At 71.7% G+C, this 56,404-nt stretch carries 50 protein-coding genes (1 of these 50 cut by a window edge); 31 read left to right on the forward strand and 19 right to left on the reverse strand.

Going from position 1 to position 56,404, the window contains the following annotated elements:
* Window positions 1-452: 452 nt before the first annotated feature.
* Window positions 453-1,079 carry a lasso peptide biosynthesis B2 protein gene (locus ACFC02_RS11160; protein ID WP_376355258.1) on the forward strand — a complete coding sequence of 209 codons (627 nt, stop codon included), beginning with the start codon at window positions 453-455 and terminating at the stop codon, window positions 1,077-1,079.
* Between the two features lies 1 nt (window position 1,080).
* Window positions 1,081-2,898: an asparagine synthase-related protein gene (locus ACFC02_RS11165; protein ID WP_376355260.1), complete on the forward strand. Its 1,818-nt coding sequence runs from the start codon at window positions 1,081-1,083 to the stop codon at window positions 2,896-2,898.
* Here ACFC02_RS11165 and ACFC02_RS11170 read toward each other — a convergent pair.
* The gene (locus ACFC02_RS11170) at window positions 2,882-4,105 is read right to left on the reverse strand and encodes a hypothetical protein (protein WP_376355262.1); all 1,224 of its coding nucleotides are present in this window, start codon (window positions 4,103-4,105) and stop codon (window positions 2,882-2,884) included. The two genes, ACFC02_RS11165 and ACFC02_RS11170, sit on opposite strands and share 17 nt — an antisense overlap.
* 432 nt (window positions 4,106-4,537) lie before the next feature.
* On the reverse strand, window positions 4,538-6,094 hold the full coding sequence (locus ACFC02_RS11175) for an esterase/lipase family protein (protein ID WP_376355264.1): 1,557 nt from the start codon (window positions 6,092-6,094) through the stop codon (window positions 4,538-4,540).
* A gap of 981 nt (window positions 6,095-7,075) precedes the next feature.
* On the opposite strand from ACFC02_RS11175, the gene ACFC02_RS11180 reads away from it, so the two are divergent.
* The 6 genes from ACFC02_RS11180 (at window position 7,076) to ACFC02_RS11205 (ending at window position 18,283) form a co-directional block, all read left to right on the forward strand.
* Entirely contained in the window at window positions 7,076-7,573 is a 498-nt protein-coding gene (locus tag ACFC02_RS11180; RefSeq protein WP_376355266.1) for a PASTA domain-containing protein, read from the forward strand.
* A 450-nt stretch (window positions 7,574-8,023) separates the two neighbouring features.
* Entirely contained in the window at window positions 8,024-10,942 is a 2,919-nt protein-coding gene (locus tag ACFC02_RS11185; protein ID WP_376355268.1) for a hypothetical protein, read from the forward strand.
* 18 nt (window positions 10,943-10,960) lie between these two features.
* The gene (locus tag ACFC02_RS11190) at window positions 10,961-15,475 is read left to right on the forward strand and encodes a peptidoglycan-binding protein (protein ID WP_376355270.1); all 4,515 of its coding nucleotides are present in this window, start codon (window positions 10,961-10,963) and stop codon (window positions 15,473-15,475) included.
* 47 nt (window positions 15,476-15,522) lie between these two features.
* Window positions 15,523-16,407, forward strand: coding sequence for a peptidoglycan-binding protein (locus ACFC02_RS11195; protein WP_376355272.1), 885 nt, complete (start codon window positions 15,523-15,525; stop codon window positions 16,405-16,407).
* Between the two features lie 39 nt (window positions 16,408-16,446).
* Window positions 16,447-16,971: a peptidoglycan DD-metalloendopeptidase family protein gene (locus ACFC02_RS11200; RefSeq protein ID WP_376355384.1), complete on the forward strand. Its 525-nt coding sequence runs from the start codon at window positions 16,447-16,449 to the stop codon at window positions 16,969-16,971.
* 322 nt (window positions 16,972-17,293) lie between these two features.
* Window positions 17,294-18,283, forward strand: a complete 990-nt coding sequence (locus ACFC02_RS11205) for an aldo/keto reductase (protein WP_376355274.1) — start codon at window positions 17,294-17,296, stop codon at window positions 18,281-18,283.
* Between the two features lie 137 nt (window positions 18,284-18,420).
* Here the strand turns inward: ACFC02_RS11205 and ACFC02_RS11210 are convergent, their stop codons facing one another.
* Complete coding sequence (locus tag ACFC02_RS11210; protein ID WP_376355276.1) at window positions 18,421-18,900, reverse strand: ATP-binding protein; 480 nt, start codon at window positions 18,898-18,900, stop codon at window positions 18,421-18,423.
* A 680-nt stretch (window positions 18,901-19,580) separates the two neighbouring features.
* On the reverse strand, window positions 19,581-20,687 hold the full coding sequence (locus tag ACFC02_RS11215; protein ID WP_376355278.1) for an alcohol dehydrogenase catalytic domain-containing protein: 1,107 nt from the start codon (window positions 20,685-20,687) through the stop codon (window positions 19,581-19,583).
* A gap of 101 nt (window positions 20,688-20,788) precedes the next feature.
* Here ACFC02_RS11215 and ACFC02_RS11220 point away from each other — a divergent pair, with 101 nt between their 5' ends.
* From ACFC02_RS11220 to ACFC02_RS11230, 3 genes are all read left to right on the forward strand, one after another.
* Complete coding sequence (locus tag ACFC02_RS11220; RefSeq protein WP_376355280.1) at window positions 20,789-21,682, forward strand: LysR family transcriptional regulator; 894 nt, start codon at window positions 20,789-20,791, stop codon at window positions 21,680-21,682.
* Window positions 21,683-21,856: 174 nt separating this feature from the next.
* Entirely contained in the window at window positions 21,857-22,054 is a 198-nt protein-coding gene (locus ACFC02_RS11225; RefSeq protein ID WP_376355282.1) for a hypothetical protein, read from the forward strand.
* A gap of 31 nt (window positions 22,055-22,085) precedes the next feature.
* A complete protein-coding gene (locus ACFC02_RS11230) occupies window positions 22,086-22,955 on the forward strand; it encodes an SDR family oxidoreductase (RefSeq protein ID WP_376355283.1) in 870 nt (289 codons plus the stop codon).
* Window positions 22,956-23,360: 405 nt separating this feature from the next.
* Here the strand turns inward: ACFC02_RS11230 and ACFC02_RS11235 are convergent, their stop codons facing one another.
* Window positions 23,361-24,101: a class I SAM-dependent methyltransferase gene (locus ACFC02_RS11235; protein ID WP_376355285.1), complete on the reverse strand. Its 741-nt coding sequence runs from the start codon at window positions 24,099-24,101 to the stop codon at window positions 23,361-23,363.
* A 202-nt stretch (window positions 24,102-24,303) separates the two neighbouring features.
* Window positions 24,304-24,885 carry a PepSY domain-containing protein gene (locus tag ACFC02_RS11240; RefSeq protein WP_376355287.1) on the reverse strand — a complete coding sequence of 194 codons (582 nt, stop codon included), beginning with the start codon at window positions 24,883-24,885 and terminating at the stop codon, window positions 24,304-24,306.
* Window positions 24,886-25,035: 150 nt separating this feature from the next.
* Between ACFC02_RS11240 and ACFC02_RS11245 the strand changes: the two genes are divergently transcribed.
* From ACFC02_RS11245 to ACFC02_RS11255, 3 genes are all read left to right on the forward strand, one after another.
* On the forward strand, window positions 25,036-25,722 hold the full coding sequence (locus tag ACFC02_RS11245) for a response regulator transcription factor (protein ID WP_376355289.1): 687 nt from the start codon (window positions 25,036-25,038) through the stop codon (window positions 25,720-25,722).
* Complete coding sequence (locus ACFC02_RS11250) at window positions 25,715-27,226, forward strand: sensor histidine kinase (RefSeq protein WP_376355291.1); 1,512 nt, start codon at window positions 25,715-25,717, stop codon at window positions 27,224-27,226. Before ACFC02_RS11245 ends, ACFC02_RS11250 begins: the two co-directional genes overlap by 8 nt.
* Before the next feature lie 334 nt (window positions 27,227-27,560).
* On the forward strand, window positions 27,561-27,848 hold the full coding sequence (locus tag ACFC02_RS11255; RefSeq protein WP_376355293.1) for a hypothetical protein: 288 nt from the start codon (window positions 27,561-27,563) through the stop codon (window positions 27,846-27,848).
* 174 nt (window positions 27,849-28,022) lie between these two features.
* On the opposite strand, the gene ACFC02_RS11260 is transcribed toward ACFC02_RS11255, so the two are convergent.
* Entirely contained in the window at window positions 28,023-28,295 is a 273-nt protein-coding gene (locus tag ACFC02_RS11260) for a hypothetical protein (protein WP_376355295.1), read from the reverse strand.
* Window positions 28,296-28,700: 405 nt separating this feature from the next.
* On the opposite strand from ACFC02_RS11260, the gene ACFC02_RS11265 reads away from it, so the two are divergent.
* Window positions 28,701-29,279 carry a carboxymuconolactone decarboxylase family protein gene (locus ACFC02_RS11265; RefSeq protein ID WP_376355297.1) on the forward strand — a complete coding sequence of 193 codons (579 nt, stop codon included), beginning with the start codon at window positions 28,701-28,703 and terminating at the stop codon, window positions 29,277-29,279.
* A complete protein-coding gene (locus ACFC02_RS11270) occupies window positions 29,276-30,136 on the forward strand; it encodes an RNA polymerase sigma-70 factor (RefSeq protein WP_376355299.1) in 861 nt (286 codons plus the stop codon). The genes ACFC02_RS11265 and ACFC02_RS11270 overlap by 4 nt, the downstream gene beginning before the upstream one ends.
* Before the next feature lie 79 nt (window positions 30,137-30,215).
* Here ACFC02_RS11270 and ACFC02_RS11275 read toward each other — a convergent pair whose 3' ends face one another.
* Window positions 30,216-31,061 (reverse strand): alpha/beta fold hydrolase, encoded by an 846-nt coding sequence (locus tag ACFC02_RS11275; protein ID WP_376355301.1) that lies wholly within the window; start codon window positions 31,059-31,061, stop codon window positions 30,216-30,218.
* A gap of 92 nt (window positions 31,062-31,153) precedes the next feature.
* Between ACFC02_RS11275 and ACFC02_RS11280 the strand changes: the two genes are divergently transcribed.
* Window positions 31,154-32,098 carry a LysR family transcriptional regulator gene (locus ACFC02_RS11280; protein WP_376355303.1) on the forward strand — a complete coding sequence of 315 codons (945 nt, stop codon included), beginning with the start codon at window positions 31,154-31,156 and terminating at the stop codon, window positions 32,096-32,098.
* A 75-nt stretch (window positions 32,099-32,173) separates the two neighbouring features.
* On the opposite strand, the gene ACFC02_RS11285 is transcribed toward ACFC02_RS11280, so the two are convergent.
* A complete protein-coding gene (locus ACFC02_RS11285) occupies window positions 32,174-32,476 on the reverse strand; it encodes an STAS domain-containing protein (protein WP_376355386.1) in 303 nt (100 codons plus the stop codon).
* Window positions 32,477-32,686: 210 nt separating this feature from the next.
* Here ACFC02_RS11285 and ACFC02_RS11290 point away from each other — a divergent pair, with 210 nt between their 5' ends.
* Together ACFC02_RS11290 and ACFC02_RS11295 are read left to right on the forward strand one after the other, a co-directional pair.
* Window positions 32,687-33,046, forward strand: coding sequence for a helix-turn-helix transcriptional regulator (locus ACFC02_RS11290; RefSeq protein ID WP_376355305.1), 360 nt, complete (start codon window positions 32,687-32,689; stop codon window positions 33,044-33,046).
* A 209-nt stretch (window positions 33,047-33,255) separates the two neighbouring features.
* Window positions 33,256-33,411, forward strand: a complete 156-nt coding sequence (locus ACFC02_RS11295; protein WP_360976595.1) for a DUF6131 family protein — start codon at window positions 33,256-33,258, stop codon at window positions 33,409-33,411.
* Window positions 33,412-33,721: 310 nt separating this feature from the next.
* Here ACFC02_RS11295 and ACFC02_RS11300 read toward each other — a convergent pair whose 3' ends face one another.
* Window positions 33,722-34,264, reverse strand: a complete 543-nt coding sequence (locus ACFC02_RS11300) for a DUF4232 domain-containing protein (protein ID WP_376355308.1) — start codon at window positions 34,262-34,264, stop codon at window positions 33,722-33,724.
* A gap of 431 nt (window positions 34,265-34,695) precedes the next feature.
* Here ACFC02_RS11300 and ACFC02_RS11305 point away from each other — a divergent pair, with 431 nt between their 5' ends.
* From ACFC02_RS11305 to ACFC02_RS11315, 3 genes are all read left to right on the forward strand, one after another.
* Window positions 34,696-35,736 (forward strand): LacI family DNA-binding transcriptional regulator, encoded by a 1,041-nt coding sequence (locus tag ACFC02_RS11305; protein WP_376355310.1) that lies wholly within the window; start codon window positions 34,696-34,698, stop codon window positions 35,734-35,736.
* Window positions 35,737-35,971: 235 nt separating this feature from the next.
* Complete coding sequence (locus tag ACFC02_RS11310) at window positions 35,972-38,425, forward strand: protein kinase (RefSeq protein ID WP_376355312.1); 2,454 nt, start codon at window positions 35,972-35,974, stop codon at window positions 38,423-38,425.
* A gap of 663 nt (window positions 38,426-39,088) precedes the next feature.
* The gene (locus tag ACFC02_RS11315) at window positions 39,089-39,535 is read left to right on the forward strand and encodes a hypothetical protein (protein WP_376355314.1); all 447 of its coding nucleotides are present in this window, start codon (window positions 39,089-39,091) and stop codon (window positions 39,533-39,535) included.
* A gap of 44 nt (window positions 39,536-39,579) precedes the next feature.
* Here ACFC02_RS11315 and ACFC02_RS11320 read toward each other — a convergent pair whose 3' ends face one another.
* Complete coding sequence (locus ACFC02_RS11320; RefSeq protein ID WP_376355316.1) at window positions 39,580-40,230, reverse strand: CatB-related O-acetyltransferase; 651 nt, start codon at window positions 40,228-40,230, stop codon at window positions 39,580-39,582.
* Between the two features lie 143 nt (window positions 40,231-40,373).
* Between ACFC02_RS11320 and ACFC02_RS11325 the strand changes: the two genes are divergently transcribed.
* The 3 genes from ACFC02_RS11325 to ACFC02_RS11335 all read left to right on the forward strand — a co-directional run bounded on the left by ACFC02_RS11325 (window position 40,374) and on the right by ACFC02_RS11335 (window position 41,767).
* Entirely contained in the window at window positions 40,374-40,715 is a 342-nt protein-coding gene (locus ACFC02_RS11325) for a PadR family transcriptional regulator (protein ID WP_376355318.1), read from the forward strand.
* Window positions 40,712-41,050, forward strand: coding sequence for a hypothetical protein (locus ACFC02_RS11330; RefSeq protein ID WP_376355320.1), 339 nt, complete (start codon window positions 40,712-40,714; stop codon window positions 41,048-41,050). Before ACFC02_RS11325 ends, ACFC02_RS11330 begins: the two co-directional genes overlap by 4 nt.
* Before the next feature lie 318 nt (window positions 41,051-41,368).
* A complete protein-coding gene (locus ACFC02_RS11335; RefSeq protein WP_376355322.1) occupies window positions 41,369-41,767 on the forward strand; it encodes a peptidase inhibitor family I36 protein in 399 nt (132 codons plus the stop codon).
* 58 nt (window positions 41,768-41,825) lie between these two features.
* On the opposite strand, the gene ACFC02_RS11340 is transcribed toward ACFC02_RS11335, so the two are convergent.
* Window positions 41,826-42,023 carry a hypothetical protein gene (locus ACFC02_RS11340; RefSeq protein WP_376355324.1) on the reverse strand — a complete coding sequence of 66 codons (198 nt, stop codon included), beginning with the start codon at window positions 42,021-42,023 and terminating at the stop codon, window positions 41,826-41,828.
* A gap of 114 nt (window positions 42,024-42,137) precedes the next feature.
* On the opposite strand from ACFC02_RS11340, the gene ACFC02_RS11345 reads away from it, so the two are divergent.
* Both ACFC02_RS11345 and ACFC02_RS11350 read left to right on the forward strand, forming a co-directional pair.
* The gene (locus tag ACFC02_RS11345; RefSeq protein WP_376355326.1) at window positions 42,138-43,382 is read left to right on the forward strand and encodes a hypothetical protein; all 1,245 of its coding nucleotides are present in this window, start codon (window positions 42,138-42,140) and stop codon (window positions 43,380-43,382) included.
* Window positions 43,383-43,553: 171 nt separating this feature from the next.
* Entirely contained in the window at window positions 43,554-43,736 is a 183-nt protein-coding gene (locus ACFC02_RS11350; protein ID WP_376355328.1) for a hypothetical protein, read from the forward strand.
* Between the two features lie 53 nt (window positions 43,737-43,789).
* On the opposite strand, the gene ACFC02_RS11355 is transcribed toward ACFC02_RS11350, so the two are convergent.
* Both ACFC02_RS11355 and ACFC02_RS11360 read right to left on the reverse strand, forming a co-directional pair.
* Window positions 43,790-44,530 carry an alpha/beta hydrolase gene (locus ACFC02_RS11355; protein WP_376355330.1) on the reverse strand — a complete coding sequence of 247 codons (741 nt, stop codon included), beginning with the start codon at window positions 44,528-44,530 and terminating at the stop codon, window positions 43,790-43,792.
* Between the two features lie 614 nt (window positions 44,531-45,144).
* Complete coding sequence (locus ACFC02_RS11360; RefSeq protein ID WP_376355332.1) at window positions 45,145-45,702, reverse strand: hypothetical protein; 558 nt, start codon at window positions 45,700-45,702, stop codon at window positions 45,145-45,147.
* Window positions 45,703-45,857: 155 nt separating this feature from the next.
* On the opposite strand from ACFC02_RS11360, the gene ACFC02_RS11365 reads away from it, so the two are divergent.
* The 4 genes from ACFC02_RS11365 (at window position 45,858) to ACFC02_RS11380 (ending at window position 50,968) form a co-directional block, all read left to right on the forward strand.
* Window positions 45,858-46,880 carry a hypothetical protein gene (locus ACFC02_RS11365; RefSeq protein ID WP_376355334.1) on the forward strand — a complete coding sequence of 341 codons (1,023 nt, stop codon included), beginning with the start codon at window positions 45,858-45,860 and terminating at the stop codon, window positions 46,878-46,880.
* A 410-nt stretch (window positions 46,881-47,290) separates the two neighbouring features.
* Entirely contained in the window at window positions 47,291-48,709 is a 1,419-nt protein-coding gene (locus ACFC02_RS11370; protein ID WP_376355336.1) for a uracil-xanthine permease family protein, read from the forward strand.
* A gap of 145 nt (window positions 48,710-48,854) precedes the next feature.
* A complete protein-coding gene (locus tag ACFC02_RS11375) occupies window positions 48,855-50,261 on the forward strand; it encodes an amidohydrolase family protein (protein ID WP_376355338.1) in 1,407 nt (468 codons plus the stop codon).
* Window positions 50,258-50,968, forward strand: coding sequence for a sulfite exporter TauE/SafE family protein (locus ACFC02_RS11380; protein ID WP_360976640.1), 711 nt, complete (start codon window positions 50,258-50,260; stop codon window positions 50,966-50,968). Before ACFC02_RS11375 ends, ACFC02_RS11380 begins: the two co-directional genes overlap by 4 nt.
* Window positions 50,969-51,042: 74 nt before the next feature.
* Here the strand turns inward: ACFC02_RS11380 and ACFC02_RS11385 are convergent, their stop codons facing one another.
* The 5 genes from ACFC02_RS11385 to ACFC02_RS11405 all read right to left on the reverse strand — a co-directional run.
* Entirely contained in the window at window positions 51,043-52,131 is a 1,089-nt protein-coding gene (locus ACFC02_RS11385) for a LacI family DNA-binding transcriptional regulator (RefSeq protein WP_376355340.1), read from the reverse strand.
* A gap of 97 nt (window positions 52,132-52,228) precedes the next feature.
* Entirely contained in the window at window positions 52,229-53,197 is a 969-nt protein-coding gene (locus tag ACFC02_RS11390; protein WP_376355342.1) for a formylglycine-generating enzyme family protein, read from the reverse strand.
* A gap of 207 nt (window positions 53,198-53,404) precedes the next feature.
* A complete protein-coding gene (locus ACFC02_RS11395; RefSeq protein WP_376355344.1) occupies window positions 53,405-54,922 on the reverse strand; it encodes a sulfatase-like hydrolase/transferase in 1,518 nt (505 codons plus the stop codon).
* Window positions 54,919-55,920 (reverse strand): aliphatic sulfonate ABC transporter substrate-binding protein, encoded by a 1,002-nt coding sequence (locus ACFC02_RS11400; protein WP_376355346.1) that lies wholly within the window; start codon window positions 55,918-55,920, stop codon window positions 54,919-54,921. The genes ACFC02_RS11395 and ACFC02_RS11400 overlap by 4 nt, the downstream gene beginning before the upstream one ends.
* Window positions 55,921-55,940: 20 nt before the next feature.
* Window positions 55,941-56,404: the 3' portion of an ABC transporter ATP-binding protein gene (locus ACFC02_RS11405; RefSeq protein WP_376355348.1), read on the reverse strand. Its footprint extends 343 nt past the window's final position; only the last 464 of its 807 coding nucleotides appear in the window; its start codon lies beyond the right edge, outside the window; the stop codon is at window positions 55,941-55,943.

The raw sequence follows: 56,404 nt of genomic DNA on the forward strand, positions 1-56,404 counted from the left end.
GTTCCGCAACGCTACGAACCAGCGCCTACGCACACGCTGCGTCACCACCCGCCGAGCCCGCGGACACCTCCGCACCGCTCAACTTTGAAGACCCGACAACGGTGGCCGCGCCGGTACGTGACGGCGCGGAAGTGGTGGCGGCCCTGTCGGTCCGGGGGCGAAGCGGCTCCGGGTGAGTCGTCGGGGTTCGTGCCGATGTGTCCGGCTCCGGTCGTCGGCGCCGGACTCGCGGCCCGGTTGCGGAGCATCCGGGTCCGGGTAGCCTGGAGTTGACAGATCCTGCCCGATTTCGGAGGTAGGCCATGTTTCTCCGACTGCTGCGGATCCGCAAGCCGCGCCGACTCGTTCTTCTCGGTGACAGCCGTCTGATCCGGGGCTTCAGCGGCGGATTCTACGACGGTCACGGATACCAGTCCTGACACCGTTCCTGACCGGACCCGGAAGGATGCGCGGTGGCAGACGAGGCTGATGATGCCCTGGCCGCCTTGGCGGAGATCCTGGCACCGCATTGCCGTGTCACCCCGCTGTCCGGCGGAGCACTGATCGCGGACTGGAAGCGGACACGCTTTCTAGGGATGACGTCGACGGACGTCCGCGTGGTGGCTGGGGGGAACTCCGAGGAACGCACCGAAGTCGTCACCGGACTCGTCCGGGCCGGCTGCGCGGCGGACCACCGACGGGAGCCCACGGAAGCCGGCATCGGACTCTGGCTGCACGGCGCGCACCTGCTGATCCGGGCCATGGGATTCGGACGGGTGCTGCGGCTGCTGTCCGTGGCCGCCCCGGATTACGTCCGTGCGGACAGACCCTCGGCGGAACAGGTGGGGCGGCTGAAACGAGCAGTGCAGTCGCAAAGCCGGAGAAGCTGCTTCGTCAACGGCGACTGCAAGTCCGAGGCCGTGACGGCCTTCGTCCTGCTACGGCGACGCGGCCTGGAGGCCGTTCTCCACGTCGGTGTGCGCGAACACCCCTTCGCCATGCACGCATGGGCGGCTTCCGGAGGCCTGTGCATCCCCGACGCCGATCCGCGCGGGCACGCGTTCACCCCCGTGCTGTCGATCGGCACCGGAGGACCGTGACGTGGAGGCGCTCCGCCTGGAGTGGGCCGAAGGTGCGCCGAAGCTCTGGACCTCCGGGGCGATGGAACGTCAGGGACTCGTGACGACGGTCTCCTCGCGGGCCGGCACCGCGGCCGTCGTCGGCTCGGTCGGCTCGGCCCGGGACCGGGTGGCCGGTGCCCGCGGTCTCCTGGACCTCCTGGGCCGGCGGGGAGCCGCCGCGCCGCTGCCGGCCGGCGACTACGCGGCCGTTCTGGTGTACCGCGACCGCGTCCTCGTGACGCGGGACGAGCAGGCACGCGTTCCGCTGTTCTTCACAGAGTCCGGTGGCCGCGTGAGCGCCGTGAGCACTTCCGTCCGCTGCCTGGGCAGCGGCACAGCGCTCGAACCTCGCTACTTCTGCCGGTACCTCACCGGAAACATGGCGCAACCGCACTCGGACCTCACACCCTTCGCCGGGGTGCACCGCGTCCTCGGCGGTGAGGTGCTGGAACTTTCGGTCACCGGGCGGGTGCGCAGCCGGGTGCCGCGGGACGCCCGTCAGGCCCACGACCCGTCCGCGCCGACAGCGGACGGTTCCCGCGGCCGTGGGGCCGCGAAGGATCTGCGCGTGGCACTGGAGGGGGCCGTTCGGCGCCGTATCGGCACCATGACGGCATGCCATGTCTCCGGCGGCCTCGACTCCACCAGCGTCGCGCTGCTCGCGGCACGTCTGCTGGCCGGCGACCGGGACGGTTCCGGGAACCTCTTCCTGCTCGCCGGTCGTTTCACCGGCGGAGAGCTGGCCGCGGAGCGGCCGTACCTCGACGCGGCGATGGAGGGGATCTGCCGTCTCGCCCCCGCGGCCCGCCCGGTGATGGTCGACGCGGACGATCTCGCCGACTTCGACGACTTCGAGCAGCACGCGGGAGACGCCGACGAGCCTCATGCACACGCCTTCCGCGCCCCGTTCTGGACCAGGCTCCACGCCGCCGCCGCGGAACTGGGCTGTGACACCGTCCTGACCGGTTGCGGGGCCGACCCGGTCGTGGACGCCAACCCGTTCCACCTGCACGGTCTGGCCCGCACGGGACGGTTCCGGGAGCTGGCCAAGCAGGCACGCGCCTGGGCCGAGGGCGGCGAGCGGGGGCTGCGGGAGGTCGTGCACGCCTACGTCGTACAGCCGGCTCTCCCGCTGGCGGCCGAACGGATGCGGGCGCTCGGCCGCGGCGGAACAGTGCTCGGCGGCCTCGGCACCTTCAACCGCCCCCGATGGCTGCGGGCCGCATTCGCCCGAGCGCACGGCTACCGGGAGGCCAGCGTCGCGGAGAGCCGCTTCGTGTACGGGCGCAGGCCGGAGCAGTCGCTCTACGAGGCGGCCAACTACCTCGCCGCTCCGGACCTGCTGTCCTGGCAGCGCGCGAGAGAGGACGGGTTCTTCCTCTCGCACCCCTTCCTCGACCCGGAGGTCATCGCCACGATGCGCCGCCTCCCTGCCAAAGCCCTGTTCGATCCGGGGCGTCCGAAGGCGGCTTTGCGCGAGGCCATGGCGGACCTGCTGCCGGCGCGGATCCGCCGCAGGACGGTCAAGGTTCCCTTCAACGATCTCTATGTCCGCGGTCTGCGGGCCCACGGTGGTGAACTCGTCGACCTGTGCCGCTCCGCCCGGCATCCGCTGGTGACGGAGATGTTCGACGTGCCGTTGCTGTGCCGGGCGGTGCGGGAGGCCCAGTTCGGCCTGGGGGACTCGTACTCCTGGGACCGGGTGAACAGTTCGCTGGCGCTGGTGGCGTGGCTGGAGCGACTGGAGGGGCGCGGCGGTGCGTGCGGCGCGGCCAGGCCCGTCAGCGCCGGCTCTTGATGTCCCACAGCGACCGTTCCATCGGGCCGGTGAGGACATCGACCAGCCCGTAACGGCTCACCAGCTCGCGCTCCTGCGCTCCGGTGGGGATATGGTCTTCCTCGCCCCTTCGCGCGACGATCGTCGCCACACTCGCGCCGTGCGTGCCGAACCTCCAGTAGACCGTCACGTACCGGGGGTCTCTCGTGCGCTCGTCGATCGCATTGTTCTCGTGCACCCTGGCGCGGTAGATGATGGAGTCGAGGCCGCTCTTCTGCTGCTCCTTCACCCAGGTGGGGACCTCCTTCCCGCTCCAGGAGTACGCTTTGAACTGGAGCGGTGGCTCGAGACCGAGCCGGTCCTTGCGTGCGAGGCTGGCGGTGGCGTAGAACGCCAGCTGGTCGTACGGGGTGTCGATGGGCAGTTGCACCACCACTCGGGTCGCGAACGTGTCGCTCGACTCGATCCACTGTCCGTAGGGCATCCAGGGTCGTGCCTCCACCATCTCGCCGGGCTGGTGGATCTCCCTTCGGGAGAGCGGGTTCACTTCCTGGGATCTGCTCCACTGTTCCGCGTCGGACCGCCATTGCCGGCGGAGCCGGTCCTTCGGGCTCAACGGCACCCGTTCCGCCATGGCGTGGAATTCCGTGCCGAGCACGTAGAAACCGACGTCCCCGCGGTTCTCCAACGTGATGTCGACCGGCACGGCGAATTCTTTCCGGTCCTGATTCAGCACGGGATCGCCCAGGGCCATTCGGACGAGAGGCCTGGTCTCGCGCTGGTAGGGCTGGTAAAGGTTCTGGTAGCCGAAATTGGCGATCGCGATGGCCGAGGAGACGATGAGCGCCGCGGCCACGCGCTTCGGAGCGGGAATCATGACCGCTGTCCGCCACACGGCGAAGACAGCCCACGCCGAACCCGCCGTGAGAGCGCCGAACAGCACGAGGTACGCCACGGAGTCGCCGCTCCTCGTCTCCACCACGAGCAGGGCGTTGGTCAGCAGGGCCGCGAACGCGCCGATCAGCGCGACCATGCCGGAGTAGGGGAAACTGCGCCACAACCAGTGGTCCACGACGGCGGCGGAGCCCAGGAGCGTGGTGAAGGCGACCGCGATGAGGACGGCACCCGTGAGACGCCCGGGGAAGGTCAGGGCATGGACGAAGTCCTCGAGACCGAACCACCCCATCATCAGTGTCGTCACGAGGAGGACCAGCAGGATCACTGCCATGGCCACGTGGGACCGCGGGGTCCGCGGTGGGGGCCGTCGCACCTTCAGGTGCGAGCGGGATGGAGACCTGGGGGCAGCCCTCACTTGATCACCTCCTGAGGCCACCGGCCGTCCGCGGTGTTCCGACCGTGCCGACGGTGCGGACCGGCTCCGCCCCGGCGGATGCCCGCCGAGCGCGCGCCCGGTCGAACGATCTTGTGCGGTGACCAGCACACCACCTTTCCGCTCCGGCCGTCGACGGCCGCGCCGTCGCGCCGGGAATTCCCACGTCCGGAGGCACCTGGGCGGTGCCTCCGTGCCCCCTGTGCCCGCCCTCCGGCGAGCGGGGTGTCGTGTCGCGGGTGACCGTCGGGCGGGTCGTGCCGCACGCGTCGCCGTCCACGACGGTCACCCGGCCTCCCGCGGGTCGTAGGCGCACTCTCGCTGGTCCGGTCAGTTCCAGGGGGTCACGGTGAGCCGGATCCGCGCATCCTCCCCGAGGATCGGGGCGGCGGTTGCGGGCAGCCGGATGTGGTTCACCCAGACGCAGGGGGCGGGGTTCTCGTCGTCGAGGACGCTGCCCCCGGGCCGGTAGCCGCTGATCGGACCGTTGATGGCCGAGTTCCAGGTGGCCGAGAGCGCGGGCACGCCGTCGGCCGGGCCCGCGCCGACGTCGACGACCAGGGTGTCGTCGAAGTCGGCGGACTGTTCCAGGTGGTCCCGGAAGCTCAGCACCCCGTCGCACCGGTGCAGCGACAGGATCCGCAGGTGCAGTGCGTACCGCATGGCGCCGGAGTCGTCCGCCCTGAGGCCGCTGCACAGGAAGGTGTTCACCAGCGGGACGGTCGCCCCGTCCGCCGCGGCGGTGGCCGCACCGGAGTCCGGGGGCGTGTCGGCGGCGCCCTCCGCGCCGTCACCCAGTTGGACGGGGCACCAGTGGGCGCTCGTGCGTTCGTGCGTGACGATCTGAAGGCCCCGCACCGACAGCCGGACCTCGGCCTGCCAGATCGTGTCGGCCGGCTGTGCCAGGTGGACGCCGACGAGCGCCGCCTCCACCTGGCGGTCCCCGAACAGGAAGCGGCGCAGGTTCTGGTACCCCTCCTCGGAGTTGACGAGGCCGTAGCTCCCGCTGTGGCTGCGGTGCACGTAGGCCTGGTGGGTGCCGGGAACGTACGCGTTGTCGATCTGCACCAGACCGTCGCTGCGCGGCCCGACCGTGGCGGCCGAGAGGCCGTGCGCCACGTCGTAGTCGGTCGGGTCGGTGCCGACCAGGCAGAAGACGCGGGCGTGGGGAAAGGAGGACGGCCCGTTGCCGGGCATCGCGCGGCTGTCCCACTTCGCCGGAGGACCATCCGGGTCGGTCAGCGTCTTCGGGGTCAGGTACGCGTACATCCGCTCCGGGCCGAAGATCTCCGCGCCGTCGATGCCGGTGACGTCGCGCAGCTTCTCCAGCACGCCGAAGCCGACGTCGAAGGCGATGCCGCCGTGCGGCGTGCCGTAGGTGAAGAGCTTGTCGACGTAGTCGGCCGGATCGAGGCCGAGGTCCGGAAGAACCTTCTGGATGAGGCAACGGCACACCAGGCCCCCCATGGAGTGGGCCACCAGGTGGACGCGGGGTGCCTTGGACTTGTCCCTGATCGTCTCGATCAGCTTCCACAGGTCCTGCGCGGCCGTCTCCATCCGGAACTCGTGCGCCGGCCCGCCCCAGCTGGTCGCGGACGTGTCGTAGAACCGGTGGATCCAGATGCTGTCCGGCGGGATGGTGTCGTGGGTGGCGAGGTAGAGCTCCTGACCGCCGTCGACGAGGATCTGGTAGCCCTCGTCCAGGTGCAGGCGCAGCAGGGGGCTCTCGAACTGGTAGAAGCACGGCTCGTCGTCCGGGCCGATGCGGATGTGCGTGGAGCCCAGGTTGAAGCCGTAGAAGGGGTCCGTCACCGCCTTGTCGATGCCGGCGGTGCCGCCTGCGTATCCCCGCACGTAGACGATCGGAAGTTTCTGGGTCGGTGTCATGCGGTCCTCCCGGATCACCGTCCGGCGACGTCCGGAGGCGAGCGTCCGGTGGTCGAGGACGATGCCGGCCGAGTGGGTCCTCGGCCTTCCGTTACGGCACGTCGTGCCTGCTGACGCGCCGTCAGCCCGAAGTCGGTCCGGTGTCACCTCCTTCCGGGTGGTCCGCCACCCCGCGACGGGCGCGCGGCGGTGCGAGACGAGGAGCCCGCTCGGCACCCCACTCCCGCCGCGGCAGCCGCCGGAGCGAGCGGTGGTGACGGTCCGCCTCGTCGGCATGGCCTCCGCCGGGTGCGCGGACACGGCGACCCGGTGCGCGTTCTCCCGCGACGGCTCAGCGCGCGGGCTCTTGCCTGTCGCCTGCAGGGCGGGCGCCGGCCTGCCTTCGCGTACGAACACCTCGGCCGGCGCGTCGAGGGCGTGCGGCCGCGACTGCCGCAGCCGTTCGCGCTCCAGCAGCACCTTCGTCGCCTGCGGCGGCGCCCGCCCCCGTACGGTCCTCGCCGGACGCCGTTGCGGCCCGAGGTCACCCAAGCCCGCGCCAGGGTCAGCCTGCGCACCACCGTCGTGAAGAGGTCTTTGCCGAGCAGTCCCTGGGGGAGCCGGCAAGGCGGCTCCCCCGTGGCGAACGGCGGAAGCCTCCCGTCACCAGTCTCAGTCGGTGCCACCAGGCCGTGCAACTCCGCGGAGCAGCGGCCCTTGACCGCCGCACCATCGGCCGCGGGCGCCTCGAACAGCGCGGTTCGCGGCCGAGTATGACCCGAATCGCCGCGTTTGCGTCCTGCGCGGAGCGGGGGCGAGGCTCGGAAACGGGGAGGACTGCGGGGCCCGGCTCGTCACCGGCCGGCGGTCCCGCGCGCCCGGTCCTGTGACCATCAGGGTGCGGCAGGGGGTGAGCAGCGAGGGGCCCGCGGAATGAGAGTTCTTGAGCCGCAGACGAATGGTCCGGCGGAAATCTCATGGGGACACGTCCAGGTACTCCTGGTGATCCTCCTGGTGGCTGTCGTGGCCATCGGGGTCGTCCTGGTCGCCGCCCGGCGCTTCGTTCCGAGCCGTTCGGCGTCCTCGGACGGCAGCATCGTCCGCAGCTGGATCGCCCTGGCACTCGTCACCGGCCTCGTGGCCTTCTGCGCGGTGGCCTTCGCGGTGCGTGACACCAACCTCCGGAGCACACTGATCGGGGCGCTCGCCGCGGCTGTCGGGTCGACGGTCGCCTTCTACTTCTCTGGCAAGGTCGCCGCGGACGCACGCAGGGACGTGCTCAGCGCCGCGTTCGGCGGTCAGGAAGCGGTACCCGACCTGATCCACTGCACCATGGACGAGGCCGCCGCGAAACTGGGCACGACCACGCTCAGGCTCGAGCTGGCACCGGAGTCCGGGCCCTCGGCGGCACCGGCCGCCATTGTCCGTCAGGACCCGCCGAAGGGAACGACGGTGCCCCGGGGAACGGCGGTGAGGGTGGCGTTCCCTGGCGTTTCCTAGCGTTCGCCCTCAGCGACCGGGAACTCCCGGGCATCCGTGGTCATGCCGTCGGGCACGCTCTGCCGGGGCCATCGCCGCGGCGCCAATTCGGTTGAGGCGTATACGAAATGGCTGCCGCGCGGCCGGTGAACGACGCGCCGCGCCCGGTAGCGGGGCACCGCCACAAGAGTGAACATGGAGAAGAGGTCGGTGGCTTCATGTCACGTCATGACGCTCAGAACCCCGGATGAGGCGTTTCCCATGTCATTCGACATCGCCCGCCCCGGCTCCCCGGGGCTGTGGCAAGACCTGCGACACCATCCTGGCGACGGCCACTTCGGTGGTCCCGGTGACGATCACGATGGTGACTTCGGCGGGCGCGGGGCCCCCGGCGGGTGCCGTCCGTCCGATCCGCCCGACGGTCCCCGCCCCGACAGTCCTGCCGACTCCTGCCCGCAGGACGATGACGTCGTGCAGGGCCCGTTCCGCGTGGTGCGGCCGTCGGACATGCTCGTCCTCGACATATCCCTGGTCAATCTGCGCTTCGACGGCCACCGTCTGGTGCGGACGAACCCGGCCGCTCCGACGCTCGTGGTCGTCACGCTGCCGCCCCAGCACGTGCTGGAGCAGGCCTTTGAGCAGTTGCCCGCCACCGGCACCGTGTCCGCCGTGACCGCCGGGGCGAGCACTCTGTCCTTCTCGGTGCCGGCCACCCTGGAGGACCTGGAGCTGTCGCTGGACTCGCTGCTCGACTGGTCGCGCCTGGTGCCGATGACCGTACCGGTCGGTTCGACGAAACCGGACACGACGGGAACGGCCCTCTTCCAGGGCCTCCCGAGGAGCGTCATCGAGTTCCCCACCCGGCTGCTGATCACCTACGACGAACCGGTCGACTGGGTGGGCCGGACCGCTCCCCAGCAGGTGGGCGGGCGCACCGCCCTGTGGCACGCCCGGCTGCACGGCACGCAGGAGGGCGACGTGCTGCTCCGGGCCTTCGCGGCGGTCGGGGACCGGGGCGACCTGCCCGCCGGCAGCCCGCTCGCGGCCGAGGACCTGGCGGACATCGTCACACTCACCAGCCGGAACGAACAGGTCGTCCCGGGTGGCCTGCCCGCCGACATCCCCAGCGCGCCGTTGCGTTCGGAGCAGTTCATCGTCACCCCCCTGGGCTCCTCGGCCCATCTGCACGGCGCCTGGCCACCGCTGCCTGCGAGCAGGGGGCTGGAAGCGTACGACCACATCACGGGTCTGGGGCGCGACCAGTACGTACGTGTGGTGCGGCACGGCCGTTTGAGCACCGGCCACGAGGCCTCGCACGTCAAGGAGTTCAGGCGGGTGTTCGCCGCCCACCCGAGCGACGGCATCGTCGCCTTCCTGCGGCGTGAGGACCGCATCATCGTCAAGCAGCCGGAGGTCGAGTACGGACAGACCGGCTACACGCACCAAGGCCGCGAGATGCCCTTCCGCACGTTGCGGATCACGGACCGTGCCACCCCGCCCATCAGACCGCCGGAACCGGTGTCGCAGGAGGTGGACGGCCCGACCAGGCCGCTCAAGGACTTCACCGCCTTCTGGGTGGTCCTCCAGAACACCGACGTCGACCACGAGTTCACCCTGATCGGGACGGACTGCGAAGGCCGGAAGGTCAGCTTCACCATGCCCCTGGTGTTCGTGCCCGACGGGCTCCCCGACCCCGACGGGAACTTCACCGCTGTCTACCAGGAGCCGGACCAGCACAACGGTGTCCCCGACCGCCACACGCGTGAGTTGCACGGTCAGACGATGGCCATGGCACAGCCTCCAACCGAGGCGCCCGGCAGCACCGCCCACGCGGTCGAGACCCTGACCTTCGGACTCGGGACGATGGACGGCCACGCGCACCCCGAGGTGGGCCTGCCTTACGTGTCCGCCGGGATGGTCCGGGTGCCCGCGGTCGAGCAGTTCCTGCCCAAGGCCGAAGCCCTCGCGGTGACGTTCGACCCCACCTACCTCCAGCAGAGCATGGACAGCCACCCCGCCGGGGCCTATCTGAGGCTCACGAACCCCCTCCCCCTCACCCTGGGGGCGGAGAAGGCCGGCGGTCTCGCCAGTCCCCGGGCCGCGCTCCAGGTCATCACCAGCCAGGCAGGAGTCGTCCCTGACCTCTTCGCGGCGGCCGACTCCGCCGCCGACGCGCGGAATCTGGTGAAGGCGGCCTTCGGCGGGGCCAGACTGCTGGGCCTGATCGACCTTTCCGAGGTCGTGAGCGGCATCGTCAAGGACGACCTCGGCCAGCTTCGGAATCTGGGCGACGACCAGATAGACGCGATCCTGAAGGACTCGAACCGCATGCTGCCGGTGCCGGTGCTGCGCATCCGCGACCTGGCGGACGGACAGGGCAAGGAACTGCGCTACGTGTGGAAGACCAGGTTGCCGGGCCCGGCCTCCGTTTTGGCGGCGGACGACCCGACACGTTTCTTCGTCCCGTCCGATGCCGGCACCGGTGCCACGCTCACTCTGGACGCCAGGACCACCCGCACGAAGGACGCCGTGGACAACGCCACGGTGTCGGGCGAACTGACGGGCTTCGCCCTGAACTTCGGCGACATCCGGGTCGACATCGCCGACCTGAGGTTCCGCACCGGCCCGGGCAAGAAGCCCGACGTCACAGCCTCCGGACTGGCAGTGTCGTTCGATCACGATCTGGAGTTCATCAACAGCCTCCGCAGCGCCCTGCCCTCGGACGTCATCGGCCCCGGGGCCTACGTCGACGTCCGGCCCGCCGGTATCGTCGCCGGCTACAGACTCGCCCTGCCCTCCATCGCCCTGGGCATCCTCACCCTGACGAACCTCACCCTTTCGGCCGAACTGACGATCCCCTTCGACTCCTCCCCGGTCTCCTTCCGCTTCTCCGTCTCCGAGCAGCAGCACCCCTTCGATGTCACCGTCTCCCTCTTCGGCGGTGGCGGCTACTTCTCCATGCTGGTCGACGTCGACAAGGGCCTGAGCGAGGTCGAGGGTTCCCTGGAGTTCGGCGGCAGCGCGGCGATCGACGTCGGCGTCGCCGCCGGGGGCGTGACCATCATGGCAGGCGTCCTCTTCAAGATCGCCGGCTCCGGGAGCGCCCAGTTGAGCGGCTACCTGCGGTTCAACGGCTTCCTCTCCGTGCTGGGCATCGTTACGGTGTCCGTCGACTTCTACGTGCAACTCGGCTACCGGAAGGACGGCAAGCAGTCGGTGATCTTCGGCAGCGGCAACCTCACCGTCAGCGTGCGCATCGCCTTCTTCAGCAAGTCCGTCTCTATCCCGTTCGAGCGGACCTTCTCCGGCTCGCCCGCCGACCCCTCCTTCGCCCTCTGCATGCCCAGGGAACCGCACTGGCGCGCCTACTGCGAGGCCTACGCCAGGTGAGCCCGGTGGGAGACGACCATGCCCATCGACCAGCACATCAACTGGACCGTACTACCGGCGGGTCTGTCCGACGACGGCACCCAGGCCAGGGTGTCGGTCTTCGTCGCCCCCCGGCTGGAGCCATCGAAGCCATCGGGCGAGCCCGCGGCGGACGGCACACTGAGCCAGTTCCCGGACTTCCTCGACTGGCCGGGGAAGGTCGGTGCGGCCGTCTTCCAGTTCGCGACGGAGAACGGCACCCCGGGGACTTCCGCGGTCTTCACGGGCAGCCTCCGGCCGCAGGGTCCCGCGCCCGATCCCACGCTGTGGGCGAGCGTCTTCCCCGCGGACACGCGACTGGAGCCGTACACCTTCAGCACTCCGGACACCAGCTCACGGGAGGTCCGCAGCTACTCGGTGGCCGAGGTGCGCGACTTCACCAAGCGGACCTACGCCGGCGCGGGCCGGATGTGGCCCGGCAGTCCGCCCTCGACGTGGGGAGCGCTGAACGCCCAGAGCGCGGCCTCGCAGACCCCGCAGGGACAGGGATCCGGGAGCCCGGCCCACTCCTTCGGCACAGCGGCCGGGCCGCGGGGCCCCGACCTGACGGAGCTCGCCTCGCTGAAGGGGTTCCACTCGAACGCGCCGCTGGAGACGGTCGCCGCCGACACCGACCGGGGCGCGCCGCAGCCGGTGACCGCCAAGCCTCCCGACTTCCACGAACTGCTCACCCATCTGGGCGACCACCCCGCGCTGCTCAGGCGGCTCGGGCTCGTCCTGGACTTCCTGCTGCCCGCCGATCGCCTCCCCGTCTCCTCGGGCGAACGGCTGCTCACGGTCGTACCCCTGTGGCCGCCCGAACCGAAAGCGGACCCGCACGACGTCTCCTCCCGCACCCACTACGTCTTCCTCCCGGACCGGCACGTCTTCGTCCCCGCGGCCAAGGCGGCCACACCCGGTGATCCGCTGCCGCCGCCGTCCCGGGGCCTGGTCGCCCTGGGAGCGCAGGACGAAGCGGGGGAGAACAAGTTCATCTGGGAGCAGACCGACTTCGACGCCGCCGCCCTGGGCATGCTGGCCGCCACCGGGAACTCCGTCGGCCTGGGCCCTGTGCGCACGCCCGGAATAACGCTGTCCCAGCACCAGCGCCTGTCCACCCTGCCCCAGGACTTCGCACGTGCGGGAGAGCACGACAGGGCCTTCACCGGGGTGCTCGCGACGAACAACCCCGAGGTCGCCCCGCCGGACGCCCAGCCCCCGGACGACGACGCGACCGCCCCCGAACTGTTCGCCGAGGACGTGGTGCGCGGCCACCGGATGGACATCTGGGACGACCAGAGGCGCACGTGGTTCTCCTTGCACGAGCGCGACGTGGAGTACCGCGGGCGGAACTCCGGACCGCTGCTGCTCACCGTCTCGGACGAGGGCTTCTTCCAGGAGCACCTGGTCTCCTCACGGGACGACTCCACGCTCTACGTACCCGAACAGCTGGCCACCTGGCAAGGACAGTCGCTCTCGGCCCAGCTTCCGGGCCTGGTGCTGGATTCCGCGGAGGAGGAGCCCGGCAAGCCCCCCAAGCCGCCCGTGCCCCCGAACAACGACGCCGGGCCGGGCGTACCGTTGGAGATCACGGTCAGGGTGCGGCCCGGCTCCCTGCCCAGGCTGCGCTTCGGGGCCGGGTACCGGGTGCGGCTGCGCACCGTCGACCTGGCGGGCAACGGCCTGGACGCCACGCAGGCCACGGCTCTGACAGACCCCGGGGCGCCGGCTGTGACGGGCCCGAAGGACCTGACGCTTCCCGCTGCGGGAGTGCTGCGTTTCCAGAGGTTCGAGCCCGTCCTCGCACCGGCCGTCGTACCCCGGCTGCCGCTGCAAGAGGGCGCCTCGCCCTACCGGATGGTGATCCGGAGCAGCCCGGGCCCCACACCGCCCCCGGCTGACGCTCCCGGCGCACCGCAGACCACGGCACCGGTCCTGCTCTCCCGGGTCCAGTTCCAGCTGACCAACGACGACGTCCGCACCGTCCAGCAGGCCCTCATCGCCGACGGCCACCCCCTTCCGGGCGGCGCCGACGGCGTCTTCGGGGACCTGACCAGGGCCGCCTACGCCGAGGAGCAGCGCGCTCAGGGATTCTCCGGGAGCGACGCGGACGGCAACCCCGGCTGCCAGTCCCTCACCGAGCTGGGCCGCAAGAACGGCTTCACCGTCGACTGCGGCGCCGGTACGGCACCGGCGGGCGGCACCACCGCGGAGGAGTACGCCGCGGCCTTCAACGGTTCGCCGCTGGTCACCGCGGGGGGTCACGCCCCGTACCAGGGAAGCGACGAACGTCACCTGGTGGCACCGAAGGCGTCGTTGCAGTGTGTGGAGCGCCACGGGCTGCTGGACGAGGCCATCGGGTCGAGCGACCGCGGCGTCCAGGACGCGGTCTACGACCTGGCCGTCCGGGAGAGCGGCTCGCTGAACGACGTGACCGGGCCGGACGTGCGGCCCGCGCCGATCACCTCACCGACCGCGGACCCCGCCCACCCGCCGACGACCGCCCTGCACACCGGCGAGCAGGTCGAACTGCCCTATCTCCCCGAACCGCTCTCCTCGGGTGCCGTCTTCCACGGCCTGCCCGGGATCCCCGCCGACCAGCCGTTCTTCGTCCCCTGGAACGGGCCCGTCTGGCATCGGCCCGAGTCCTTCCGGCTGAGGCTGGCCGAGGGCAGTGGGCCGCCCCGCTTCGACGACGCGTCCAGGGTGCTGACGGTCCTGCTGCCCAAGGGGGCCGTGGCGGTGGTCCAGGTGTCTTCCGGGATCGATCTGGACGAGGACGTGATGGGCCTGGCCACCTGGTTCAGGCAGACGCCGATGCCGGCGCCGGGGTCCGGTCCCGTGCCGCAACCGGCCGACCAGGTGCTGGCGCTGGCCGCGGCCGGCGGGCACTGGATGTTCACCCCGGGGCAGGACCTGACCCTCGTCCACGCCGTGCAGAAGCCTCTGCGGACCCCCGTGCTGGGGCTGGCGCAGCAGCCGCCGCGTCCGGAGAAGGCGACCGGCCAGCACCTCGCCGGCACCGTCGCGCTCGACGAGGACAGTACGGGCCGGATCGACCTGGTCGCGGAGTGGTCGGAGGTGACGGACGCCGGCCCGGCCGGCCGGGACAGCCGCACGATGACCGCCCCGGTCTTCGGACTGCTGACGGCGCGGGCGAGTCGGACCGGGGCCCCCGGCACCGAACCCGCGCTCCTCCAGAACGGTGTCCTGTCCTTCAGCACCCAGGCGGCCGAGGACAAGTCCGTCACCGACAGGACCCCGCCCCTCATCGGGAAGCACGAGTTCGGCGACACCAAACACCGGGCGGTGCGCTACCGCCCCCTGGCGGGCAGCGGGTTCGGCGACTGCTTCCCCGCGCAGTTCGCCGACCCGGGCCGGGACGATCTCACCGTACAGGGGGCGGCACAGGAGTACTCGGTACTCAGCAGCGCACCGCCCACGGCACCGCGCCTGCTGTACTGCATGCCCACGCTCTCCCTGGAGCAGGGCGACGGGCCGTCCGGCGCGATGGTCAGACGCCGGCGCGGCGGCGGTGTCCGGGTGTACCTGGAGCGTCCGTGGTTCTCCTCAGGAGACGGCGAACTGCTCGGAGTGGTCCTCGGCGAGCCGCCCGGCGGTGACCCGGACTCCGTCCGCGATGCCTGGGTCACCCTGATGGGCCGCGACGCCCTGCACCGCTCGGCCCCCGTCGTCGCCCCGACCGCGAAGACGTTCACCAACGCCGTGGGTCCGCCCGCCAAACTCTCGCTTCCCACGCCTGCCGGCAGGCTGCCCGTCACGGTCGTGGGCTTCTCTCCGCAGTTCGACGCGGACGAGGAGGGCGGCCGCTGGTTCTGCGACCTGGAACTGGACACCGCGGACGCCTGCCTGCCCTTCGTCCGGCTCGCTCTCGTCCGCTACCAGCCGGATTCGATCCCCGGAGCCGAGATCTCGTCCGTCGTCCTCGCCGACCTGGTCCGCACCCTGCCCGACCGGGAGCTGACGGTGAAACCCGGCCGGCCGCTGTCGGTCAGCGTCACCGGCCCCTCCTGGGATCCCACCGGTGCGCAGCCGCCCCGGATCACCGCCGCGCTGCAACGCCGGCACGACGTCATCACCGACGAAGACCTCGGCTGGGTGACCCTCGACGACACCATCACCCCACTGGCCTCGATCGACGCGGAGTCCTCCCACCGGCCCTTCTACACCGGCCAGGTCCCGGTGCCGCCGGAGCTGCGGGACGCACCACTGCGCCTGCTGGTCATGGAGACCGAGGGTGTTCCGGCCGACGGACAGCTCCCGCTCCCGCCCCAGGGACCGGTGCTCACGCCGTCCGCACCGGAGGGACCGGTGATCTACTGCGATGCCGTGGAGGTCCCGCTCGGTCAGGGAGGGCCTGGCGACGGCGATGACAGACACGACGGGGGCGACGGGGAGGGCGGGCACGACCGATCGGAGGACGACGGTGACGATCACGACGGACCCGGCCGACCGGGCGGGTTCGGCCGGCCGGGCGGGTTCGGTCACCACTGACCGGGCGACAGGCACGTGACCGGCCAGGACGGTGAGGAGACAGCACCATGTTCGACAGCGTGCGCAATTACTGGATCGGGTTCAATGATCCGCTCGAAGGCCGGGTGGGCTTCATGTACCTGGACCAGAAGGGCTGGGTGAGCACCGGCATCGGCAACAAGATCGACGAGACGGAGAAACCCGACTCGGCGCCGACCGCCGAGGAGCGCGAACGCTCGCTGGCCGAGGCCCGCCAGTTCCGTTGGCAGGTGAACGACGACGGTTCGCAGGCCACCGCCGACCAGGTCGCCGCCGACTGGGACGCCGTCAAGGGGCATCTCGAACTGGCACCTCAGGGACACAACGCCTTCAGACCCCCGCTCACCTCCCTGCACGTGGACGACGACGAGATAGACCGGGGCGTCTTCGCCAAGCTCGACCAGATGGAGGCGACCCTCCTTTCCCGTACGGAGTTCAGCGGCTTCGCCGCCTGGCCGGCCAACGCGCAGCTGGCGACCCTGAGCATGTGCTGGGCGCTGGGACCGACACTGAACGACTTCCCCGTGTTCCGGGCGGCTGTCGCCAGGAACGACTGGAACGGTGCCGCGGACGAGTGCCACTTCACTCCGGACGAGGGAACCATCGAGATCCGCAACAAACTCGACCGGGAACATTTCCTGCTGGCACGGGCGGTCGCGGACCAGGGGCAGCCCGTGGAGCAGATCGCGATGCAGTTGTCCGACGTGTTCGGAGTACAGGGTGCCCTGCTGGCTCTCGGATTCAAGCCGGGCAGGCAGGACGGCGCGGACGGTCCCAGTACGCGGGCCGCGGTCCAGGCGTTCCAGACCGCCAACGGAATCGACCCGGCGAACGGGCAGTTCGACGACGCGGCCACGGTGAGCGCTCTGGGGTCCCAGCTCGCCGGCGCGGGCTTCGACGTGCTTTCTGTGTGATCCGTCAGGAGATCCGTAGGAAGTTGAGAGGTGACCACGATGGCTTCATTCGACATCGACCTTTCCAATCCGTTCCCGTCGGGCTTCACCGGGGGTCTCGGAGGGCCCAACCAGGGGGGCCACCAGCCCCCGAACTGGTACATCCAGTTCGGAATGGACCTGGGCGCGGACGAAGGCACACAGATCTTCGCCGCTTTCGACGCGCACATCACCAAGCTGACGCCGCACGACCCCGGTGCGGACACGCAAAAGGTCTACGGAGCCCAGTTGTTCATGCGCGCCCCGAACGACATGATGGGCGGCTTCTACACCCATCTCACTGATGTGCCGCCGGAGCTGGCCGTCGATTCGCAGGTCAGCAGGGGCGACCTGCTGGGCACCGTGCTGCGGTTCGACCCGACCCCGCCGCATCTCCATCTGGCGCTGGTAGAGATCATCGGCGGCGCGCCGGGCGGCACCTACCAAGGCGTCGACCTGTACAAACTCTTCCTGGACACGGCCAACACGGACACCGTCACCACGGTGACGTTCTCGCAGGACGGCTCGCCGCCGCTGGTCGGCTGAGACACCGACGGCTCGCCACCGGCTGGTGGCCCCGCCCGGGCCCACGCGGCTTTCCCGCAACGCGGCGCCGCACCTGACGTTCGGCCGCTGAGCCGTGCCGGTCCCCCGCCCCCTGCCCAGCCGGGAGGGGCGGGCGGGGTGCGCGGCGCGGCTTGACTTCGAGGGCACTCCAACTCGTAGCGTCGCAGTCGTCCGGCGTGCGGGGCGGGGCCGACGCACCGGGCCGCCCGTCACGAGATGCCGGGGGCCGGAAACCGTCGCCAGATGGAAGAAGGCCCTCGCGCCGGACGGGCCACGATCGAGAGTGCGGGAAAGGACCCTCATGCAGGAGCGCAGTCTGCGGGACCTCCAGGTGTCGGCCATCGGGCTCGGATGCATGGGGATGTCCGCCTTCTACGGCACCACGGACCAGGAGGAGGGCATCGCGACCATCCGGCGGGCCCTCGACCTCGGCATCACCTTCCTCGACACCGCCCAGCTGTACGGCCCGCTCACCAACGAGACGCTGGTCGGCGAGGCGATCAGGGGGCATCGCGACGAGTACGTCATCGCCACCAAGTTCAACTACCGGATGGACGACGCCGTGCCGGGGGACATGAGCACCATCGGCCGCCAGGACGGCTCGGCCGAGCACGTGCGCGGTTCCGTCCACGGCTCGCTGGAGCGTCTGGGCACCGACCACATCGACCTGTACTACCAGCACCGGGTCGACCCGGACGTGCCCATCGAGGAGACGGTCGGCGCGCTCGGCGAGCTGGTCGCCGAGGGCAAGGTGCGGCACATCGGGCTGAGCGAGGCGAGCGCGGAGACGATCCGGCGCGCCCACGCCGTGCACCCCGTGACCGCCGTGCAGAGCGAGTACTCGCTGTGGACGCGGGACGTGGAGGCCGAGGTGCTGCCGGCCTGCCGGGAGCTGGGCATCGGGTTCGTGCCGTACTCGCCGCTGGGCCGCGGCTTCCTGGCGGGCCGCTTCAGCTCCCCGGACGAGCTGGACGAGAACGACTTCCGCCGCCACAACCCCCGCTTCACGGACGCCAACCTGGAGGCGAACCTGCGGCTGGCGGCGAAGGTCAAGGAGATCGCCGCCGAGAAGGACGTCACTCCGGCCCAGCTCGCGATCGCCTGGGTGCTGGCTCAGGGCGAGGACCTGGTGCCGATCCCGGGTACCAAGCGCCGCACCTACCTGGAACAGAACGCCGCCGCGGTCGGCATCGAGCTGACCCGGGAGGACCTGGGCCGCATCGACGCGGAGCTGCCGCAGGCGGCGGGCGAGCGGTACGACGAGGCGGGCATGCGGGCGGTCAACCGCTAGCCTGCCGAGCCAGGAACCGCTGGAACCGCGTTCCGATGCGGGGCGGGGCGGGGCGTTCGAGGGTGTCACCCCCGGTTCTGGTCCGGACGCAGGGCCGGGGGGTCGCTGTTCCGTGCGGCGAGTCGGGTGCGGTCGTCCTACACGTGCCGGCGTCCGGCGTGGGTGTCGCCTGGAGCGTCGAGCAGGGCGATGCGGACGGTGATGCGCTTGCCGACCAGTTCGCGCCGCACCGCGAAGTCCTGGGCGACGGCAGCCACGATCTCCAGTCCGTGCTGGCCGACCCGCCCGGCGTCCGCGGCCCTGGCAGTCGGCAGCACCGGGTCGGAGTCCCACACCTCGACCTCCACCACGTCGCCGAGGATACGCAGGTCCAGCAGCGCCGGCCCGGGCGCGTACTTGCGGGCGTTGGTGACCAGCTCGCTGACCACCAGCTGCGTGAGGTCCATGGCGCGCTGGGAGACACCCAGGCCGTACTCGGCCTGCGCCCGGGTCAGGAAGCCGGCGGCCAGGCGGCGGGCCTGGGCGATGTCCGTGCCGTCCCCGTCCAAGGCCGCCGTGGTCTGTATGACCTGCTCCCCCGGTGGGGTGCCGTCATCGCCCACGGGCACTGATTCCACTACTGCCGCCTTCACTACCCCATTCACTCCCGCGCGCGTACCCGCGCTTGCACGGCGCACACCTCTCGTCTTTCCGCCGTCGGCTCCGTGCCCACCGTGGAGAGCATGCGAATGCGGCCCGCCCGTCCGCCCCCGGCCATCCCCGGCATCGTTCCGCTGCCGAAGGACTCTGCGACGTCCACCGCCGCCCACTGAACACCGGGCCCTGCGACCAGACGGCCGGGGACCCACACCGTCAGGGCAACGACCGCAGCCGGTGAGTGCCCGAACAAGGTCCGTGCCGCGGTGCCCAGGAGTACCGGCGCCTTGGCGGGGGGCGGCCGGTGTTGCCCTTCGCCTGGCTGGGGCGGGTTCTCGACGGGCTGGGCGCCCGCAGCGGCCGGCAGGCCGGGGACGCGCCCGGGCCGCCCGCCGGTCCCGGGCCCGGGCCGCGCCTCACGGGTCAGGCGGATGGTGGCCGTTCCACGGCACGGTGGACTCGCTTCAGCGGACGGTGAGTTCCGCAGGTCGGCGAGGTGCCTGTCGTGGGGGTGGCGGCCTGCTTGCAGCCGGGGGACGGTCACTGGGGGGGGGGTGATAACCGACTGCCGGGACCGGGGCGTCTCACCGTGAGCGCGTTCAGGCGGCCCGACCGCACGCTGGGCCGCGGGCGCGGCCCGGTGTGCTCACGGCGGTCGTGGTCACCTGTTCGTGGTCGTGACAGCCGCCCCTGGGGCGAGGGTGGTGCGGTCGAAGAGGCCGCCGTGCGAGGCGGCGTACGCGATGGCGTCGTTGACGGCGTCGAGGCCGAACGACCGGACGTGTTCGGGGGCGAGGTCCAGCGCGCCCGAGGCGAGGAGCCGGATGATGCCGACGTTCGCCGTGCGCGGGTACATCCACTGGCCGCGCACGGTGACCGAGTTGCGCATGATCCACGGGTACGGGAGTGCGAGGTCGTCGCCTCCGAGCATGCCGACACCGCCCATGAGGACGACACGACCGTACTCGCGCACGGTCATCGCCGCCGCACGCGCCGCGGAGCTGGGTGCGCTCGGCGGGAGCATGTCGATCACCATGTCGATCGGGCCGTCGGCCGCCGCGGACATCGCCGCCCGGTCGGCGGCCTCGTCCCCGGTCAGCTGCACCGGGCGCACCCGCGGACCGAACCGGTCGGCGAGGAGGTCGAGCGCTGCCCGGTTGCGGCCCGGCGCGACCACGCGGCCCGCCCCCATCGCGAGCGCGACCGCGACCGCGCTGCTGCCGAGGTTGCCGGTGGCCCCGCTGACGAGCAGCGTCTCACCGGCCGCGAGCCCTCCTGCCAGCAGCCCGCCGTAGGAGATGGTGTGCACGGTGAGCGCGGCCCAGCGGGCCGGGTCGTCCCCAGCCATCACGGGCAGCGGGAAGACGTTCTCCGTCGGGACCCGCATCAGTTCGGCGAACGCCCCGTCGTGCATGTACTGGGCGAGCCGCGCGCCGCCCTCGCCGCGCGAGCTCCACCCCTGGAGCGTGATGTCGGGCGTCAGGGCGTCGTCCCGCGAGCGCACGGTGGAGTCGCACCACACCAGGTCGCCGACTCGCAGCCGGGTGGCGTCCGGGCCGGCGTGGACGATCCGTCCCACGCCGCCGACCCCGGGCACGACGGGAGGGACCAGAGGGTAGTTGCGTTCGCCGCCGAAGACCTCGGCCGCGTACGGGGGAACGCAGGTGGCCAGCACCTCGACCACGACCTCACCGCCGCCGGCCTCGGGGTCGGGTATCTCGCGCACCGTGAGCGGGGCGCCGAACCGCGTCAGTACTGCTGCTCGCATGCGATGACCTCCATGTTCGTCCAAGTCCTCGGCATCGACACTAGGAGTTCGGCGATCATGCGGGAAGCGACGATCGTGCATGTGTGGTATGCGTACACAGCATGGACATCTCCAGTACGGGCCTGCGGGTCCTGCAGCAGATCGCGGAATCCGGCAGCTTCACCGCGGCCGCCGCCCGGCTCGGCTACACGCAGTCGGCGGTCTCACGACAGGCCGTCTCCCTCGAACGGAGCGCGGGCACCACCTTGTTCGACCGCCGCCCCGACGGGGTGCGGCTCACCGCCGCGGGCCTGACCCTGCTGCGCCACGCCCGCACGATCCTGGACTGCCTCGCGGCGGCCGAGTCCGACCTCACCGGCACCGTCCCACGGACCGAACCCGTGCGACTCGGACTGTTCCTGAGCGCGGGCGCCGTCGTCCTGCCCGCCGCGCTCACCCGGCTGGCGGCAACCGACCCGCAGATCACGGTCACCACGACCGAGGGCACCACACCCACCCTGGTCCGCGCGCTGCGGGCAGGCTCGATCGACCTCGCCGTACTGACGTCCCGCCCGCCCCACCGGCCCTTGGACGGTGAGTCGCCGCGCCTGCACGTCGAGACCGCCGTGGACACCGAACTGGTCCTGGCGACGGCTTCGATGGGGAAGTTCGCCGGCCGCACCACGGTGCATGTCGACGAACTGGTCGACGCCTCGTGGATCGCCACCCCGTCGTCGCACGCCGAGCCACTGCTCGGCGTCTGGCCCGGCCTGCCCGGACGGCCGCACATCGCCCACCGCGCACGCGACTGGCTGACGAAACTCCAGCTCGTCGCCGGCGGCTTCGGAGTGACGACGGTGCCGTCCCGGCTCTCGCCGGTGCTGCCGCCCGGGGTGAGCCTCGTACACGTCGAAGGCGTGCCACGTGAGATCCGCCGCGTTCTCGTGGCGCGCCTCCCCGGCCGCCCCACCCCGTCGATCACGGCCGTCACCCGAGCGATCACCTCGACCGTCTGACACGTGCCTCCGGGTCGGTCGGCCGATCCCGGTCACCGTCCCCGCGACCGTCCTCGCGTCCGCCGGATTCATCGATGCCGCCGGCTCGCCCGTCGCGCTGCGATCGACCGCCCACGCCCTCGTCCGGCACGGCGTCACCAGCCCGCCTTCCTGCCCTCCGACGCCCGCCAGCTGGTGGTGGGGGCCGGCGCCGGGTTCAACGCGCCCGGCGTCATCCGCTTCCGCGCCGAGCGTGTCACCCGCCACCGGCCTCGTACTCGTCTGATACGGATCGACGAGGGGCACCCGGGCGTCCGGGACCACCTCGGCGCCCGCGCCCTGCCCGTCACCCACCCCGCAGACCGGGCAGTCACCGCGCTCGCCCGCCCGTAGCAGCACCACGAGCACCCTTGAAGGAGAACCCATGGCTCCCAGCGAGGTCACCTACGCCGTCACCGGGGCCTCCGGCCGCCTGGGCGGACGGATCGCCCGCCGCCTGGCCGCCGCCGGCATCCCGCAGACCCTCCTGGCCCGCACCCCGGCCCGCGCGCCCCAGATGCCCGGCGCCACCGCGGTGCCCGGTGACTACGGCGACCACGACGCCCTCGTCCACGCCCTGCGCGGCACCGACCGCGTCCTGATGGTCTCCGCCTCGGAGTCCCCCCACCGCCTCCAGCAGCACCGCACCTTCGTCGACGCCGCGGCCGAAGTGGGCGTCGCGCACCTGGTGTACATCTCCTTCTACGGCGCCGCGCCCGATGCCACCTTCACCCTGGCCCGCGACCACTGGCACACCGAGCAGCACATCCGCGCCAGCGGCCTGCCCTTCACCTTCCTGCGCGACAACCTCTACGCCGACTTCATGCCCGCTCTCGTCGGCGGCGACGGCGTCATCCGCGGCCCCGCCGGCGAGGGCCGGGTGGCCGTCGTCGCTCAGGACGACATCGCCGACGCCGCCGTCGCGGTGCTCCGTGATCCCGGCCCGCACACCGGCCGCGCCTACGAACTGACCGGCCCTCAGGCGCTCACCCTCACCGACGTGGCGGCCACGATCACCGCCGCCACCGGGCGCCCCGTCTCCTACGTGTCAGAGACGCTCGAAGAGGCCTACGCCTCCCGCGGAGGGCACGGTGCTCCCGACTGGCAGCTCGACGCCTGGGTCTCCACCTACACCGCGATCGGCGACGGATCCCTCGCCCAGGTGACGGCGTCCATCAGCGAGCTGACCGGCCACCCGGCCACCTCGCTTCAGCAGGTACTGCGCCCCGGTCCCGGCCCGGCACCCCGCCCCTGACCCGCCGGCCGTCGCCTACGTCCGGGCCGGGGCACTTCGCCACAGAGGCGGAGCCGTCCCGCCTCCCACGTGGGCAGCGATCGGGCGGTTCGCGCCTCGGTCGCGCGGGCCTGGCCCCGTGCTGAGTGGTGTGCTTCGGCGCTGTCGCCGACGAGGCGGTGGCCGTGGTCGTAGCCGGGGCCGTGGTCGTGGCCGGGGCCGTGGTCGTAGCCGAGGCCGTGGTCGTAGCCGGGGCCGTGGTCGTAGCCGAGGCCGTGGTCGTGGCGATGCGGCCCCCTCCTGCGAGCTTTACGGGCCCTTCGCCCGAGCGCCCCCACCGCTTGCCTCGAACGAATGACACCCCTCTGACCGGCTGACGTGGCCCGACCGGTCGCCGTGAACCAGTGGCCGGCGCCCCCAACGGGGCTACTGTGTCTCCTGAAGCCGGTACACGGAGACGTGAGAACGCGACTCGGCCGTGAACTCGGCGCCGGTCCAGTCCGCGTGCCGGGTTTCCAGCTCGAACCCGGCCAACTGCGCCATGAGATCGAGTTCAGCCGGCCAGATGTAGCGGTGCGGGCTGCGCAACAGCTGTGCCTGCTTGGTCTCGTCGAACCGGAAGTGGTGCGACACGACCTGCTGCCGCAGGACGTCGTAGGTGTCCAGACCGATATAGCCGGGTTCGGACTGCCAGACAGTGGCGGCCTGGCCCGGCGGGAGCTTACGCAGTTCGGGCACCCAGAGCTCGACCACGAACCGTCCACCGGGCACGAGATGACGAGCGGCGTTACGGAAACACTCGACCTGCTCCTCCTGGGCAAGCAGGTTGGAGATCGTGTTGTAGACGAGGTAGACCAGGGTGTGCTCCCCCGGCGCGACGGTGGTCGCCATGTCACCGATGATCACCGGGACCGTCGCCTCGTCCACCTTGGAGCGCAACTGCTCCACCATCGGCAGTGACAGGTCGATGCCGGTGACCGGTACTCCCCGCTTCGTGAGTGGAATGGCCACCCGGCCGGTCCCGATGGCGAACTCGACCGCTGTCCCCTCCCCTGCGAGCCGGGCAAGACGTTCCACGGTCGGCCCCAGGAGCTCCGGCGCGAACATACCGGAACCGGGTGTGTCGTAGCCCTGGGCGGCGTCCGTGTCCCAGATCTGCTGCTGCATGCTCCCAACGTTCGCCGCTGCCCCTCAGCCCTGTCCAGCGAATATCGCCTTTCAGGCGAAGCCCGGCCGGCGACGAGCGGTCCGGGACCAGGGCGTCGGTCGTCAGTCTCACCCTCCGGCCCCGTGAGTACGGCACGCAGCCACGCAGGACCGGGCCGAAGGCCGACCGGCTCCGCCCTCGGGTCTGTGACCACACGGTGTGTCAGTCGTCCTCACGGTCGCGGTCCGTTCCCTCGTCCTCCCTGTGGTCCTGGCCGACGTGGGCGGGGGTGACCTCGCCGGTCTGTGCGTCGACGGTGACTTCGCGCCCGGTGTCGTGGCCGTCGTCGATGTCGACCTTCCAGACGGCCTTGCCCTGCTGTCCCTCCAGCTCGACTTCGGTGACGGTGCCCGCGAGGGACCTGGTGGCCGCGGCGACGGCCTGCTTCAGGTCGACCTCGGCACTCGCGGCGAGCGTACGGTCGGCGACGGAGTCGTCCTGGGCGCCGGCACGGCCGTCACCTTCGTGGTCACCTTCGTGGTCGTCGTCGTGGTCGTCGTCGTGGTCGTCGTCGTGGTCGTCGTCGTGGTCGTCGTCGTGTGTGTCAGCCGTAGTGGCTTCGCTGGCAGGTGCGTTGTCGCCGGTGCCGGCGCCGGCGCTGGTACTGGCGCTGTCCCGCTCGTTGTCGGCGTCCGCGAAGGCCACGGCGGATGCGGCACCGGCTCCACCGAGTACGACGGTGGCCGCGGCCACCGCTGCGACGGTGCGGCGACGACCGGCCGAGGAGCACTTGAGGGCCTTCATCGTGAGGGGGTCCTTTCCTCCGAACCTGCGGACCGTGCCGCAGGGATGCCGACGTGTCGGCTGGACGCGGACACCGTGCGCCGACGCTCCTGAAGCCCCGCTGAAGCCACCTGAAAATCGCTTCAGGAAGGGTCTGAGACCCTGAAGGGCATGCGCCTGCTGATCGTAGAGGACGAAAAACGCCTCGCCACCGCCCTCGCCCGTGGCCTGGCCGCCGAGGGCTTCGCCGTAGACCTCGCCCACGACGGTGTCACCGGTCTGCACATGGCGCAGGAACAGGACTACGACCTGATCGTGCTGGACATCATGCTGCCCGGGCTGAACGGCTACCGGATCTGCGCCCAACTGCGGGCGGCCGAGGACGACACGCCCATCCTGATGCTCACCGCCAAGGACGGCGAGTACGACGAGGCCGAGGGCCTGGACACCGGCGCCGACGACTACCTGACCAAGCCGTTCTCCTACGTCGTGCTCCAGGCCCGCATCCGGGCCCTGCTGCGCCGGCGTACCCGCGCCGGCAGCACGCTCGTCCGCATCGGCGACCTGACCGTCAACCCCGGTGCGAAGCGGGTGGAACGGGCCGGGACCGACATCACGCTGACCGCCAAGGAGTTCGCCGTCCTGGAACACCTCGCGCTGAACGCCGGGCAGGTGGTGTCCAAGGCGGACATCCTCGATCACGTGTGGGACTTCGCCTACGACGGCGACCCCAACATCGTCGAGGTGTACATCAGCGCCCTGCGCCGCAAGATCGACGCCCCGTTCGGGCAGCGCTCCATCACCACGGTCCGCGGCGCCGGCTACCGGCTGGAATCCGACGGCGGCCGTCATGCCTAGGCCCTTCGCCTCGGTACGCGCCCGGGCCGCGCTCGCCGCCACACTGGTCGTGTCCGTCGCCCTGGTCGCCGCCGGTATCGCGCTCGTCACCGTACTGCGCCACAACCTCGTCGACCGGGCCGGCCTGGAGTCGGAGGTCACCGCCCGTACGGTGGCCGGCTCCCAGGCCGCGCTGCACGGGAACTTCGGCTCACTGAACCTGCCCGAGGACGACGGCCACCCCGTCCAGGTCGTCGGCTCCCCCGGGAAGGTCCTGGCCGCCGGTGACGACCTGCACGGACACGGCCCCCTCACCGACTACGCCCCCGCCCCGGCCCCCAGAGGCACCGCCGCCCCGAGCCGTTCCTCCGACGGCAGCGACGACGACCACCATCACGACGACCATACGCAGGACGACAAGGACAACAGCAACGACAACAAGAACGACGGCAACGACGGCGACGGCAGCCCGGCCCGGGGCAAGGTCGGCACGGACGTGGACCACAAGACCCTCGCCCTGAAACTCGGCGACGACTTCCACGACTACGCCTTCGCCGCGGTGCGGGCAACCACCTACGACGACCGCACCTACACCGTCTACGCCGGCACCTCGCTCGAGGACTCACAGGCCACCCTCGGTCAGGTCATCCAGGCCATGCTGATCGGCCTGCCCTTCCTGCTGGCCGTCGTCGCGGCCGTCACCTGGCTCGTCACCCACCGGGCGCTGCGCCCGGTGGAGGGCATCCGCGCGGAGATGGCCGAGATCACCGGCAGCGGCGACCTGGCCCGCCGGGTCCCCGAGCCCGCCTCACGCGACGAGATCGCCCGTCTCGCCCGCACCACCAACGCCACCCTCGCCGCGCTGGAACAGTCGGTCGAACGCCAGCACCGCTTCGTCGCCGACGCCTCCCACGAACTGCGCAGCCCCATAGCGTCCTTGCGTACCCAGCTGGAAGTCGCCGAACAGCACCCCGAACTCCTGGACACCGCCGATCTGCACCAGGACGTCGTACGACTCCAGCACCTGGCCGCCGACCTGTTGCTGCTCGCCCGCCTCGACGCCGGGGAACGCGCCACCGGCACGCTGATCGACCTCGCCGCGCTCGTACGGGAGGACGTAGCCCGGCGGGCCACGATCGACCGCATCACCCCAGCCGTCACCCTCGACGACACCACACTCGAAGTGAAGGGCAGCCGAACCCAGCTGTCGCGCGTCCTGTGCAACCTGCTCGACAACGCCCAGCGGCACGCCGCCACGTCCGTCGCCGTGACCGTGCGGGCCGTGGGCGGCACGGTCGTGTTGAGCGTTGCCGACGACGGCCACGGCGTCGTCCCGGCCGACCGTGAGCGCGTCTTCGAACGCTTCGTCCGCCTCGACGAAGCGCGCACGCGCGACGAGGGCGGCGCCGGCCTCGGCCTGGCCATCGCACGCGACGTCGTCCAGCACCACGGCGGCACCCTCACCCTGACCGACGCTCCCGACGGCGGCGCCGACTTCCAGGTCAGGCTCCCCCTCGCCCACTGACGTCCGGTGGCCGCTGCGGAATGTGCCGCTCCGGGCACTGCTCCACCTTTGCCGACATCGGCTGCCCGGCCCAGCCCGACCAGCCTGGTCCCCCACGAAGGTGACCGTGTTCGGACAGTGTCGCGAACCCGACCTGAAGCCGGCTTCAGGTGACTTCAGCCTGGCTTCAGGAAGTCTCCGGCACGGTGGGTCCCGTCCGAACACACCGTGCCGGCAGGCCCCGAGGACGACAGTCAGCCCACGTGCAGGACGAAGGACTCACAGGCCCGGGCATCCTCGCGTCGCGGCCCGGGGCCCGGGGCCACCGGAATACAACTGATCGGCAGGAGACACCATGAGCAATTCCACGCGCCTTCAGACGGAAACCCACGAACTGACGGAGGGGACCGCAGAGCAGTTCGAGCTGCGCAGCGCACCGCTCGACCCGAAGGCGGTGGCGAACCTCGCCGAAGTACGGGTGCCGATCCCCCGGTCCATCCTCCTCGGCAGGGTGGCGGTGCCCCCCGGAGACCCTCGCGGGGCAACCGATCACGCGCTCTACCTCACCCCTGGCGGCTACGCCTACCGGGTCACGAACTACCTCGGTGGCCGACGCGCCAACGGCGGTTCCTCCCCCCGGTAGCCTCATGACGACGCCGGCGTGAGCTGCGGCAGGGCCGGGAGCACCGTGGACGCCGTCGCCGAGGACCAGCACCTCCCGGCGAGGTCCGGCGTCCTCGGGGGCGGGGCGGGAAAGCGAGCCGCGCGGCGTGGAACGACTCCCGGTCCGCCGCGCGGCTGCTCTGCCTGTCCGGGCCTATCCCCAGTAGCCGCCGACGGGCTGACGGACCCACAGTTCCGTGTGGTTGCTGCCTCCGCAGTAGAACCAGTAGGGGCCACTGCCGTTGCGGGGGTAACCCCACCAGTCGTTGTTCCCGTTCGCCTGGTTCTGGCAGGACTTGCCCGCGTTCATGTTCCGGGGGATGTTCACGTAGCTCGTGGCGGACGCCGATCCCATGCCCAGGGCGATCGTGGCGCCGATCGTAGCGGTCAGGACGGCGATCGACGCCGTCCGGTGCTTCATGCTCATGTCTTCCAACCTCAATACCTGTCGCAGCCGCACATATGTGCAGCTGCCATGTACACGAGGGCGGAAGCCTGAAAGGTTCATCGAGGCGCTGCCTGTCGTGGTCCCCGAGGGGGCACGTCCCGTCCGACCGGGCCCGCGAGGCCGTCCCAGGACGAGTACGAGTCTGCCGCGCCGGGCCGGCGGGACCGGCTGAGTTCGCCCGCCTCCTGGATCTGGTCGAGCGGGTGGGTGCGGGCGGCCGGGACGGCCCGGACACCCTCGCCCGCCGGCACGGCCCGGCGAGCTGACATCAGGTCGTCGCCTGGGCGCCGGGCTTTCCCGGGGCGGCGGCGGTGTCACATGCGGGGGCCGGGCGGTGTCTTCATGCCGAACGACCCCACAGGGACGCGTACAAGGAGAGGCATCATGACACCGCGCCTACCGAAGGCCGAGCTTCCCGCCGAGCTCAAGGAGACCATGATCAAGCAGCTGGGCGTGGTGCCCGAGAACGTCGAAGTGCTGTGGCACAGCCCCCAAGTCACGCAGGACAACCTGGCGTTCGGGGCCAAGGTGGGGGGCTGGGACGCGGTCGACCCGACTCTGAAGTCGTTCGCACACATGGCCGTCGCGGCGCAGGTCGGCTGCAGCTGGTGCCTGGACGTCGGCTACTTCCAGGCGCGGAACGAGAACCTGAACCTGGTCAAGGCGAGCCAGGTGCCGCGTTGGCGAGAAGCGGACGTGTTCACGGCGCTGGAGCGTGACGTGATGGGGTACGCCGAGGCGATGACGAACACGCCGCCGACCGTCACCGACGAGCAGTACGCCGCCCTACTTGAGCGGCTCGGGACGAAGGCGATGGTGGAACTCACCGCGTTCATCGCCTACGTCAACCTGGCGACCAGGGCCAATGTGGCGAACGGGGTCACCTCCCAGGGCTTCTCCGACGCCTGTGAGATCCCGCTGGCCAAACGGCCGGCGGCGTCCGGCGCGGGGTTCACGGCATGACGGAGGACCCGTTCGTCGTCCACCGCGGCCTGCTGTTCACCGTCGCCTACGAGATGCTCGGCTCCGCGGCCGATGCGGAGGACGTACTGCAGGAGACGTGGCTGCGGTGGGCCGGCGTCGACCGGTCGCAGGTCCGCGACCCGCGGGCGTACCTCGTCCGGGCCGTCACCCGGCAGGCGCTCAACCGCCTGCGCGCACTCTCACGCCGTCGCGAGGAGTACGTGGGCGAGTGGCTGCCCGAACCTGTGCTGACCCACCCCGACGTGGCCGACGACGTCGAACTCGCGGAGAGCGTCTCCATCGCGATGCTGACCGTCCTGGAGACGCTCGGGCCGGTGGAACGCGTGGTGTTCGTGCTGCGCGAGGTCTTCGACATGCCCTACGACGAGGTGGCCGAGGCCGTGGGCAAGTCCCCCGCCGCGGTCCGGCAGGTCGCCCGGCGGGCCCGGGACCACGTCGCCGCCCGACAGCCGCGTATCAGGGTGAGCCGGTCGGAGCACAAGGCCGTGGTGGGCCGTTTCGTCGCCGCGCTGCAGACCGGGCGCGTTCAGGACCTCCTGGAGATCATGGCACCGGACGTGGTCCTCATCGCCGACGGCGGCGGGATCTCGGCCGCCGCTCCGGCCCCCGTCCACGGGGCCGAACTCGTGGCGAGGCTGCTCGCCGGCACCGACCGGGCCGCCTTCGAGACAACGGCGGTCTGTCTCAACGGCGCCCCGGCGATCCGTCTCTCGTCCGACAGCGGAGGGGCCGCGGTCAGCCTCGTCGTCGAGAACGGGCGCATCAGCCGGATCTACGCGACGTCCAACCCGCAGAAGCTGACCCGACTCGACGAACCGGCCGATCTCACCAGGTAGCCGCGGCGCGGGTGTGGCCACGTCGGGCGGCTGCGGGAAGCCGCGCTGAGCACCACCGGCAACAGGAGGCGGCCGCCGCTCACGGCAGCAGAGCCGCGGCGAGTTCGCCGGGCCGGGCTGCGAACGGGCTGTGGCTGCCGGGGAGGGTGCGCACGGTGAACGGGTTGCCGGGCACGGCCCGGTCGGCTTCCGTGATCATCAGGTCCTGCACGGCCGGCGGCAGCGCCCGGTCGTCCGCGCAGCGCAGGAAGGTCCGCGGTATTCGTCCCCACCGCGAGCCGGTCACGGTGACCGGGGTGGTGGGGACGGACAGCGGCAGATCGGTGCTCAAGGCCGAGCGCCAGCGGCCGAAGCGGTCTGGTGGCGTGTCGTGGTAGTGGGTCTGCCGCAGTTCCTCGACGTAGGCGGGATCCGGTGAGAGCGGGTTGATCCGTACGGCGCCCAGCTCTCCGGGGTCGCCGAGGCTGAGGCTCTGTCCCCGTGCCGTGGCGTTCTCGGGCGAGTCGAGGTAGTCGAAGAACCGCGGCCGCCCGGCGGGGACGAAGGCCGACAGGTAGACGATCGCGTCGACGAGTTCGGGCGCCCGCTCGGCGGCCAGTGACGCGGGGCCGCCGCCCGCGCTGTGCGCGACGAGCACGACACGGCGGTGGTGGCGGACGCGGCGCAGCGTGTCCAGCACGCTGTCGGCGCAGTCGTCCATCGTCACGGTGGCGAGCGGGGACTTCTCGGTCAGCAGGCCCGGCTGGCCGGGCAGGAGGTATCCGCTGGGCAGCGGTGCGTCGAAGCCGTGCCCCGGCAGGTCGACGGCCGTGCTCGCGGCGCCGAGTCCGGCGAGTGCGCGCTGCGTCGCCGCCCACTGGCCGGAACCGTGCCAGGCGCCGTGCACGAGGACGAAGACGGTGGTGGGCGGGCTGAGGTCTGTCATGACCGCATTCCACGTGCTCCGACCCCGGCTATCCAGTGAAAGATCTGACAAGCGGCCCTACAATACTCAGGAGATATCGAAAGGAGGCCGGCATGGAGGCGCGGCACCTGCGGTACGCCCTGGCTCTCGCCGAGCACCAGCACTTCGGCCGGGCGGCCGGTGCCCTGGGCATCGCCCAGCCTCCGCTGTCCAAGCAGATCGCCGACCTCGAACGCGAGGTGGGGGCCCGGCTGTTCGACCGCACTCGCCAGGGGGTGTTCCCGACGGCGGCGGGCGTGGCCTTCCTCGCCCGGGCGCGCAGAGCGCTCGACGAGATCACGGCGGCCTCGGTCGACGCGGCCAGGGCCGCGCGCGGCGAAACGGGCCGGCTGCGTCTGGGGTTCATCGCCTCGGCGCTCCTCGAACCCCTGCCGGCCGTCCTCGGCCGGTTCGGCCGCGAACGTCCCCGGGTACGGCTGGAGCTGCACGAGATGGCGACCAGCCGCAGCACAGCCGCCCTTGTCGCCGGTGAACTGGACGTGGCGATCACCCTCGGCCCGCCCCGGGGCGCCGGGGCCGAGCACCTGGTGTCGGTCCCGATCGGACACGATCACCTGGTCGCGGTCGTGAGCAGCACGCACGCCTACGCGGGCCGACCTTCGGTGAGCGCGGACCAGCTGCGGCGACAGCCGCTGATCGTGGCGCCCGGCGACGAGGAGCCCACCGTCATCGCCGGGTTGCGCACCCTGCTGGGCGGGGACTCTCCGGCACTGTCCGGCGCGACCGTCGCGAGGGACATCCACACGATCATCGGTCTCGCCGCCTGTGGTCTGGGGGTGGGGCTGGGGCCCTCCCGCATGCTGGCGGCCCCACGACGGGGGACATGGTTCTGCGAGGTGAGCCCGCGCACCCCTCTGCCCGACCTGATCCTGTCCTTCGCCGACCGCGAACGTTCCCCCGTGCTGAACGCCTTCCTCGACGTCATCCGCCAGAACTGCCCCGACGTCGGCGCCGCACTCGACCACCGCCTCGGCCCCCGGCCCGTGGACGGCCCCTGACCCGCGTCCCGCGTGGCAGCCACCCGGCCGGCCCGCCACGCTCGGGGCCATCCACCCCTCTCACCGCCTCCGACCCTAGGCGCCCACGGCGTCCTCCACCGTCGCCCGGGTCTCGAGGACCGTGTCGGCCCCCGTGATCTCCAGGAGCCGCCGAAGCTGGGGTGGCGGCGCGGCGACGCGCAGGGGGACCGACCGGTGGGTGAGGAGTATCAGATTGAGCAGCGACGAGTCGGCGAACGTGACACTGGAGGCATCCAGGACCACACGGGGATACTTCCCGGCGGCGACGGCCAGCGCGGTCTCCAGGGGCGTGATCGAGTGCCTGTCGTAGGCGCCGTGCGCGACGACGACCCAGGCTCCCCGCAGTTCGTACTGCATCACCGCGGCCCCCGCCGAAGCGCGTCCGCCGGGCTGCTTCGGCGCTTGCCCGCCATTCCCGGCAGCGCCCGTCATGTCGGGCATCAGGACCTCATCCCCAGGCACCTTCGAGCTCCTTCTGTCGCCCCCTCGAGGGAGCCAGTCAGCGATTGCACGAAAAGTATGTCACGTATCTGGGTTCGGGCAATGACGTGATCTAAGATGCTGTGCATGGTCGCAGTGCCCGAATCCCACACTGGCTGGACGTTCATCACCAACCACGCGCGCGTACTGGCAGCCATCGCCGACAACCCGAACGTCCGGATCCGTGACATCGCCGCCCACTGCCGGCTGACGGAGCGCGCCGTCCAGCGGATCATCTCCGACCTGGAAGAGGACGGTTACCTCTCCCACACCCGCGACGGACGCACGAACACCTATCGCATCGAGCCGGACAAGGTGCTGCGCCACCCGGCAGAGGCCGGCCTCTCCGTGGCCTCGCTGCTGTCCCTGCTGGTGCGCGACGAGACCGAACGCGTCACCAATCCGACGCCCCGCTCGCCGCGCATGGCGAATGCCAACGGTTCGTAGCAGGGCCTCGCCGGACCTGTCTCGATCTTGCCGTTCCGTTGCGGGCAAGGCCTGATCCGCCGGACACCGACAAGGACAGGGGACACTGCCTCACCTGGAGTATGAATACGATTTGTCCGGGTATCACCCTATTGGGGAGGAATCGGCGCCGCCGCACCAGGCGCTGCCATCAGCGGACGCCACGCCGTCCGCCCGGAGAGGAGGGCACCATGATCGCCCTTGGCGTCATCCTGCTCATCGTCGGGTTCATCCTGCACATCGGCATCCTGTGGACGATCGGGATCATCCTGCTCGTCATCGGGCTCATCCTGTTCCTCCTCGGCTCCGTCGGACACGCGGTCGGCGGTCGGCGCCACTACTGGTAGGCGCCACTGCTGCGGGCCGGGATCGGGAGTCGGAGCCCGTTCGGGCCGCGGACGCGGCTCGTACGGTTGCTGTACGTCCGGCGGCCGGGCGCTGTGGCCGGGGTGCCCAGGAGTGCGGCGCTGAAGCCGTGAGCTCTGCTGCTCCTCCGGCACGACGGACGCGGACCGGGCGGTCACGCGAGGTCCGGGGCCGGTGCGTGCCCGAGGGCCGCGGCGGTCAGCCGAAAGGTCACGGCCCCGGCCCCGGCCCCGGCCCCGGCATACGATCGACGCCGTTCGCTACCTGGTCAAGGGCGTCGTGCCCAACCGGTCACAGTCCGACCGGGTTGAGGTAGCTGGCCGGGTGGGTGGCACCGTCCTGCTTGAGGATCTGGCCACCGAACGGCCACTTCAGAGTGAAGTGCTGCGTCTCGTTCGGCGGTGTGACGAGGAACTTCGCCGGAACGAACTTCTCCTTCTGCGGCGTGGCCCTGGCCACCGGCAGCAGGGTGATGCTGAAGTCCACCGTGGCCCCGCGCTCCAGGATCAACTTCACGGGCTTCTTGGAGGAGCGCACCAGCGACCAGGTGCCGTCGCTCTTCTGAGCACCGATCATGTCGACACCGGCAAAGCCGGAGAGGGAGCAGGTGCGCTTGCTCCGGTTGGTGAACCAGACGTACGCCTGGGTCTGCTTCTTGGTCTGCCCCATCTCCGGCCTCGCGTCCTCCCCCGTGGCGAAGCCGGCCTTCAGGTCCGCGGTGTGGCAGCGGGTGGGTCCGGTTTTGGCGGTGGCGGCCGAGGCCGGGACGGCGGTTGCGGCGGTGCCGGCGACGACGACGGCCGCCAGGGCCACAGCGGTCAGCTTGCTCTTCATGAGTTTCGGTTTCCCCTCGGATGTGTAGCGGCCACGCGAGGTCAGTGCGCGCCTACGCTCCTGAAGATGGGCGATACCCGGGGGTGGTTCGGTGTGCCGGGAACCGTTTTTCGGCGGCCGGGCTCCCGACGGGGCCCGTACGGAAACCCGTTCGGCGCGGGCCGTCGCGGCGTCGTGAGGAGGAGGAGCGGGGAGGACGACCGTGCCGGCCCACGCCCCGGCTCGGCCCGAGCCGGCGAGGCCTGGTTCAGGCAGCCACACGTGTTCGACGGGCGGCCGTACAGCCCTCTGGCGGCGGCCCTGGACGACCCGCGGAGCAGCACTCGGTCCTCCTCACTCCCCGCCGGGCGCGCCTGCGCGGCCGGCTCGCCGGTGAGGCCATTGGGCAGAATGGGGGCGGCGGTTGGCAGACGGTGAGGCGGGAGACGGGTATGGCGGGCGACGGCGGTCCGGTGACACTGCGCGGGATCGCGGAAAGGCTGGGACTGCACGTATCGACGGTCTCCCGAGTCCTCAACGGGCCGACCGGCGAACAGGGCCGCGCGGCATCGGGCGAGACGGCGCGACGGATCCGGGATCTGGCCGAGGAACTCGGCTATCGGCCCAACCCGCACGCCACGAGCCTGCGCACGCGGCGCAGCAACCTGATCGGGGTGCTCTTCCCCCGGCTGTCGGAGATCGTGGTGGCCACCATCTACGAGGGGGTGGAGGAGGAGGCGACCCTGCGGGGCCTGTCCGCTTTCGTCACCAACACCCATGACGACCCCGCCACGCAACGCCGGCGCATCCAGATGGTGCTGGGACGCCGGGTGGACGGCCTCGTCATCGGCGACGCGCACCTGGACGGGGCCGCGCTGGCCGACCCGGCCCTGGACGGCACGTCGTTCGTGCTGGTCAACCGCCGCACGGACGCCGGCCACCTGTCGGTCACCTGCGACGACCGCCTGGGCGGGCGGCTCGTGGCCGAGCACTTCCTGTCCCTGGGCCACCGCCGGGTGGCCGTCGTCGCCGGTGAACCCTTCGCGAGCACGGGCACCGACCGCACCACCGGCTTCACCGACCGCTACCGCGAGGCCGGTCTGCCCGTGTCCGACCACCGGGTGCGGCACTGCCGTTTCGACACGTCCGGCGGGCACGGCGCCGCCGTCGCGTTGCTGAGCGGTCCCGACCGGCCGACCGCGATCTTCGCCGTCAACGACCTCGCGGCGATCGGAACCATCGGTGCGGCCCGGGACCTGGGCCTGCGGCTGGGCGAGGACCTGGCGCTGGCCGGCTTCAACGACACCCCCCTCGCGGCGGAACTCCCCGTCCCGCTCACCAGCGTCCGCTCCCCCATGGCCGAACAGGGCAGACGCGCCGTGCAACTGCTGCTCCGCCGTATCGCGGGCGAGACCGTCGCCTCGGAGACGCTCACGCCCCGTCTCGTGGTCAGGGCTTCCTCGGGTGCGCCGATAGGCACGAGTCTGCGGTGAACGGCGTGCGGTGAGCCGCCCGGCCATCTCCACCGCGGGTCCCGGCCATCTCCACCGCGGGTCCCGGCCATCTCCACCGTGGGTCCCGGCCACCTCCGACGCGGGTCCCGGCCACCTCCGACGCGGGTCCCGGCCGACACCGGTCGGCGTGGTTGCCCAAACGATTGGCGCAAACGATTGGGTAGAGCATACTGACCACTCGACACGCGTCCGCCCGCGGCAAGGGGGTAGCTCGGTGAAGTGGTTCGATCGACGGCGCGAGACGGCACCGGGGTCCCGCGCGCCGCAACGGCAGGTGTTCGTCGCATCGTTACGGGAAGGCAGCCGAGCGGCTGAGGCGACGGCCCGTCTGGACGGCCCGGCGGCGGCCGCCGAACGCTACGAGTCACTGGTCGCGGAAGCCGAACGGGTCCTGGGCGCGCAGGACCCCGACACCCTGGCGCTGCGGCACCAACTGGCTCACTGGACAGGGGAGTCCGGTCGACCGGAGGCCGCCGTACGGCTGTTCGCCCGGCTTTCGGCCGACCGGGAGCGGGTGCAGGGACCGCGCCACCGCGACACCGAACTGGCCAGGCATCAACTGGCCCACTGGCACGGCCGTGCGGGCCATCCCGAGGAAGCCGCCCGCCGCTACGAGAGCATGCGCCGCTCGGCCGAGCGGGAGAACCGCACCGAGACCGCGCTCACCTTGCTCTGCGAGGTGGGGTACTGGCAGCAGAAGAGCGGTGACAACGCGGCGGCGCTGCGCGCGTTCTCCGAGATGCTGCGGAGGGCGCAACAGGAACTGGGCCCCCGCCACCAGCTCGTCAGCATCGCCCGTCAGCGCTACGCCGAGGTCGCCGACGAACTCCCGTTCGGCAACGAGGGCGGCGACGAGGGACTGCGCGACCTGCTCGCGACGGCTGCCGCGGTCGAAGCCGCAGGAGACCTCCCGCGTGCGGGCCGTATGTACGGCAAGATAGCCACCCGGTACGAACAGCTCCACGGACCGGCCGCCCCCCAGACCCTCTCCGCCCGCGTCGCGCAGGCGAAGGCGATGGTGGGAGCCGGGGACTACGAGGCGGCTGTCCACTGTTTCGGCAAGGTGCTCGTGTGCATGGAACTCCAGGGCCGGGGCCCGGGAACGCCGGAGTACGACGTCCTGAGCGGACAGCGCGACCAACTCGCCCGGATGGCCCGGCGCACGGTGCTCCGTGTCGCGGAGCGGACCGCGACGTTGCTGGGCGAGGTGGTGCAGGCCGCGGCCGGGACGGCATGCGCGGTGCTGGCACGCCGGTCCGACGCGTCCCACGCGACCCACCTGGCGGTCGTGAACGACGATCCCGAAGAACTGACGTGGCACGCTTGGCCCGCGGAGCGATGGGCGGCCGTACTGGGGGAGCTGAGCGGGCAGGGGCACGACGCGGCGGCCCTCTGCTTCGCCCGCGCCGACCTGCGGCCGAGGCCTGAGGAGATCGCCCTGTGCGAGCGGCTGGGGCTACCGGGCGTCTACGTCTCCCGCCTCGGCGACGCGAACGTGCGGATGGAGGCGTACGTCTTCCACGCGGGCGAACCGGTGGCGGCGCATCTCGTGGTGGTGAAGGACGAGCAGCCCGCGGCGGCCGAACGGGACCCGCGCAAGCGGCTGCCCACGGGCACCGCGGACGGCCGGATCGCGGTGCACCCGGAGGCCGCGGCCATCGGGACCTGGCGGGAGATGGAACGGGCGCGGCCCGCCGCCGGAGCGGACCGTCCACCGGCCTTCGGTGCCTACGAGGTGCTGGAATGCGTCGGCGAGGGCGGCTTCGGGCGTGTCTACCTGTGCCAGGATCCCGACGGGCTGATGGTCGCCGTCAAGACACTGCACGCGCACCTCGCGGCGGCTCCTGCGATCAAGCGGGGTTTCGCCCACGAGGTGCAGGCCGCACGGCGGGTGGACGGGAGGTTCACGGTGCCGGTGATCGCCTCGGACACCGACGGTGCGACCCCGTGGATGGCGGTGCCGTACGTGGCGGCCCCTTCGTTGCAGAACCTCGTCGAGCGCTGCGGACAGCTGGAGACCGGCCTGGTGCGCATGCTGGGCGCCGGCATCGCCGTCGCCCTGAGCGCCATCCATGCCGAGGGCATCGTGCACCTCGACCTCAAACCGGCCAACGTGCTGCTCACCGAGGACGGCCCACGCGTCATCGACTTCGGCATCGCCCAGATCGAGCAGCTCACCGAACCACGGCGCGGCTTCGCCGGCACCTACACGTACGCCTCCCCCGAGCAACTGCGCGAGCAACCCTCCTTCACACCTGCCAGCGACGTGTTCTCCCTGGGCACCGTCCTGGCCCGGCTCGTCCTGGGGCACAGCCCGTGGGGGCAGGACACGCCGTCCGTGGTCTCCAACATCCGCGCCGGCCTGCCCGACCTCGCAGGGCTGCCCGCTGACTTCGCGGAGGTGGTCCGGTCCTGCCTCCACCCCGATCCCCTCCGCCGGCCGACGGCTCGCGACGTGGCCGAGGCACTGGTTCCCGGTGCCGGCGCGGGCGTGATCGGCCCGCCGCCGCTGACCGAGCAGGCGCGGGCCCTCGTCGCGGAGCACACCGCCCTGCCGGCGACGCGGCACTTCCGGACGCTCGCCTACACCCGGACTCCCGACCTCGAAGCCACCGCGCCGGAGCGTCGCAGCGCGGAACGGGCCACCGATCCTGGCTGCCCGCCCTGACCGCTTTGCGCGTGGCCGCGTCCGTCGCCACACCGGCCCGAGTACGGCCGCGTGGGTGCCCCTCGCGGAGTGGCGCTCCGCCGGCGCGTGGGAGCGTGGTCCGCATGGCGTGCCGGTTCTGTCAGCTTGCTCACGGCTCCGGGAGGCGGGAAGAGGTCGGCCCCGACACGGTGGTGACCTCCTCGGTCGGCGCCGTGGCGGTGGCACCCGACGGCCGGCCGGTCGTGGCCCACGACTCGGAGGTCACGGTCCTGGCCGGAGGGGACTGATGTCCGCGGCGTGGTGAAGACGCGCGCCGCGCGTCGACGAGGCGCACACCTGCGGACGTATGCGCTGAGGACGCGCAAACTGAGGACGCGCAAGCTGAGGACGCGCGCACGGAAGACGTGCGCGCTTCACCGCGCCGCAGGCAGAGGCGGCGGAGGAACCCGCGTCGTTCCGAGGCGCCCCCCGGCGCTGCGCCGTCCGGGGGACGCCTCGGCATCAGCCTGTGCGCTCGGTGGTAGGCCTGGCCGGTGTCCGGACGCGTCAGCGTGGGTCCCCGGTCACTCAGCCGACGATCAGGAGCGCAGAATGCCCTCAGCCCCCACGTCCCGGCCCTCCCACAGCCGCCGACGCCTCCGTCTGCGGGAACGCTGGCACAGGGCACTGTACGACCACACCGTGCCCACCCAGCGCTCGCTCATGGCGGCCTGGGTCGGCTTCGGCTGCACCTTCGGGGCGGCACGGCTGATCACCCACGGCATCCGGGGCGGCTGGCTGCCCTGGGGGAACGTCTCCGCCGGCCGGACACACCTGCACCACTACAACTTCGGTATCGCCACACTCGCGGGCGTCGGGCTGGTGGCTGTCCGCGGCGACCAGCCCTATGTCGGCCACCCCGGGATCGGCGCCCTGTACGGCGCGGGTTCGGCACTGGTCGCCGACGAGTTCGCCCTGCTGCTCGATCTCAAGGACGTGTACTGGGCCAAACAGGGACGCGTGAGCGTGGACGTCTCCCTGGGCATCCTGAGCGCACTGGGCCTCTACCTGACCGCCGTGCCGTTCTGGCACGAGATCACCAAGGCCACCCGCGACCACCTCCGCGAGCGTCCCGCCGCTGCGACCTGACGCGGACGACCGACCCGGAAGGGCAGTCGCACCCCGCAACGACGTCAACCCTGCGGAGTGCGCGGGGCGGCGGTCTCCAGTTCGGCGACGCTGCCCGACATGATCGTCCGCACATGTTCGGTGATGTGCTCCGCGGGCCAGTCCCACCAGGCCACCGCCAGCAACCGGGCGACGTCCCGGGCGTCGTAGCGGGTGCGGACGAGGCGGGCCGGGTTGCCGCCGACGATGCCGTAGGCGGGTACGTCCGCGGTGACGACGGCACCGGCGCCGATGATCGCGCCGTGTCCGATCCGTACGCCGGGCATGATCGTCGCACCGTGACCGAACCAGACGTCATTGCCGACGACGGTGTCCCCTCGGTTCGGCAGACCGGTGAGCAGGTCGAAGTGTGCGGCCCAGGAGCCGCCCATGGTGGGGAAGGGGAAGGTCGAGGGGCCGTCCATCCGGTGGTTGGCGCCGTTCATGAGGAACTTCACGCCCGTGCCCAGCGCGCAGAACTTGCCGATGACCAGCTTCTCCGGCCCGTAGTGGTAAAGGACGTTGCGGGTCTCGAACGCGGTGGCATCCTCAGGGTCGTCGTAGTAGGAGTACTCCCCGACCTCGATCAGCGGAGACTTCACCAACGGCTTGAGCAGCACCACCCTGGGCTGCTCGGGCATCGGGTGGAGGAGGGTCGGGTCCGCGGGCGCAGGCATGGGATGGATTCCTCGTCGTTGGCGGGTGATCGGGGCCCGTCCATGATCGCGCCTTGCCGGGTGGTCAAGGAACCCATTTACCAGGGCCCGCAACACGGGGCGGCCGGGCAGATATATTTCGGAGCACGATATATGCTCGTCGTATGACACGACAGAAGCCGCCCCTGACGGAGCCGCAGTACTTCATCCTCGCTGCGCTCATGGACGGACCCCTGCACGGTTACGGCATCATCAAGGCCGCCGAGCGGGCCACGGGCGGGCGGCTCCGGATCGCCGTCGGCACGCTCTACGGCGCGCTGGAGCGGTTGGAGCGTGCCGGGCTGGTGACCGCCGGCGACGAGGAGATTGTGGACGGACGGGCGCGGCGGTACTACCGGCTCACGACGGACGGCGCCGAGGCGCTCGGCCGGGAGGCGCTGCGGATGCAGCAGGCGGCGGCGCTCGTCATCGGGCGCCCGCCCGACGCCGGGGCGGCCCCGGCATGAACCGTCTGCTGCTCGCGGTCTTCCCCGGGCCCTACCGTTCCCGGCACGCGGGGAGTTGCTACGTACTGGGCGCGACACTGCTGGCCTGCGCCTGCTACGGCCTCGCGACCCGGTTGCTGCCACCGGCCGGCGCGCCGGGCGTCACACGGCACCCTCGTGCGCTGCCCGCGGCCGCCCTGGCCCTGTCAGCGGCCGGGGCACTCGTCGCCGGCGCGCGCGACGACTCCGTCACGCAATCACTGGTCTTCGCGGCAGCGGCCTTCCTGTGCTCGGTGCTGTTCTGGTGCACCACAGCGCAGCGGCCGGAGCGCGCCCCGCGCCGCGCACTGGGCTGACCACCCGGCCGGCAACTGAGGGCGTCGCCCCAGATCGCAGGCCACATCCGGGCCGGACGGCGCGGTCCGCCCGGCCCGTGCCGTGTCTCGACCGACCCTGGTCCGGGCGCGCTCGGGTTCTGCGCGCCGTGTACGGCGCGTGCCCCCGCCTCCGCCGGAGGCCCCGGCTCACGCGGCGGAGAGGTGGTACCGGTGACTGCCGGCGACGCCTCACGCGCCTCCGCGTACGCTCTGGTGATCGCCTTTCGCAGCGCATGAGACTGACAGCCGTGGTTCAAGGAACACCACGGTGGACCCAGTGGAAAGGGAACAACTCCTATGCGCCGTGTCAGTTCGATCGCCATCGCCGCACTCGCCTTCGCAGCAGCCCTCGGAACAGCCCCCGCCGCCTCCGCCGCCGTTTCGGCCCCGGCCGCCCCGGAAGCAGCTGCCACCGCCGCGGCCTTCCACTGCGACCCGGGGCACTTCTGCATCTACAGCGGCTGGGACGGTGGCGGCAGCCGCTGCCAGTGGACGGCGGAGAAGGTCGCGAACACCGCCGACCAGTGCTCCTTCATCCGCAACGGCAAGAAGGTGCTGTCCCTGTGGAACGGCACCGGCCACCGCGTTCAGTACTACACCCAGACCAACTACCACGCGCGCGTCGGCTCGACAGCCGCCGGCCACGGGGGCAACCTCCAGGGCAGCTATCAGATCCGCTCCTTCAAGAAGCAGTAGCAGGCCCGCAAGCGAGAGGTCGGCCGTAAGGACCGCAAGCCCGGCAGACGGGTGGCGATCACGACGGCGACCGCCGGTGCGCGAGGCCATCACTCGGCACTGCGACCGAGCCGGGATCTGCGGCCGACTGCACGAAAGACGCCGTGGCGCGGGCAAAGGCTTCCGGATCGTCCAGCATGATGTCGTGACCGCAGTCCGGGATCGGCACCGCCGCCCGCACCCCCGCCACGGCTACGGTCAGGCTGACCGACGTCACGGGTGGCTCCGCCGGTGCGGGCCGTGCTCAGGCTCCGGACGCGCCGCCCGTGCATCAATGCGCATACAGCCTCAGAATGGACAAAACGTCCGGCGAACCTGCGGAGGCTCGGTGATGCGCGACAGCGCCGAGGACGATGAAGGTCACCCCGAGGAGCACGACGTGCGCGACGGTGAACCCGAAGCCGGCAAGGGCGACGGCGGGTACGCCCGGCCCGGGGCGTACGACGACGAGGAGCCGGAGTATGAGGACCCGGAGGGCCCGGAGGACCGGGAGTATGAGGGCCCGGAGGACTCGGAGGGCCCGGAGGACTCGGAGTATGAGGACTCGGAGTATGACGAGGACCGGCTGGACGGTCACCCCGAACAGCCCGCCCGCTCCGGCCAGGGCCGTTCTGCCGGCGCCGAGCCCGACGTGTATCTCGATGTCCCGCTGCTCAAGGTCGACGAGATCGACCTGGACGTCGAGGACCTGCGGGCCCACGTCTCCCTCCAGGCCGAGGTGCTGGACCTCCTGAAGCTGAACGTCGGCGCCGACGTCGCACTGGGCCGGGTACACCTGGGCATCTCGGGAGTGGAGGCCCAGGCCCGGCTCGAAGTGCGTCTCGACAACGTGGCGATGATCATCAACCGGGTCCTCACCACGCTCGACCGCAATCCGCAGATCCTGGAGGACCTGACCCGAGGGATCGGTTCGGCCGTGCAGGACGTCGGAGGCGGGGCGCGGCAGGCCCTCGGTGAGCTGGGCGCGGGCACGGGGCGAGCCGTCGGCGACATCGGCCGGGGAGCGGGCTCCGCCGTGCGGGACGTGGGGCGCGGTGCGGGCGAGGGGGTACGGGACGTGGGCCGCGGGGCCGGCACGGCGGTGGGGGATGTCGGACGGGGCGCCGGGGGTGCCGTCGGTGATGTGGGGCGTGGCGCGGGACGGACCCTGGAGGACACCGCGGGCGCGGTGAGCGGGGTCGTTGCCGACACCGGCGAGGCGGCCGGCGACGTCACCGCGAGCGCGGCCGGGCAAGCCGCGCGTGCGGGCGGCGACATGGCGGAGGTTAGGGCGGGCCGAGGCGCCGGAGCCGTGGAGGACGTGCCGGAGGCCACCGACGTGTCGGACGACGCAGACGACGCGGATGTCACGGAGGTCGCGGACGTACCGGATGCGCCGGATCCGGCGGCCGGTACCGTCCGCCGGGCCGCGCGGCCCCGGCGGAGCGGAGCACAGGGGCCCGACGACGAGCACCGGGACCCGGCCGTCCGGGGTCACGGCGGCACGCGGGGACGCCGAGTGCGCGGCGAGGACGGGAAACTGCCGCCCCGGTCCCGTCGCCGCCGCGCGGCCGGGGAGGCTGACGAGCCGCCATGAACGGCCCGCGGGCCGGCGACGGACGCCGTCCGGCACGCGGCGGAGCCGCACCCGGCCTCCGGCACGCACCCGGACATCGCGTTCTGGGGCACGGTCCGTTCCGGCCGTCTCCGTTTCGAGGAGGACCCGCTGACAGACGTCCGCGTCCCCGGCACCGGGAAGCGGACGTCGATGTCCCGCAGCGAGCGCACGAACCTCCCCGACGTGGTCGTCGCCGGTGAGGAGTACCGCGACACCACGGTCACCTACCGCCTCGCGACCCGGCTCACCGGGCGACCGGAGGACGGCCGGGACGGCGAGGGCCACACGAACGCGCACACGGGTGCGACGCGTCCCGATCCCGATCCGCCCTGATCGCCGGCAGGCGGGGCATGCTCATCGTCTGCCGGCGACATGACGGCCCGGCCCTACTTCAGGTGGCGGGCGAAGAACCGGGCCGCGGGGTCCCCCTCGAACTGCGGGACGCCGGTGTGCCCGCCCATGTTGGCGTGCAGCGTCTTCTCCTTGGAGCCGAAGGCGTCGAACAGGTCCAGGGCCGCCTGCCGGTCGTTGCCTTCGTCGTCCCACTGCAGCAGGACGTGCAGCGGGACGGTGACCTGGCGGGCCTCCTCGAACATGGCGGCGGGCACGAGACTACCGGCGAACAGGACGGCGGCCGCGATGCGCGGCTCGACCGCCGCGAGCCGGATGCCGATGGAGATCACACCCCCCGAGTACCCGACCGGGCCGTCGATCTCGGGCAGCGACAGGAGGGCGTCCAGGGCGGCCTGCCATTCCGGGACCGACTTTTCGACCAGCGGGAGGACGAGGGCGTCGATGATCTCGTCATCGACCGGCTCGCCGGCCTCCATGACCCGGCGCAGGTCGGCGCGGGCCTGCTCGACGGCGGCCCAACGGGGCCGGTCACCGCTGCCGGGGAGTTCGATGGTGGCCGCCGCGAAACCGTCCGCTGCGGCATGCCGGGCCCGTCCCGCCAGCCGGGGGTACATCCTGCGCAGTCCGAGCGGGGGGTGACCGAGGAGGATCAGCGGCGTCGGTGCGGATGCGGAAGCGGACGCGGGAGTCCACAGGATGCCGGGGATTCCGCCGAGGGTGAATTCGCGTTCGAGGACGCCGTCATCGAGACGCTGTTCAGAAGTGAAGTGCACAGTCGTGCCTTTCGGGAGTGCTCGTGAACGGCGCTCCCGGACGACCTATCGCCCGACCGTGACCCCGGAGGGGAGCACCCATGTCGATACGTTCACGGGTACCACCTCCTCGCTCTCCAGCACGGCCTCCGGAAACCTAGCAGTGGTCGCGGTGATCCGCCAAACGGTTTCTCGGGCGGGCTCCGTGGCCGGATGCCCAGGAGCCGGACACCGCAGAGCTGCTCGCGGCCGCAGCGGTTCGTTGAGTGGAATCCGACGGTCCGCAGCCCACCGTCCGCGTAGATCACGGGCTTTGCCGGCACTCGCTCTTCTCCGCGGTCGTCCCGCGCTGCGCACTGGACAAGTCCCGGCGCGCCACCACCCTGTTCGCCGATCCCCAGGCGGCCGAGCCTACGGCGTACGAGGGGGCGCGAGGGCGCGGTGAAGGCCGCCAGGGCCGCCTGACGTGGGAAGGGGGGCCGTGAGGCGGTGCGGTCGCGTGGCGAGCGACCGCACGAGCCCGGCGCGGTGCGACGGGCCGCTCACGTGAAGCGGTGGCGACCCTCGGCCTCCCGTGGCCGCTCCCGTGCAGGGAGCGGCCCCTTTCCCCGCGCCGTCACCGGCCGCTGGGCAGGTCAGGGGAGTTTGTGGATGCGCTCCCAGTGGGCGTTCGAAAGGAGGGTGGAGAAGTAGTCGTTGGGGCGCTTGCCGGTCGCCGACGGCAGGCGGGAGTCGCGGCGCAGCGTGTTGCTGTAGCCCTTGAAGACCGCCATCGACATGTGCAGGCAGTTGTTGCCGAGCAAGTCGTAGCCCCGCTTCTTGACGGCCTTGTACGCGACCTGCGCGTTGCCGGCGTTGCCGTCCCTGGTGTTCGTGCAGCGGTACCGCGTGTACCCGGCCGCGGGCCGGAACGACTTGCGCACGTCCTTCCAGGCACCGCCGCGGATCCATGCCTCGTTCCAGTTGAACGAGCCCCAGATCCAGTGGTCCTTCGCCCCGCGCACCTTGACCGCCCAGGCCACGTGTCCTGCCTTGGGCACGGCGGTCGGCGCGTTGAACATGCACGTACGCCCAGAGGCCGACGCCGACACGGCGTGCGCCGGGGCAGGCGCCATGACCGCGCCGCCGGCCAGGATCGCGATGGCCCCGGCCGTCGACACAGCGGCCTGCGTGAGATCCCTGCGGATGCTCATCATCCGAACTCCCTTTCTGTCCCTCACCCTTTTCCGGCGCCCGATTGGCAGCCGGAACACTCGGTGCCGGAAGCTTGACCCGGCACTTGATGACCTGCACGTTTCCGCGGGCTGGTCATCAACTGGTCATCGAGCTGCGAAGGCTGGGGAGCCGGATGACGAGCAGACAGGGGCGCAGGGAGCGGCCGGTCGACCCCGAGGACGGACCGGTGCAGGCGTTCGCCTGGGGGCTGCGTCAGCTGCGCGTGGACTGCGGCACACCCACGTACAAGGAGATGGCGAGACACGCCTCCTACTCGTCCTCGGCACTGTCCGGCGCGGCCGGCGGGCAGGCACCGCCGTCCCTGGAGGTGGCGCTGGCCTATGTGAGCGCGTGCCTGCGGCACGCGCGGGCCGACCTCGGCCGGGTGGCGGCCGCCCAGGACGAATGGGCCTCGAAGTGGCACGAGTTGCAGTCCCGGCTCGCCCCGCCCGCGGCCCCTGCACCGACCAGCACCCCCGCTCCTGCCACCGGCACCGGCACCGGCACCGAGCCGACGGGCCCCGTCGGGGAGCCACTGCACCGAACCCGAAGGTGGTACCGGCGACGTCCCGCTGCCGTGGGCCTGCTGGTACTTGTGCTGGTCCTGGCGGGAGTGAGCGTCCTGATCGGCAGGAACGTCCCGCGTCCTGGTCCAGCGGAGGCCGCAACGGGCCTGCCCGGGCAGGCTCCCGCCGGTTCGTCACCACTCCAGGCGCGTGAACAGGTCGATCGGGTCCAGGTGGACGCCCTCGGCCCCCCGAGCCGATGCGGCCCCGTACGGCCCGCCACGGGCGAACTGTTCCTGCGGGCGTGCGTGCGCGTGGAGGACGACGAGGTCCTGTTCGCCCTCAAGATCATGAATCTCGGGCCGCACGCGGTGGAGGTCACCACGAAGCTGGCCTATGCGCAGTCCGGCCGCTATCACTCGTGCCCGCGAGCCGACGGCCTGTGGCACGGCACGGTCCCCGCGCACGACACACACGTGACCGAGCCGACGGACTGTGTCACCGCCCGCGCCGAACCGGCCGCTTATCAGGCCGACGGCCTGCTCGCGCTCGGCAACGGCCACGAATGGATCGCGCACCAGCTCTCCCCGAACGCCCACGTGCACCCGCGTGACGTCCTGTGGCGCTGCAAGGGGGACGTGCCCTGCTGATCCGCCGCAGCGTGCGGCCCCGGAACGGGTGCGGGCAGTGAGCCGTGATCCCCGTCCTGGCAACCGTCCCGCGCCCTCGCGAAGACGGCTCACGGCAAAAGGCCTCGACCGGGGCCGCGTTGAAGGCGGCCGTCCCGCTCCGTCCCCCCTCCCCCGCGCCGGGCTCACGGTCGCCCCCGGCGTCGCCGTCCCCCCGGCGCCTGCTTCAACTGGGGGGTGAGACACGGCAGTCGGCCGACCACCGTGTCGCCCGCCTGGCGATCGGCCGCCCTCGGGAGTCCTTCCTACCCCTTGACGCCCTGGCGGAACAGCTCCCACACTAGCGACCAAATCGATTTGGCCCCTCGGTTTGGCTGCCGTCCACGGCTGAATCGCGGCCTGTGCCGGAGCGAGCCGACAGGAGCTCGAACGTGTCCAGATTCCGCAGCGCCCCCTCCCGGGACGCGTCAACCACACCCGCCTCGCCCTCCCCCGGGCCCCACCCCGTGGACCAGCGCCGCCCACTGAGCAGGATCGTGCTGTTCGGCGTGCAGCACGTCCTCGTCATGGCCGCCACCCCCATCTCGGCGATCTTCCTGATGAGCGCCACCCTCCGCCTCGACGGCCACCTCACCGTCGACCTGCTCTCCGCGGCCTTCGTGCTCTCCGGGATCGGCTCGCTGGTCCAGTCCCTCGGACCCTGGAAGTTCGGGCCCAGGCTGCCGTTCGTCATGCTGCCCGGCGGCGCACCCCTGGTCCTCTTCCTCGCCATCGCCCAGCAGCACGGTCTGCCCACCGCCGCCGGAGCCGTGCTCCTCACGGCGGTCTTCACCTTCCTCGTGCTGCCCGTCTTCGCACGTCTGCTCAGGTTCTTCCCGCCCCTGGTCATCGGCACGATGATCGTCATCGTCGGCGTCAACCTGGTCAAGGTCGGAGCCCAGCTGGTCACCGGCCCGTCCGGCGCCCCGGGATTCGCCTCGCCCGTCCGGCTGGGCCTCGCCTTCGCCACGATCGGCTTCACCGTCGCCTTCTACTGGCTGTTCACCGGCGTACTGCGCCAACTCGCCGTGATGCTCGGCCTGCTCGCCGGCACCCTGCTCGCCCTCGCCCTCGGCCAGGTGGATCTCGGCAGTGCCGTCGGCGGAGGACTGCTGAGCCTGCCGCAGCCGCTGCCCTTCGGCGCGCCCGTGTTCGACCTGCTCGCCGCGCTGCCGCTGATGCTCTACAGCCTGGCGTCCATGGCGGAGGCCACCGGCCAGACCGTCATCAACGCCGAGGCCGTCGGCAAGGAGATCGACCCACGGCGCGAGGTGCCCCGCACCGTCCGTGGCGACGCCGCCACCTCGCTGCTCGGCGGCCTGTTCGGACTGCCTCTGATGGTGACCAGCGGGGAGAACATCGGCATCGTGCGCATCACCGGCGTACGCAGCCGCTTCGTGACCGCCGCCGCGGGGGCGGTGCTCATCGTCCTCGGTTTCCTCGCCCCGGTCACCCGGGCGATCGGCGCGGTGCCGTCCCCCGTCGTCGGCGGTACCGCGCTCGTGGTCTTCGCCGTGGTCACCGTGCTCGGCATGCAGATGCTCTCGCGGGCCGACCTCGAACGGCATTCCCACACGATCGTCTGCGCGGTGGCCCTCGCGGTCGGCCTGCTGCCGATCCTCGTACCGGACATCTACCGCGGCTTCCCCTCCGGCGTGCGCATCCTGCTGGGCAGCGGCGTCGCCGTCGGCGCCTTCGCCGCGGCCCTGCTCAACGTGCTCTTCCACCACGTACGCCCGCGTCTGGCGCGTACCGCGGCCGCGGCCCCCACCGCCGAACAGCCCGGACCGGGGCCGGCCAGAGCATTCTGACGCGGCGTCAGCACCGCTCGTCCGCGACCGTCAAGTATGCGGCCGCCTCCAGGCACGCCCCGCCGCCGCCCACGACTCCGCGCGACCGCAGGGCCGCACGACCCCACCCACCAGGCCGCACTGACGGCCGTACCGAAAGGGAACCATGAACCACCTGACCCCGGACCAGCTCGGCGCCGAGGCGCTGCTGCTGGTTCCGGACGTGACCTTCACCCCCGACGGGCCCCGGGACCGGGACGCGGTGGTGGTGCGCCACGGCGCCTTCCACGACGTCGGGCCTCTCGAGCGCCTGGCCCGCGCCCATCCGGACCTGACCCCGCTGCCGCTGCCGGGGCAGGCCCTGATGCCGGGCTTCGTGGACGTCCACCACCACCTGACCCAGAGCTTCGGGGCCGCGCTGGCCTTCGGCGAACCGTCGGAGATCTTCCGCCGGGTGTGGGTACCCCTGGAGGGCGCGCTGGACGAGGAGTCGGCGTACGTGGCGGCCAAGCTCGCCGCGCTGGAATCGCTGCGCGGCGGTTTCACCACGGTGGCCGACGCCGGAACCCGCGCCGCCGTCGACGTCGAGGTGGTGGCGGCCGCCGCCCGCGACGCCGGACTGCGCTGCGTCCTCGGGCTCGTCTGCAACGACCTCGGACCCGCCGAGGAAGCCGCCGGGAACGACACGGACACGGTCCTGGCCCGCGCCGAGAAGCACCTCGCCCGCTACGCGGGCGACCCCCTCATCCACCCCTCGCTCGCCGTCTCGGTGCCCGAGGCGGCCACCGCGCGCACCCTGCACGACACCGCCAGACTCGCGGCGGAGGCGTCCGCCGTGGTCCAGATCCATGTCAACGAGCACCTCGCGGGCGTCGAGCGCGTCCTCGTCCAGCACGGAATGCGCCCCCTGGAGTACCTGCACCACACGGGCGCGCTCGGGCCGCAGCTGCTCGCCGCGCACGCCACTTTGCTCACCCCCGCGGAGATCACCCTGCTCGCGGACACCGGCGCGGCGGCCGGATACAACCCGGTCGCCAGCGCCTGGAAGGGCAACGCCGTCGCACCCGCGACCAGTTGGGCCGAGCGCGGGATCCGTTTCGGGCTCGGGACGGACGGCACCCGCGGTGACGGGTTCCGGCTGCTCGACGCCGCCGAGTTCGCGCAGCGCCTCGCCTACGGCCTGACCTGCGGCGACTCCTCGTGCGGCGCGGGATGGACCTGGCTGGAGCACGCCACGGCGGGCGGCGCCGACGCGGTCGGCCTCGGCGCCGTCACCGGCCGCGTCGCCCCCGGCCACGCGGCCGACTTCCTGCTGGTGGACCTGACGAACCCGGAGATGCACCCCTCGTGGGACCTGCCCTGGGAACTCGTACGGCGTGGCAATCGCGACCAGATCACCGCGGTGTTCGTGGCCGGCCGGCTGAGACTGTGGCAGGGCCGGCCCACCGAGTTCGACGGTGCCGCCCTGGTGCGCCGGGCCGCCGAACTGGGCGCCGAGGTGGTGGCCCGCGCGCCCGTCACGCGAGTGCACCCCACGTCCGCGGCCGCCCGGACCCGGAGTGCGGCGCGGTGAACGGCGAGACGCTCACGATCCTGTCCCTGGTGGTGGCCGTCGCCGCCTTCGTGCAGGGCACCAGCGGTCTCGGCTTCGCGCTGATCGTCGCCCCCGTCGCAGGCCTGCTGGCACCCTCGCTGCTCCCGGTCTTCGTCCTGACGGCGATGATCCCGCTCAACCTGTACGTGGCATGGCGCGAGCGGCACAGCCTCGACCTGCGCGGAGCCCGCTGGATCACAGCGGCCCGGCTGCTGGCCACGCCCGGGGGGCTGCTGCTGCTGTGGGCGATCCCCGTCGGCAGCCTGGGCCTGGTGGTAGGGGTGTCGACGGTGCTCGCGGCGCTGGTCAGCCTGGCCGCCCCGGCGTTCACACCGGGGCGCGGGGCCTACCTCGGAGCCGGCATGATCACGGGTCTCACGGAGACGGCGACCGGGGTCGGCGGGCCACCGCTCGCCCTCGTCTACCAGCACCGGCCGCCCGGCGAACTGCGCTCGACGGTGGCGGTGTGCTTCCTCGTCGGCGAAGTCGCCTCCCTCGCCCTGCTGTTCGCCACCGGCCAGGGGCACCCGGCGCAGCTCGGCTGGGCCCTGCTGTCCCTGCCCGCACTGATCGCCGGAGCGTGGCTGAGCCGGCTGGTGCACCAGCGGATCGACGCGACACGGATGCGGCTGTTCGTGCTGGCGTTCGCCCTGGTCTCCGGGGTGGTGCTCATGCTGGGTCCCTGACCGGCCGGTGCTGTGGGCGAGGGCCGGCTCCCGCCCCGGGGCCGGCCGGCGGGGCGGTGGGCCGCTCGCCCGGGTCAGGGTCGCCGGGGCCGGCGCAGCGACGACGCGCGGACGACGACCCGGGGCTCACCGGTGTCCTCGGCCGCGGGCCGCTGCGCGCCCTCGCCCAAGGGGCCGGTCCGGGCGTCGCCGTCTGCCGCGCCCGCCACGCCCATCCGGGCCAGCAGCAGCACCACGGCGTCCGCGGTGGCGCGGTCCAGGTGCAGGTCCACGGCGGTGAGCGGCGGATCGCAGGTACGGGCGCGCAGACCGTCGTAGCGGGTCACCACCATGACGTCCTCGGGTATGCGGCGGCCCAACTCGCGTATCGCGCGGACCGCGCCGACTGCGAATGCGTCCACCAGGACGCAGACCGCGTCGGTGGAAGGGTGCTCGGCGAGCAGCGCGGCACACTGTTCGTACCCCGCCTGCTCGCCGCCCTCCTCCGGCGCGGTCACGACGACCGGCTCCCAGCCGTGGGCGGCGGCGGCCCGTTCGTAGGCGGCCAGGGCGTCGACGGTGGAGTGCCGGGTGCCGGCCCCGACGAAGAGAGCGGGGTGCCGGGCGCCCTGCTCCCGCAGGTGGTCCAGGAGCAGCTCGGCGACGCGTCCACCGTGCAGGTCGACGTGGGGGGCGTCGTCCTGCGGGTCCGTGGGCCGGCCGAGGGTGACGTAGGGAAGCTGCCGCTCGCGCAGCTGCGCGACGGCCGGGTCCTGCGCCTCGGGCTCGACCACGATCGCCCCGTCGATGTCGACGGAGTACAGGGCGGAACCCGACCGGGCGGGCGGCAGCAGCACGAGTGCGTAGCCGTGGACGAGGGCGCACTCGGCGGCAGCGGCGGCGACCTCCATGTAGAAGCCGAGACGGGACGGGCCTCCCGCCACCGCGAACGGCATGGAGGAGGCCAGGGCGATCGCCTGGGACCGGCCCCGGCGCAGCCGCTGGGCGCGCAGGTTGGGGCGGTAGCCGAGGTCCGCGGCCACCTTCTTGATGCGCTCGCGGGTGCGCGGGTCGACCTTGCCGATCCCGTTGAGGGCGTGCGAGACAGTCGTCCGCGACACTCCGGCGGCCTGGGCCACATCGGCGATGGTCGGCGGCCGGGGGCCGGAACGGGAGGTAGGCATGACGGTATCTTGACCGACCCGGCGGGCGAATCTCCAGCCCCGGCCGAACGGACCGTACGCGCCGCCCCCTGCCCCGAGCGGGCGGACGTCGCCCCTGTCACCCGGCCGCCGCCGAGGAGGCGTCGTTGGCGCAGCGGAAGCCGAGGTTGCCCGAGGAGGACTCCGGGGTGTTGGAGGAACGGGCCGCGACCCGGTAGCGGTTGCAGTAGGACTCGTGGCACAGGTAGGAGCCGCCGCGAATGACGCGTACGGTCCCGGTGTCCGGGCCGTGCGGGTCGTCCACGGGTGCCTGGGCGTAGTAGGAGGGCGAGAACCAGTCGGAGCACCATTCCCAGACGTTGCCGGCGGTGTTCCACAGGCCGAAGCCGTTGGGGCGGTAGGACTTGACGGGTGCGGTGGTCAGGTGGCCGTCCTCCGCCGTGTTGGTGTGGGGGAAGCGCCCCTGCCAGATGTTGCAGCGCCACCGGCCGTCCGGGGTCAGCTCGTCGCCCCAGGCGTAGCGGCGGCCGGCCAGGCCGCCGCGTGCGGCGTACTCCCACTCCGCCTCGGTGGGCAGTCGCTTGCCGGCCCACTGCGCGTAGGCGGTCGCGTCGTTCCAGGAGACGTGGACGACGGGGTGGTTCTGGCGGCCGGTGATGTCGGAGCGGCCCCCCTCGGGGAGGCGCCAGTGGGCGCCCCGGACGTTGATCCACCAGGGGGCTCCGGCCGCGTTGCCGAGGACGTCGGCCGAGGGGGCGGCGACCGCGAGGTGGAAGACCGCCGAGGAGCCGTGGCGTTCGGCGTCGGTGACGTGGCCGGTGGCCTTGACGAAGGTGGCGAACTGGGCGTTGGTGACAGTGGTCTCGTCGATGTGGAAGGACTGCAGACGTACCGTGTGGACGGGTGTCTCGCCGTCGGACGGGTAGCCCTCGTCGAAGGCGTCGCCCATCGCGAAGTCGCCGCCGGGCAGGCGGACCTGTCCGCGGGTCGAGCGCCTGCGGGTGGCGGGGCCCGGTGCCGGCGGGGCGGCCGGAGGAGGGACGGCGACGGCGCCCGGGGTACAGCAGGGGTGGTGCTCGCTGGTCATGGTCGAAGTCCTCGCTTGCGGGGCCGGTGTCCGGGGCAGGGGACGTCCGCGCCCGCGGGGCGGGGCGCCGGGCCGTGTGGCGGACTGCTCGGGCCGGGGGTGTCGAGGTCGGTCCGGTCGGCGGGGCGGGGGCGCGGGCTCCGCGGGCACCGCCGAGGCGTGCGGAAGGCGCGCACCGAGCGGGGCCCGCGCATGCCGGCCGGCTTGCTACTTACGGTAGGTGGACTCGTCGAGGCCGCTCAGGGTCGGGTCGTGTGCCACCTCGCCGACGTCGTACATGGACGTCATCCAGTGGTAGAAGTTGTCGCCGCGTTCCCGCAGGACGTCGTACAGGCGGCGCATCATCCGCGAGCGGACCTCCGCCTGTTCGGGGTGGTCGTAGACGTTCAGCAGCTCGTCCGGATCGGCCCGCAGGTCGTAGAGCTCGTTGACCGAGTCGGGGTTGACCACGAGTTTGTACCGGTCCTCGCGCAGCATGCGCTGCGGGTACGGGAAGTGGTGGCCGTGGAACTCGCAGACGATGTCCTCCTGCCACTCCACCGTCTCGCCGTGGACCAGCGGCAGCAGGCTGCGCGAGTCGACGGCGGGCTTCGGGTCGATGCCCGCCAGTTCGAGGATGGTCGCGGTGCAGTCGAGCAGGCTGACGAACTCGGTCCGCACGGTGCCGCCCGGGGCGCCCGGGACGCGGAGCAGGCCGGGTGTGCGGTAGATGTCCTCGTACATGGCGGGGCCCTTGTCGTGCAGCCGGTGGGCGCCGGTGAACTCACCGTGGTCGCAGGTGAAGAACACGGCGGTGTCGTCCACCAGCCCCAGCCGCTCCATCGCGTCCATGACCCGGCCGATCTGCCGGTCGATCAACGCCACGTAGCCCCAGTAGACGGCGATCAGCTTGCGGGTCGTCTCGACGGGCATGGTGTCGAAGGTCCAGTGCGCGCTGTAGTTGCGCTGGACCGGGGGTTTGCCGTGGAAGGTCTCCGCGACCGACCGCGGCAGTTCCACGTCGGCCGGGTCGACCAGGTCGAAGTACTCGTCGGGGAGGATGTAGGGCAGGTGGGGTCCGAAGAAGTGCAGGGCGAGGAAGAACGGTTGCTCGCGCTCGCGGTGGTCGGCCGCGTACCGTTCGAGCTGTTCGATGGCACGGGTGGCCAGGTAGTGCTCGAAGGTGGCCTCGAGCGGCTGGTGCAGCCGGGCGGCGAGGAGGTTCCCGGGGCCGCCGTTGGGCAGGGTGCCGCGGATGCGGTCGCTGATCTCGTAGGGCGGCAGGCCGTGTTCGGCGAGGTGGGCGAGGTAGTCCGGATGGTCCACCGGGTTGTGCCAGCCGGGTAGCTCGGGGCCGTCGAAGCCGTAGTCGGCCGCCGTCCGCCGGGTGCCCGCGTGCCACTTGCCGATGAGGCCGCAGTTGTAGCCGTGCTCGCGCAGGGCCCGGGAGAAGGTGAACCGGTCCTCGGCGAGGTCTTCGAGGTAGCCGACGTTGCGCTCGTGGTTGGCGAGCAGTTTGTGCCGGAAGGGCGCCTGGCCGGTCAGCAGGCTGGCCCGGGCCGGGGTGCAGATCGCGGTGGGCGTGTACCAGCGGTCGAAACGGGTTCCGGTGGCGGCGAGTTCGTCGAGGACGGGGGTGTGTGCCAGCGGGTTGCCGTAGGCGCCGAGGGTGTCCACCCGGTGCTGGTCGGTCATGAGGAAGAGGATGTTCTTGCCGCGCGCGGCGGACGCGCCGGGCGCGCTCACTTGCCCGCTCCGGTGAAGAGGGCGCCGGTGTAGTACGTCTTCGGGTCGACCGGGTGCTGGAGTTTGCCCGCCTGGACGAAGTAGTCGTTCATGCCCTTCAGCCATTTGTCGACGGTGCCGTTCTCGGTGAGCGTGTCCAGCTCGCCGACGGTCAGCAGCTTGTTGTTGGCGGCGTCCGCCTTCACCTGCTCTTCGGGGATGCCGAGTTTCGCGGCGGTGAGCTTGACGGCCTCGCCGGTGTGCGCGGCGCGGAACGCGATCGCGTCCCGCAGCACGGCGAGGACCTTCTTCACCTTCGCCGGCTGCTCGGCGACGAGGTCGTCGGCGGCGACGAAGGCGGTCGGGAAGGAGACCTCGTCGGCGAAGTCGGAGTTCTTCGCCAGTTCCGTCATGCCCGGCACCTGCTTCCTGATGGTCGCGGCCGCGGGGTACCAGAACCCGGCGGCGTCCACCTTCTTCGAGGAGAACGCCGAGACGATGGTCGACGGGTCCATCGGTACGGTCTTGACGTCGCTCCTCTTCATCCCCGCCCGCTGAAGGGCGAGGGTGAGGATCATGTCGCCGGAGGTGCCCTCGGGTACGGCGACGGTCTTGCCCTTGAGCTGCCGCATCGAGGTGATGCCGGGCTGTGCGATGACGCGGTCGGAGTTGCCGAGGGTGTTGATCGCGACGACCTTGGCCTTGCCGGAGGCCGGCAGCCACATCGCGCCGGGGCCGATGTAACCGAGGTCGAGGTTGCCGGTGCCCAGGGCCTGGATCTGCAACGGGCCGTTGGTGAAGACCTTGCTCTCGGCGGTGAGGCCGTGCTTGGCCCACAGCCCCTCGGCATCGGCGACGGCGATCAGGCTGGTGCCGTTGAAGTCGCCGATGTAGCCGATGCGCACCTTCTCACCGCCTTTGCCGGAGGAGGAGCCGGCGCCACAGGCGGTCAGGAGGGAGGCGGCGGCCAGGGCCGCGACCGTAGCGGTGAAACCTCTGCGGGAGGTCGTGAGCGGCATGGAGGGGTGCGTCCTTCCGGTCAGACCGTCGTCGACGGCCGGGGGGCGGCCGTACGGCCGTCCTGGTGGTAGACGGAGTGCCACACGCGGTTGCGCAGGGCGGCGAACTCCGGGCTGAGGCGGAAACGCTCGTCGCGCGCGGCGCTCCAGTCGACGTCGATGACGTCGTACAGGCGCCCCGGCCGGGCGGCCATGACGATCACGCGGTTCGCCAGGAAGACGGCCTCGTCGACGTCGTGCGTGATGAACAGGACGGTTCGCTTGTCCTTGCTCCAGGTCTCCAGGAGTTGCTCCTGGAGCTTGACCCGGGTGAGCGCGTCGAGCGCGCCGAACGGTTCGTCCATCAGCAGGATCGAGGGGTCGACGGCGTAGGCGCGGGCGATGGCGCAGCGCTGACGCATACCGCCGGAGAGCGTCTTCGGGAGCGCGTCGGCGAACTGGTCGAGCCCCACCAGGGCGATGAAGTGCTCGGCGCGCCTGCGGC

This window comes from Streptomyces sp. NPDC056160, assembly GCF_042268205.1.
In the GTDB taxonomy this organism is placed as follows: domain Bacteria; phylum Actinomycetota; class Actinomycetes; order Streptomycetales; family Streptomycetaceae; genus Streptomyces.

Excerpts from the sequence above, each read along its gene's own strand:
- ACFC02_RS11170 (WP_376355262.1), bottom strand. The coding sequence starts at position 4,105 with ATGGCAGTGATCCTGCTGGTCCTCCTCGTGACGACACTGATGATGGGG.
- ACFC02_RS11175 (WP_376355264.1), bottom strand. The coding sequence starts at position 6,094 with ATGACACCGACCCAGAAACTTCCGATCGTCTACGTGCGGGGATACGCA.
- ACFC02_RS11190 (WP_376355270.1), top strand. The coding sequence starts at position 10,961 with ATGCCCATCGACCAGCACATCAACTGGACCGTACTACCGGCGGGTCTG.
- ACFC02_RS11195 (WP_376355272.1), top strand. The coding sequence starts at position 15,523 with ATGTTCGACAGCGTGCGCAATTACTGGATCGGGTTCAATGATCCGCTC.
- ACFC02_RS11200 (WP_376355384.1), top strand. The coding sequence starts at position 16,447 with ATGGCTTCATTCGACATCGACCTTTCCAATCCGTTCCCGTCGGGCTTC.
- ACFC02_RS11205 (WP_376355274.1), top strand. The coding sequence starts at position 17,294 with ATGCAGGAGCGCAGTCTGCGGGACCTCCAGGTGTCGGCCATCGGGCTC.
- ACFC02_RS11215 (WP_376355278.1), bottom strand. The coding sequence starts at position 20,687 with ATGCGAGCAGCAGTACTGACGCGGTTCGGCGCCCCGCTCACGGTGCGC.
- ACFC02_RS11220 (WP_376355280.1), top strand. The coding sequence starts at position 20,789 with ATGGACATCTCCAGTACGGGCCTGCGGGTCCTGCAGCAGATCGCGGAA.
- ACFC02_RS11230 (WP_376355283.1), top strand. The coding sequence starts at position 22,086 with ATGGCTCCCAGCGAGGTCACCTACGCCGTCACCGGGGCCTCCGGCCGC.
- ACFC02_RS11235 (WP_376355285.1), bottom strand. The coding sequence starts at position 24,101 with ATGCAGCAGCAGATCTGGGACACGGACGCCGCCCAGGGCTACGACACA.
- ACFC02_RS11240 (WP_376355287.1), bottom strand. The coding sequence starts at position 24,885 with ATGAAGGCCCTCAAGTGCTCCTCGGCCGGTCGTCGCCGCACCGTCGCA.
- ACFC02_RS11245 (WP_376355289.1), top strand. The coding sequence starts at position 25,036 with ATGCGCCTGCTGATCGTAGAGGACGAAAAACGCCTCGCCACCGCCCTC.
- ACFC02_RS11250 (WP_376355291.1), top strand. The coding sequence starts at position 25,715 with ATGCCTAGGCCCTTCGCCTCGGTACGCGCCCGGGCCGCGCTCGCCGCC.
- ACFC02_RS11255 (WP_376355293.1), top strand. The coding sequence starts at position 27,561 with ATGAGCAATTCCACGCGCCTTCAGACGGAAACCCACGAACTGACGGAG.
- ACFC02_RS11260 (WP_376355295.1), bottom strand. The coding sequence starts at position 28,295 with ATGAGCATGAAGCACCGGACGGCGTCGATCGCCGTCCTGACCGCTACG.
- ACFC02_RS11265 (WP_376355297.1), top strand. The coding sequence starts at position 28,701 with ATGACACCGCGCCTACCGAAGGCCGAGCTTCCCGCCGAGCTCAAGGAG.
- ACFC02_RS11270 (WP_376355299.1), top strand. The coding sequence starts at position 29,276 with ATGACGGAGGACCCGTTCGTCGTCCACCGCGGCCTGCTGTTCACCGTC.
- ACFC02_RS11275 (WP_376355301.1), bottom strand. The coding sequence starts at position 31,061 with ATGACAGACCTCAGCCCGCCCACCACCGTCTTCGTCCTCGTGCACGGC.
- ACFC02_RS11280 (WP_376355303.1), top strand. The coding sequence starts at position 31,154 with ATGGAGGCGCGGCACCTGCGGTACGCCCTGGCTCTCGCCGAGCACCAG.
- ACFC02_RS11285 (WP_376355386.1), bottom strand. The coding sequence starts at position 32,476 with ATGCAGTACGAACTGCGGGGAGCCTGGGTCGTCGTCGCGCACGGCGCC.
- ACFC02_RS11290 (WP_376355305.1), top strand. The coding sequence starts at position 32,687 with ATGGTCGCAGTGCCCGAATCCCACACTGGCTGGACGTTCATCACCAAC.
- ACFC02_RS11295 (WP_360976595.1), top strand. The coding sequence starts at position 33,256 with ATGATCGCCCTTGGCGTCATCCTGCTCATCGTCGGGTTCATCCTGCAC.
- ACFC02_RS11300 (WP_376355308.1), bottom strand. The coding sequence starts at position 34,264 with ATGAAGAGCAAGCTGACCGCTGTGGCCCTGGCGGCCGTCGTCGTCGCC.
- ACFC02_RS11305 (WP_376355310.1), top strand. The coding sequence starts at position 34,696 with ATGGCGGGCGACGGCGGTCCGGTGACACTGCGCGGGATCGCGGAAAGG.
- ACFC02_RS11320 (WP_376355316.1), bottom strand. The coding sequence starts at position 40,230 with ATGCCTGCGCCCGCGGACCCGACCCTCCTCCACCCGATGCCCGAGCAG.
- ACFC02_RS11325 (WP_376355318.1), top strand. The coding sequence starts at position 40,374 with ATGACACGACAGAAGCCGCCCCTGACGGAGCCGCAGTACTTCATCCTC.
- ACFC02_RS11330 (WP_376355320.1), top strand. The coding sequence starts at position 40,712 with ATGAACCGTCTGCTGCTCGCGGTCTTCCCCGGGCCCTACCGTTCCCGG.
- ACFC02_RS11335 (WP_376355322.1), top strand. The coding sequence starts at position 41,369 with ATGCGCCGTGTCAGTTCGATCGCCATCGCCGCACTCGCCTTCGCAGCA.
- ACFC02_RS11345 (WP_376355326.1), top strand. The coding sequence starts at position 42,138 with ATGCGCGACAGCGCCGAGGACGATGAAGGTCACCCCGAGGAGCACGAC.
- ACFC02_RS11350 (WP_376355328.1), top strand. The coding sequence starts at position 43,554 with ATGTCCCGCAGCGAGCGCACGAACCTCCCCGACGTGGTCGTCGCCGGT.
- ACFC02_RS11360 (WP_376355332.1), bottom strand. The coding sequence starts at position 45,702 with ATGAGCATCCGCAGGGATCTCACGCAGGCCGCTGTGTCGACGGCCGGG.
- ACFC02_RS11365 (WP_376355334.1), top strand. The coding sequence starts at position 45,858 with ATGACGAGCAGACAGGGGCGCAGGGAGCGGCCGGTCGACCCCGAGGAC.
- ACFC02_RS11375 (WP_376355338.1), top strand. The coding sequence starts at position 48,855 with ATGAACCACCTGACCCCGGACCAGCTCGGCGCCGAGGCGCTGCTGCTG.
- ACFC02_RS11385 (WP_376355340.1), bottom strand. The coding sequence starts at position 52,131 with ATGCCTACCTCCCGTTCCGGCCCCCGGCCGCCGACCATCGCCGATGTG.
- ACFC02_RS11390 (WP_376355342.1), bottom strand. The coding sequence starts at position 53,197 with ATGACCAGCGAGCACCACCCCTGCTGTACCCCGGGCGCCGTCGCCGTC.
- ACFC02_RS11400 (WP_376355346.1), bottom strand. The coding sequence starts at position 55,920 with ATGCCGCTCACGACCTCCCGCAGAGGTTTCACCGCTACGGTCGCGGCC.